Origin of the sequence: Methylobacterium sp. P1-11 (assembly GCF_008329595.1) — a bacterium.
Classification (GTDB): domain Bacteria; phylum Pseudomonadota; class Alphaproteobacteria; order Rhizobiales; family Beijerinckiaceae; genus Methylobacterium.
The window spans coordinates 167286-224956 of the sequence record NZ_NPKS01000001.1 but is presented as its reverse complement, the minus strand read 5'-3'; the positions used below and the strand labels follow the sequence as shown (position 1 = coordinate 224956).

Annotated in this window: 51 protein-coding genes (2 of these 51 cut by a window edge); 19 read left to right on the top strand and 32 right to left on the bottom strand. The window is 68.2% G+C overall.

Annotated features, from left to right (window positions below):
• The 3 genes in view from CIW48_RS01025 to CIW48_RS01015 are tightly spaced (at most 22 nt apart) and all read right to left on the bottom strand, a layout consistent with a single transcriptional unit that may run on beyond the window.
• On the bottom strand, positions 1-306 hold the 5' end (the start) of the coding sequence (locus tag CIW48_RS01025; RefSeq protein WP_149308253.1) for an efflux RND transporter permease subunit. It extends 2760 nt beyond the left edge of the window; the window shows 306 of its 3066 coding nt (coding positions 1-306); its start codon is at positions 304-306; the stop codon falls past the left edge of the window.
• A gap of 22 nt (positions 307-328) precedes the next feature.
• Complete coding sequence (locus CIW48_RS01020; RefSeq protein WP_149308251.1) at positions 329-1432, bottom strand: efflux RND transporter periplasmic adaptor subunit; 1104 nt, start codon at positions 1430-1432, stop codon at positions 329-331.
• Positions 1429-2532 carry an efflux RND transporter periplasmic adaptor subunit gene (locus tag CIW48_RS01015; protein ID WP_149308249.1) on the bottom strand — a complete coding sequence of 368 codons (1104 nt, stop codon included), beginning with the start codon at positions 2530-2532 and terminating at the stop codon, positions 1429-1431. The genes CIW48_RS01020 and CIW48_RS01015 overlap by 4 nt, the downstream gene beginning before the upstream one ends.
• Positions 2533-2629: 97 nt before the next feature.
• On the opposite strand from CIW48_RS01015, the gene CIW48_RS01010 reads away from it, so the two are divergent.
• Positions 2630-3193: a TetR/AcrR family transcriptional regulator gene (locus tag CIW48_RS01010; protein WP_149308247.1), complete on the top strand. Its 564-nt coding sequence runs from the start codon at positions 2630-2632 to the stop codon at positions 3191-3193.
• Positions 3194-3203: 10 nt separating this feature from the next.
• Here CIW48_RS01010 and CIW48_RS01005 read toward each other — a convergent pair whose 3' ends face one another.
• From CIW48_RS01005 to CIW48_RS00995, 3 genes are read right to left on the bottom strand one after another with little or no spacing between them, the layout of a single operon-like run.
• Positions 3204-4268 carry a response regulator gene (locus CIW48_RS01005; RefSeq protein ID WP_149308244.1) on the bottom strand — a complete coding sequence of 355 codons (1065 nt, stop codon included), beginning with the start codon at positions 4266-4268 and terminating at the stop codon, positions 3204-3206.
• Complete coding sequence (locus tag CIW48_RS01000; protein ID WP_149308242.1) at positions 4265-4717, bottom strand: response regulator; 453 nt, start codon at positions 4715-4717, stop codon at positions 4265-4267. The genes CIW48_RS01005 and CIW48_RS01000 overlap by 4 nt, the downstream gene beginning before the upstream one ends.
• On the bottom strand, positions 4714-6594 hold the full coding sequence (locus tag CIW48_RS00995; RefSeq protein ID WP_149308240.1) for an MHYT domain-containing protein: 1881 nt from the start codon (positions 6592-6594) through the stop codon (positions 4714-4716). Before CIW48_RS00995 ends, CIW48_RS01000 begins: the two co-directional genes overlap by 4 nt.
• Positions 6595-7277: 683 nt before the next feature.
• Between CIW48_RS00995 and CIW48_RS00990 the strand changes: the two genes are divergently transcribed.
• Positions 7278-7784, top strand: coding sequence for a hypothetical protein (locus tag CIW48_RS00990; RefSeq protein ID WP_244513935.1), 507 nt, complete (start codon positions 7278-7280; stop codon positions 7782-7784).
• A 5-nt stretch (positions 7785-7789) separates the two neighbouring features.
• Here CIW48_RS00990 and CIW48_RS00985 read toward each other — a convergent pair whose 3' ends face one another.
• A complete protein-coding gene (locus tag CIW48_RS00985) occupies positions 7790-8068 on the bottom strand; it encodes a hypothetical protein (protein WP_091779219.1) in 279 nt (92 codons plus the stop codon).
• Positions 8069-8508: 440 nt separating this feature from the next.
• Between CIW48_RS00985 and frc the strand changes: the two genes are divergently transcribed.
• Positions 8509-9786 (top strand): formyl-CoA transferase, encoded by a 1278-nt coding sequence (gene frc, locus CIW48_RS00980; RefSeq protein ID WP_149308236.1) that lies wholly within the window; start codon positions 8509-8511, stop codon positions 9784-9786.
• 182 nt (positions 9787-9968) lie between these two features.
• Positions 9969-10901 carry a methionyl-tRNA formyltransferase gene (locus CIW48_RS00975; RefSeq protein WP_149308234.1) on the top strand — a complete coding sequence of 311 codons (933 nt, stop codon included), beginning with the start codon at positions 9969-9971 and terminating at the stop codon, positions 10899-10901.
• A 95-nt stretch (positions 10902-10996) separates the two neighbouring features.
• Here CIW48_RS00975 and CIW48_RS00970 read toward each other — a convergent pair whose 3' ends face one another.
• Both CIW48_RS00970 and oxlT read right to left on the bottom strand, forming a co-directional pair.
• A complete protein-coding gene (locus CIW48_RS00970; protein WP_149308232.1) occupies positions 10997-11668 on the bottom strand; it encodes a class II aldolase/adducin family protein in 672 nt (223 codons plus the stop codon).
• A 100-nt stretch (positions 11669-11768) separates the two neighbouring features.
• Positions 11769-13046, bottom strand: coding sequence for an oxalate/formate MFS antiporter (oxlT, locus tag CIW48_RS00965; RefSeq protein WP_091779227.1), 1278 nt, complete (start codon positions 13044-13046; stop codon positions 11769-11771).
• 480 nt (positions 13047-13526) lie between these two features.
• Here oxlT and CIW48_RS00960 point away from each other — a divergent pair, with 480 nt between their 5' ends.
• From CIW48_RS00960 to CIW48_RS00950, 4 genes are all read left to right on the top strand, one after another.
• Entirely contained in the window at positions 13527-14219 is a 693-nt protein-coding gene (locus CIW48_RS00960; protein WP_091779229.1) for a GntR family transcriptional regulator, read from the top strand.
• 398 nt (positions 14220-14617) lie between these two features.
• Complete coding sequence (locus CIW48_RS33065; RefSeq protein WP_173009147.1) at positions 14618-14764, top strand: hypothetical protein; 147 nt, start codon at positions 14618-14620, stop codon at positions 14762-14764.
• A gap of 108 nt (positions 14765-14872) precedes the next feature.
• Complete coding sequence (locus CIW48_RS00955) at positions 14873-15946, top strand: HD domain-containing phosphohydrolase (RefSeq protein ID WP_149308230.1); 1074 nt, start codon at positions 14873-14875, stop codon at positions 15944-15946.
• A gap of 125 nt (positions 15947-16071) precedes the next feature.
• Positions 16072-16566 carry a CAP domain-containing protein gene (locus CIW48_RS00950; RefSeq protein WP_149308228.1) on the top strand — a complete coding sequence of 165 codons (495 nt, stop codon included), beginning with the start codon at positions 16072-16074 and terminating at the stop codon, positions 16564-16566.
• A gap of 11 nt (positions 16567-16577) precedes the next feature.
• On the opposite strand, the gene recJ is transcribed toward CIW48_RS00950, so the two are convergent.
• From recJ to CIW48_RS00915, 7 genes are all read right to left on the bottom strand, one after another.
• Entirely contained in the window at positions 16578-18395 is a 1818-nt protein-coding gene (gene recJ, locus CIW48_RS00945; protein ID WP_149308226.1) for a single-stranded-DNA-specific exonuclease RecJ, read from the bottom strand.
• A 132-nt stretch (positions 18396-18527) separates the two neighbouring features.
• Positions 18528-19928 carry an NAD(P)(+) transhydrogenase (Re/Si-specific) subunit beta gene (locus tag CIW48_RS00940; RefSeq protein ID WP_149308224.1) on the bottom strand — a complete coding sequence of 467 codons (1401 nt, stop codon included), beginning with the start codon at positions 19926-19928 and terminating at the stop codon, positions 18528-18530.
• 4 nt (positions 19929-19932) lie between these two features.
• Positions 19933-20388 carry a proton-translocating transhydrogenase family protein gene (locus tag CIW48_RS00935; RefSeq protein ID WP_020092006.1) on the bottom strand — a complete coding sequence of 152 codons (456 nt, stop codon included), beginning with the start codon at positions 20386-20388 and terminating at the stop codon, positions 19933-19935.
• 24 nt (positions 20389-20412) lie between these two features.
• The gene (locus CIW48_RS00930; RefSeq protein ID WP_149308222.1) at positions 20413-21642 is read right to left on the bottom strand and encodes a Re/Si-specific NAD(P)(+) transhydrogenase subunit alpha; all 1230 of its coding nucleotides are present in this window, start codon (positions 21640-21642) and stop codon (positions 20413-20415) included.
• Between the two features lie 207 nt (positions 21643-21849).
• Complete coding sequence (locus CIW48_RS00925) at positions 21850-22143, bottom strand: aa3-type cytochrome c oxidase subunit IV (RefSeq protein WP_091779237.1); 294 nt, start codon at positions 22141-22143, stop codon at positions 21850-21852.
• Between the two features lie 122 nt (positions 22144-22265).
• Entirely contained in the window at positions 22266-23627 is a 1362-nt protein-coding gene (locus CIW48_RS00920) for an AarF/ABC1/UbiB kinase family protein (protein WP_149308220.1), read from the bottom strand.
• Positions 23628-23735: 108 nt separating this feature from the next.
• Positions 23736-25607, bottom strand: coding sequence for a M3 family oligoendopeptidase (locus CIW48_RS00915; RefSeq protein ID WP_149308218.1), 1872 nt, complete (start codon positions 25605-25607; stop codon positions 23736-23738).
• A gap of 249 nt (positions 25608-25856) precedes the next feature.
• Between CIW48_RS00915 and CIW48_RS00910 the strand changes: the two genes are divergently transcribed.
• The 3 genes from CIW48_RS00910 (at position 25857) to CIW48_RS00900 (ending at position 31229) form a co-directional block, all read left to right on the top strand.
• Complete coding sequence (locus CIW48_RS00910; RefSeq protein WP_149308216.1) at positions 25857-27341, top strand: sigma-54 dependent transcriptional regulator; 1485 nt, start codon at positions 25857-25859, stop codon at positions 27339-27341.
• Positions 27342-27586: 245 nt separating this feature from the next.
• A complete protein-coding gene (locus CIW48_RS00905) occupies positions 27587-29587 on the top strand; it encodes a L,D-transpeptidase family protein (protein ID WP_149308214.1) in 2001 nt (666 codons plus the stop codon).
• A gap of 142 nt (positions 29588-29729) precedes the next feature.
• The gene (locus CIW48_RS00900; protein ID WP_149308212.1) at positions 29730-31229 is read left to right on the top strand and encodes a DUF882 domain-containing protein; all 1500 of its coding nucleotides are present in this window, start codon (positions 29730-29732) and stop codon (positions 31227-31229) included.
• 87 nt (positions 31230-31316) lie between these two features.
• Here the strand turns inward: CIW48_RS00900 and CIW48_RS00895 are convergent, their stop codons facing one another.
• The 15 genes from CIW48_RS00895 to CIW48_RS00825 form a co-directional block, all read right to left on the bottom strand.
• Entirely contained in the window at positions 31317-31568 is a 252-nt protein-coding gene (locus tag CIW48_RS00895; RefSeq protein ID WP_149308210.1) for a hypothetical protein, read from the bottom strand.
• Between the two features lie 192 nt (positions 31569-31760).
• A complete protein-coding gene (gene ppdK, locus CIW48_RS00890) occupies positions 31761-34451 on the bottom strand; it encodes a pyruvate, phosphate dikinase (protein ID WP_149308208.1) in 2691 nt (896 codons plus the stop codon).
• Between the two features lie 165 nt (positions 34452-34616).
• On the bottom strand, positions 34617-34760 hold the full coding sequence (locus CIW48_RS00885) for a DUF3096 domain-containing protein (RefSeq protein ID WP_091779253.1): 144 nt from the start codon (positions 34758-34760) through the stop codon (positions 34617-34619).
• A 109-nt stretch (positions 34761-34869) separates the two neighbouring features.
• Positions 34870-35973 (bottom strand): photosynthetic reaction center cytochrome PufC, encoded by a 1104-nt coding sequence (pufC, locus tag CIW48_RS00880; RefSeq protein ID WP_091779255.1) that lies wholly within the window; start codon positions 35971-35973, stop codon positions 34870-34872.
• A gap of 10 nt (positions 35974-35983) precedes the next feature.
• Positions 35984-36964, bottom strand: coding sequence for a photosynthetic reaction center subunit M (pufM, locus tag CIW48_RS00875; RefSeq protein WP_149308206.1), 981 nt, complete (start codon positions 36962-36964; stop codon positions 35984-35986).
• An 86-nt stretch (positions 36965-37050) separates the two neighbouring features.
• Positions 37051-37875 (bottom strand): photosynthetic reaction center subunit L, encoded by an 825-nt coding sequence (pufL, locus tag CIW48_RS00870; RefSeq protein WP_091779257.1) that lies wholly within the window; start codon positions 37873-37875, stop codon positions 37051-37053.
• 81 nt (positions 37876-37956) lie between these two features.
• Positions 37957-38148 (bottom strand): light-harvesting antenna LH1, alpha subunit, encoded by a 192-nt coding sequence (gene pufA / locus CIW48_RS00865; RefSeq protein WP_012319766.1) that lies wholly within the window; start codon positions 38146-38148, stop codon positions 37957-37959.
• Positions 38149-38158: 10 nt separating this feature from the next.
• Complete coding sequence (gene pufB / locus CIW48_RS00860; protein ID WP_043349888.1) at positions 38159-38395, bottom strand: light-harvesting antenna LH1, beta subunit; 237 nt, start codon at positions 38393-38395, stop codon at positions 38159-38161.
• 125 nt (positions 38396-38520) lie between these two features.
• Positions 38521-38742, bottom strand: coding sequence for a hypothetical protein (locus CIW48_RS00855; RefSeq protein ID WP_173009146.1), 222 nt, complete (start codon positions 38740-38742; stop codon positions 38521-38523).
• 35 nt (positions 38743-38777) lie between these two features.
• Positions 38778-40244: a chlorophyllide a reductase subunit Z gene (gene bchZ / locus CIW48_RS00850; protein ID WP_149308204.1), complete on the bottom strand. Its 1467-nt coding sequence runs from the start codon at positions 40242-40244 to the stop codon at positions 38778-38780.
• Positions 40244-41773 carry a chlorophyllide a reductase subunit Y gene (gene bchY, locus CIW48_RS00845; protein WP_149308202.1) on the bottom strand — a complete coding sequence of 510 codons (1530 nt, stop codon included), beginning with the start codon at positions 41771-41773 and terminating at the stop codon, positions 40244-40246. The genes bchZ and bchY overlap by 1 nt, the downstream gene beginning before the upstream one ends.
• A gap of 3 nt (positions 41774-41776) precedes the next feature.
• Positions 41777-42781: a chlorophyllide a reductase iron protein subunit X gene (locus CIW48_RS00840; protein WP_149308200.1), complete on the bottom strand. Its 1005-nt coding sequence runs from the start codon at positions 42779-42781 to the stop codon at positions 41777-41779.
• Positions 42778-43716, bottom strand: a complete 939-nt coding sequence (gene bchC, locus CIW48_RS00835; RefSeq protein WP_149308198.1) for a chlorophyll synthesis pathway protein BchC — start codon at positions 43714-43716, stop codon at positions 42778-42780. The genes CIW48_RS00840 and bchC overlap by 4 nt, the downstream gene beginning before the upstream one ends.
• Before the next feature lie 94 nt (positions 43717-43810).
• A complete protein-coding gene (locus CIW48_RS00830) occupies positions 43811-44938 on the bottom strand; it encodes a methyltransferase (protein ID WP_149308196.1) in 1128 nt (375 codons plus the stop codon).
• Positions 44939-44967: 29 nt separating this feature from the next.
• Entirely contained in the window at positions 44968-45837 is an 870-nt protein-coding gene (locus CIW48_RS00825; protein WP_149308194.1) for a polyprenyl synthetase family protein, read from the bottom strand.
• 107 nt (positions 45838-45944) lie between these two features.
• Between CIW48_RS00825 and crtD the strand changes: the two genes are divergently transcribed.
• Both crtD and CIW48_RS00815 read left to right on the top strand, forming a co-directional pair.
• Positions 45945-47480, top strand: coding sequence for a 1-hydroxycarotenoid 3,4-desaturase CrtD (crtD, locus tag CIW48_RS00820; RefSeq protein ID WP_149308192.1), 1536 nt, complete (start codon positions 45945-45947; stop codon positions 47478-47480).
• 47 nt (positions 47481-47527) lie between these two features.
• Complete coding sequence (locus CIW48_RS00815) at positions 47528-48337, top strand: carotenoid 1,2-hydratase (RefSeq protein ID WP_246695078.1); 810 nt, start codon at positions 47528-47530, stop codon at positions 48335-48337.
• A gap of 4 nt (positions 48338-48341) precedes the next feature.
• On the opposite strand, the gene CIW48_RS00810 is transcribed toward CIW48_RS00815, so the two are convergent.
• Entirely contained in the window at positions 48342-49631 is a 1290-nt protein-coding gene (locus tag CIW48_RS00810; RefSeq protein WP_149308190.1) for a glycosyltransferase family 87 protein, read from the bottom strand.
• A 147-nt stretch (positions 49632-49778) separates the two neighbouring features.
• Here CIW48_RS00810 and CIW48_RS00805 point away from each other — a divergent pair, with 147 nt between their 5' ends.
• The 6 genes in view from CIW48_RS00805 to CIW48_RS00780 are tightly spaced (each overlapping or abutting the next) and all read left to right on the top strand, a layout consistent with a single transcriptional unit that may run on beyond the window.
• The gene (locus CIW48_RS00805; protein WP_149308188.1) at positions 49779-51029 is read left to right on the top strand and encodes a glycosyltransferase; all 1251 of its coding nucleotides are present in this window, start codon (positions 49779-49781) and stop codon (positions 51027-51029) included.
• On the top strand, positions 51026-52306 hold the full coding sequence (locus CIW48_RS00800; RefSeq protein WP_149308185.1) for a glycosyltransferase family 4 protein: 1281 nt from the start codon (positions 51026-51028) through the stop codon (positions 52304-52306). The genes CIW48_RS00805 and CIW48_RS00800 overlap by 4 nt, the downstream gene beginning before the upstream one ends.
• Positions 52294-54246 (top strand): glycosyltransferase, encoded by a 1953-nt coding sequence (locus CIW48_RS00795; RefSeq protein ID WP_149308183.1) that lies wholly within the window; start codon positions 52294-52296, stop codon positions 54244-54246. Before CIW48_RS00800 ends, CIW48_RS00795 begins: the two co-directional genes overlap by 13 nt.
• Positions 54243-56084, top strand: coding sequence for an ABC transporter ATP-binding protein (locus CIW48_RS00790; RefSeq protein ID WP_149308181.1), 1842 nt, complete (start codon positions 54243-54245; stop codon positions 56082-56084). The genes CIW48_RS00795 and CIW48_RS00790 overlap by 4 nt, the downstream gene beginning before the upstream one ends.
• A complete protein-coding gene (locus CIW48_RS00785) occupies positions 56084-56950 on the top strand; it encodes a hypothetical protein (RefSeq protein ID WP_149308179.1) in 867 nt (288 codons plus the stop codon). Before CIW48_RS00790 ends, CIW48_RS00785 begins: the two co-directional genes overlap by 1 nt.
• Positions 56947-57671, top strand: the 5' portion of a protein-coding gene (locus CIW48_RS00780; protein WP_149308176.1) for an ABC transporter substrate-binding protein. The gene runs 1228 nt beyond the window's last position; 725 of the gene's 1953 nt are visible here — the first part of the coding sequence; it begins with the start codon at positions 56947-56949; its stop codon lies beyond the right edge, outside the window. Before CIW48_RS00785 ends, CIW48_RS00780 begins: the two co-directional genes overlap by 4 nt.

Sequence of the window (57671 nt, the reverse complement as noted above, 5' to 3'; positions counted from 1 at the left end):
GAGGGTGTCGCGGAACTGGACGAAGACCGTCGACGATCCGGGCGTCGTGTAGCTGCGGACGTAGTCGAGGCCGTTGAGCTGCTGAAGCTCCTTCTCGACCCGGTCGGTGACCTGATCGAGGGTGTCCTTGATGGTTGCCCCTGGCCAGGTCGTCTGCACGACCATGGTCTTGATGGTGAAGGGCGGATCCTCCTCGCGGCCGAGGCGCGTGTAGGCCATCAGGCCCGCCACCAGCGAGACCAGCATCAGGAACCAGACGAACGAGCGGTGCTCGAGCGCCCAGTCGGAGAGGTTGAAGTCCTTCACGCGAAAACCCCGTGCGGCCGTGTCAGACGGCGCCGTCGGTCAGGCGCACGGCCTGGCCTTCCTTGAGGGCATGGACGCCCGCGACCACCACGCGATCGCCCGCCTTCAGCCCGTCGACGACCACGACGCGGCCGTCCTCGGCGTCGTCCCGTGCCGCCGCTACGGTCACGTCGCGGCGGGACACCGACTTGCCGTCGGCGGCGACGATCCAGACCGAGCGGCGGCCGTCGCCCCCGATCAGCGCCGATGCGGGCAGCCGCACGTGCGGAGGGACCTGCCGCGTCAGCGAGACATTGATGGTCGCACCGAGCCGGAAGGCTGGGCCGGGCTGATTCAGGGTGATCCGGATGCGCTTGGAGCGCGTCCCGGCCTCGGCGAGCGGCGCGATCTCGCGGACGCGCCCGCGCGCCGTCAGCTCCGGCGCGCTCTGGAGTGCGACCGTGAAAACACCGTCCGCCGGCAACGCCCCGGCATGGGATTCGGGAATATCGACCACGGCCTCGCGGACGTCCGGCCGCGCCACGGTCACGACCCCCTGCCCGGCGCTCAGCACCTGGCCGACTTCGGCGAGACGCTGGGTCACGACGCCGTCGAACTCGGCCTTCAGCTCGGTGTAGCCCATCTGGTCACGGGCCTTCTGCAGGCTCGCCATGGCTTGATCGACCCGTGCCCGGGCTGTCTCGCGCTTGGCGACCGCCTGGTCGAGGGTCGCCTGCGAGACGCTGTTGCCCGACATCAGGCGTCGGGTCCGGGCCTCGGCGGCATCGGCGTTCTCGGCCTGCGCCTTCGCGTCGGCGAGGTCGGCCTCGGCGCGGGTCAGGTCGAAACGGGTCACGATGGTGTCGAGCGCCGCCAGACGCTGGCCCCGGGTGACGAGATCGCCGATCGTGACGTCCCGCGCCACCATGCGTCCGGGGATCTGGAAACCGAGCTGCGCCTGATAGCGCGGCTCGATCGTGCCGGCGAACGGCCCGAACGTGACGGTGTCGCTCGGAACGACCACCTGCGTGAGCACCGGACGGATGGCAGCGGCCGCCGCAGCCTCGCCGCCCTCCTCGCTGTGCCCGTTGCAGCCCGCCAGCGTCGCCGCGACGAAGCTCAGGGCGAGGTACGTCCGCGCTTTCACGGGCGATCTCCGATCTCGGCGGCCGCGACGAGCTGGCCGGGGCGCAGGAACTGGATGCCGGCGACGACGACGCGCTCGCCCGGCTCGACCCCGCGCTTCAGCGCGATGATGTCGGGGCCGAAGCGGTCGATCTCGACGGCGCGCACCGATACCGTCCGGTGGTCGGGATCGTAGATCCACACCGAGGGCCGCCCGTCGTAGCGGTACAGCGCCGACCAGGGCAGGATCACCGATTGATGCGGCGCGAAGCGTCCGCGCCCGATCACGACCGCGCCGAGTCCCATGCCGGCGGGCGTCGACTTCAGACCGATCTTGACCCGCACCGTGCCGCTCGCGGAATCGACCGTCGGCGAGATCTCGCGCACGGTCCCGGTCGCGGTGACCGCCGGATCCGACTGCAGCGCGACCGCGATCGTGTCGCCGGCCGGGGGCTGCGCCAGCAGCGATTCGTAGACATTGAAGACCGCGTCGCGGGGGCCGTCCTGCGCGATCACCAGGACGGTCTGGCCTGACTGGACCACCTGGCCGACCTCGAAACTGCGGCTGGTGACGACACCGGCCACGCCGGCGCGCAATTCCGTGTACGAGAACTGCTCCTGCGCGGTCCCGAGGGCCGCCTTCGCCGAGTCGACGGCTGCCTGTGTCGTGCGCAGCTCCTGCTCGGCATTGTCGTAGGTCGAGCGCGTGGTGAAGCCGCCGGCGAGAAGTTGCTTCTGGCGCTCGAACGACATCTTGGCCTGGGTCAGCAGCGCCTCGGCCGAAGCGAGGGCGGCCTTGGCGTTGTCGAGATTCGCCTGCTGGGTCAGCGGTTCGAGGACGGCGAGTACTTGGTCGGCGGTCACGTGGTCACCGACCTCGACACGCCGTTCGGCAACCTTGCCGTTCGTTCGGAACGAGACGTTGACCTGCGCCTGGGCCTGGATGTCGCCGGTCACCACGACATCGAGCGCCAGCGGCGTCCGGCGCGCCTGCACCACCCGAACGCGCGCCAGAGCCGGATCGAGCGCCGGTTCCGATTCGGCCCGAGCGCATCCGATCGATGCGAACGCGGTTAAGGCCAGTAGGATGGTTGCTGGGATTACTATGGCAATGCGGCTCATGCGATCGACCGTGTCGGCGCGACTCGTGCGAAATGCGTGGCGCGTTCCTACGCGATCCCTTACATACCGTCCAGACGGTTTTTAATGCAGGTCGGCGATGCAGGTGAAGCGACAGCGGCTGGCGGCGCGGCCCGAGATCATCCTGGAGGCGGCCGCGGCCGTGCTCCTGAAGGGCGGCGTGCGGGGGCTGACCATTGATGCAGTTGCGGCCGAAGCTGGGCTGAGCAAAGGCGGGGTTCTGCACCATTATGCGTCGAAGGATGCACTGGTGGCGGCCCTCGTCGCCCGCAAGCTCGCGGATGTGCGGGCGGAGATCGACGCCTGCGCGCGCGAGATTCCCGCCGGTCCATCGCAACTTCCCCGCGCGATGGTTGCGCATATCCGCGGGCATTATTGCGAGGACGACGAGTCGGCCCGTGCGCTTCTCCTGGCATCGATGGAATCGCCGGAAGCACAGAAGGACTTCCAGGCGTTCGTTGCGGATCAGCTGGACCAGCTCGGACGGATCGACGGCGCCCGCCCTGGCGAGGGCTCTGTCCTTTACTTCGCCATTCTGGGTCTGTTCATGACCCGGGCGCTGGGCTTTCAGCAGCTCGACGGCGATGCCCTGGCGCCGATGCTCGACGCCCTCGACCGCTTGGCCGGGCAGGCCGACAGCTGAGGAAGCGGGCTCAGGCCTGGAACGCGAGAATCGCCCGGGTGCCGCGGCTTCTCGGAACGTACGATAAGGCCGAGCGCAGGTTCGACGCCATGGCGCGCACGATCCGCGATCCGAGGCCGGTGCCGCGGATCTCGCCCTCCCCGGTCCAGCCGATGCCGTCGTCCTCGACGGCCAGGAGTACAGTGTCGGCGGCGTCGCACTCGACAGCGACACGGATTTCGCCCGACGTGCCGAGCGGATAAGCGTACTTGTAGGCGTTGGTGACGAGTTCGGTCACGACCACGCCGACCGACACCGCCTTGTCCGTCGAGAGGCGCACAGGCGCGGCCTGCAGGCGTATCGCATGATCCCGCCCGCTTGCCCGCATGGCCGCCTGCAATTCCTCAACGAGACTTTGCAGGTAGGCGTCGAGTTCGACAGATTCCACGTCGTCTGAGGTGTAGAGGCGGCGATGGATACCCGCGATCGCCGAGATCCGAGCCTGCATCTCGTCGAGCGCCGCCTTGGCGGCCGTGTCCGTCACAGCGTTGCGCTGCATGTGCGCCAGCGCCGCAACGAGCGCCAAAGAATTGGCCACGCGGTGATTGACCTCGCGCAGCAGCAGCTCGGCACGGTCGCGCGCCTCGCGCATCTCGGCCTCTGCCCGCTCCTTGTCGCGCCGGAGGCTCTCCTGCCGGAGTGCCGTGGCGACGGCCTCGCCGAGCAGCTCCCGAAATTGGCCTTGGACGTCCTTCCAGACGTAGTCCACCGCGCCGGCCTTCAAAGCCGCCACGGCAACGCGGCTGTCCTCCGAGCCGGTCACATAGATAACCGGGGGCGCCTCGGGCAGCGCGCGGATTTCCGGCAGCAGGTCGAGGCCGGTCTGACCAGGCATGTGGTGGTCGAGGGCGACGGCATCGATCCCGCCCTGCGCGAGCCGCGCCAGCCCCGCGGCCCCGTCGGGACAGAGTTCGACCGCGTAGCCACGCTTTTCCAGGGTGCGCCGAACCAAGCGCCCGAGGCCTGGATCGTCGTCGATGTAGAGGATGCGTGCCGCCGCGGCGGTGACATCCCCGCTGGCACGTCCGGCGCTCATGGGTTCTGCGGAACCTGCATGACCGAGAAGAACAGTCCGAGCTGGCGGATCGCGTTCGCGAAGCCGTCATAGCTCACCGGCTTGGTGATGTAGACATTGGCGCCGAGATCGTAGCAGCGCTGGATCTCGCGGCTGTCGTCCGTGGTGGTCAGCACCACAACGGGGGAGCGCCGCGTATGCGGATTCGCTTTGACCTTCTCGAGGATATCGAGGCCGGTCATGTCGGGCAGGTTGAGATCGAGCAGGATCAGCAGATGCCGCCGCGCGCTCGCTTCGCCGGTGCCATCGGCCCCGAAAAGGTATTCCAGCGCGGAGGTGCCGTTCCGGAACGGGATGATCTCGTTGTTGACGCCGGCGCGGCGGATGTTCCGCTCGATCAGGCGCGCATGCCCTTCGTCATCCTCGATCATCACGATGCTGACGGGGTGCACGGGCGGTTCCACGCTCATTCGGCGGCGATGGACGCCGGTTCGGGGTTTCTGTCCGCTGTAGCTGTCCCGCGCGGCAAGGTCACGTCGAACGTCGTGCCGACACCGAGTTCTGAACGGATCTCGATTCTACCGCCGAACGAGCGCACCAGAGCCTTCACGTGGGCGAGGCCGATCCCCTCGCCCTGACGATCCTGGGCGCCCGACCTGCGGAAGAGTTCGAAGACGCGGGCATGGTCCCGCGCCGCGATCCCTCGCCCGTTATCGGCGACGGAGAAGCAGACGCCGCGATCGCCGATGGACTTGGCCGTAATGGTGACGCGCCCAGGCCGTGTCGAGTCGAGGTATTTCACGGCATTATCCAAGAGGTTGCCGAAGATCTGCTCGACCGCGAGTCGATCGGCGACGATCCCCGGCAAATCGCGGGCAATCGTCACTGAGGCGCCGACCGCCTCCGCCTGATGCCGCTGGGCGTCCGCCACGCCGCGGAGCAGGTTCGTCATGTCGAGGGGTTCGGGCGAGAATTGCCGCCGACCCTCGCGGGAGAGCTTCAGGATGGCGGCGATCAGCCCCTCCATCCGGTTCACCGCCGCCTTGATGAAGCCGAGCGCTTCGCCGAGCTCCGCGTCGAGCCGCTGCGCCTCCGGGTGCCCCCGGAGGGCCGTGGCGATCTCGGTCCGGGTCGCCTCCAACTCGCTCGTGAACCCCATCACGTTGACCAGCGGCGCGCGCAAGTCGTGGCTGACGATGTAGGCGTAGCGCTGGATCTCCTCGTTCGATTCGCGCAGGTCGGCTTCGGCCTGCCGCTGCTCGGTGATGTCCGTGTGGACCCCGACCCACTCGCGGATCGCACCCCGCGCGTCGAGCACCGGGATGGCGCGGATCGCGAAGTGGCGCCACGTCCCGTCGCGGGACCGGACACGGTGCTCGTGAATGTAGGTGCGCCGCGCCCGTACGGTCGCGTTCCAGCTCTCGACGGAGGCCTGCATGTCATCGGGATGCACCGCATCGGCCCAGCCGTAGCCCTGATACTCCTCCCGCGTCTGACCCGTAATCGCGCTCCAGCCGGGTTGATCGCCAAGCATCCGGCCCTCGGCATCGTTCGTCCAGAGCACGCCGCGCACCGCCTGGACCGCGGCGCGGAACCGGGCCTCGCTCGCCTGGAGTTCCCGCTGCACGCGCTGCTGGTCCAAAGACGAGGCGAGCATCGCAAGGAACAGAATGAGGAAGGTCGCGCCGGCGATGTAGAGCGCGAGGTTCTGCTGCCTCTGCACGCCGATTACGGCATGTGCGGCGTGGGCGCCGGCCGCCTCGGCGGTGATCGTCGCCGCGGCCATGCCTGTATAGTGCATCCCCGCCACCGCGAGACCCATGACACAGGCTGCGAGGAGCTTCTGCCAGACGCCGTGCTGGCGGAAGGAGAGCCACAGGGCAGCCGTCGCCGCCGTCACGGCGATCGCCACTGAGAGCGCGACCACGGCCGGGCTGTAGGCGAGGTTGCCCGGGATCCGGAGCGCCGCCATGCCGGTGTAGTGCATGCCGGCGACTCCCAGGCCCATCAGCGGACCGGCGACGAAGAGCCCGCCGGGCCCTTTGCCGACGCGCGCCGCCCACAGGAAGGCGGACCCTGTGGCCGCGATGGCGATTGCGAGGGACAGGAGCGTTAAGCCGAGATCGTAGGCGGCCGGCATGCCCATCTCGAAGGCCAGCATGCCGACGAAGTGCATCGACCAGATACCGCCGCCCATGGCGAGCGCGGCGCCGGCGATCCACGGCCAGCGCGGACCGGCTACGGGACCACGGAGGCGGGCACCCAGGTCCAGCGCGGTATAGGACGCGAAGACTGCCAGGCCGATCGACATGGCGACGAGGGCCGGATTGTAGCCAGTATGGACCATCGACTGCGACCGACGCCTGAAGAGCGCTCGCTGCGATGTATCCCGGGCGCATGCTCGGCGCTATCGCAATTCCGAGGCGACCACGTCTTCTGAATGCCGCGACTCCTCGAGGGCTCTCGGGCAGCACGGCACGGCTTTCGATTGACGGCTGCCGGGAGCTTCGGGACCCACCGATCGACGTCGCGATGCCATATCGTATGGCGCGGCGTCGTGCTGCATGGTCGCGACAGGCTACGGCAAGCACGAGCCGCGATGATCGGCCGGAGTATGTGCCTGCTCGAAGATCAGCCGGCATGCCGCGCAATCGGTCGGGTTAACCGCCGACTGCTGGTGCTGGCCGGGCCCTCCGGTGGCGGGCGACGAGCCGATCCGGCTACCGCTGTCGATGCGCTGCCCGGCCACGAAGAAAAAATTCGCGTGCGTCGCGCGGCGATGGTCTCTCCTGCCGTGCGTGCGCGTTCTAGGTTCTGTCGATCGCTCAACGCGAATGCAGATTCATGAACGGACACGCCGCGGCACGACTTCCGGACGATCTGCGCGAAGCTCTGGCGCAGGCTCTGTACGATTGTGATCAGAGCGACGGGGATGATCGACCGGCCTGGACCGGTGCCGATCTGGCGGCTCGGAATCCCGGTCTCCGGGAGCGCTACCTCCAATCCGCCGACGCCCTCGTCGATGGGCCGTTGGCGGCATGGCTGGCGTGTCGCCTCGCCGACGAAGAGGAATTACGCGTTCTGCGTCGGCAGCGTATGGCGCCGGAGCGCGAGCGCGAGCTTCTCGAGGCCAACAACCGCTTGCTCGCGCGGGCCGAGTTTGCCGAATCGGCCCGGGCGGCTGCGGAGGACGCTCTTACCACGCTGCGCCGCGAGCGCGACGTGGCCCGGGAAGCGGAGGCCTTCTGGCAGCAATTTGCGTTCGACGCCGACGATCTCGCAACCCGCCGCCTCATCGAGCAGACGGAGACGCGCGCCGAGGCCGAGAGACGCGCGATCGAGGAACGATGCCGACGGGAGCGCGCGGAAGCGGCGCTGCGCCTGTTTGCCGACCGAGCCGACGTCATGCCGAAGGAGGGCTGGGCGTCGGAATTGGCGCACGCCAACCGTGATATCCCGCTCTGGTGGTTCCATGCGGCGCGGGTCGCACTCGAGCCGCCGGACCTCACCAAGCCGACCGGAGACAGCGAGGCCTGAGAGCGTCAGGCCGCGGCGGGCTGCTTTCCACTCGTGTCCCGGAACAAGGCCGTGCAGCCGGAGCCACGATGCATGCTCAGGATCGACGCGCGGTCGATTTCCGGGTGGGTCTTGAGGACTTTCTGGACGCAGGCGAGGACGCGTTCGTATTGCGCGGCATCGTAGTTCGGCTCCAGCGGGCTCACTGCGATGTACGTCTCGACCACGAGCACGCGCTCGGCATGATCGTGGGCGACATCGACGGCGATCCAGGAGGATTTGATCAGGCTGGTGCTGGCGAGCATGGGCGTCCCTCGATCAGCGTTACGCGGTTCAGCCCGCGGCGGCGGGCAATTTTGGCGAAATCATGGACCGCTGGCCTACGAATGCCAAGTGGCCGCTTGCCCCCATGCTTTATCGGGCGTGTTGAGCGTCATGGCGCCCCGGCCTACGGTTGGCCGAGAGGCCCCGCGGGCCCGATCCACAATAGGCACTCGCATCCGAAGAATGGCATGTGGTATACAAATTGGCGGACTCGTCACCCCGGGTCCGTGTGACGGTGTCGCGATACGACGAGGCCGCGCTTTGGGAGGGAGAACAAACATGATCCGCTTGAGGATGGAAGCCCCCTGCCCCGGCGTTGCGCCCCGCACGTTACGGGACCGTGCCGGCATCGAGCCGGTATCCCGCCCGGCCTGAGCCGATTTCCGATATCCCGCGACCGACTCCAACTCCGAGACCGATCATGACAAAGGCCCTCGAAGGCGTCCGCATTCTGGACTTTACCCACGTTCAATCCGGTCCGACCTGTACACAGCTCCTGGCTTGGTTCGGCGCCGACGTCATCAAGGTCGAGCGGCCGGGCGTCGGCGACGCCACGCGCCAGCAGCTTCAGGATGTCCCGGACGTGGACAGCCTGTATTTCACGATGCTGAACCACAACAAGCGCTCGATCACGCTCGACTCGAAGAACCCCAAGGGCAAGGAGGTTCTCTGGCGCCTGATCAAGGAATGCGACGTCCTGGTCGAGAACTTTGCCCCAGGCGCGCTCGCCCGCATGGGTCTCACCTGGGAGAAGATCCACGAGGCCAACCCGCGGATGATCCTGGCCTCGGTGAAGGGCTTCGGCCCGGGCCGCTACGAGGATTGCAAGGTCTATGAGAACGTCGCCCAATGCGCCGGCGGCTCGGCTTCAACTACGGGTTTCCGCGATGGCATCCCGATGGTGACGGGTGCTCAGATCGGTGATTCCGGCACGGGCCTGCACCTCGCGCTCGGCATCGTCACGGCCCTCTACCATCGGACCCAGAGCGGTCTTGGTCAGAAGGTCGACTGCGCGATGCAGGACGGCGTTCTGAACCTGTGCCGGGTCAAGCTGCGCGATCAGCAGCGGCTCGCGCATGGGCCGCTCAAGGAGTACAGCCAGTACGGCGAAGGCATCCCGTTCGGCGAGGCGACCCCGCGCGCGGGCAACGATTCCGGCGGTGGTCAGCCCGGTCGCATCCTGCGCTGCAAGGGCTGGGAACAGGATCCGAATGCCTACATCTACGTGATCACGCAGGCCGCTGTCTGGGAACCGATCTGCGACATCATCGGCGAGCCCGACTGGAAGACGGATCCGAGCTACGCGACCCCGAAGGCGCGGCTGCCGCATCTCAACGAGATCTTCACGCGGATCGAGGCTTGGACGATGAAGGTGTCGAAGTTCGAGGCGATGGACACCCTGAACAAATACGACATCCCCTGCGGGCCGATCCTGTCGATGAAGGAGATCGCCGAGGACGAGTCGCTGCGGAAGACTGGCACCATCGTGGAGGTCGACCATCCGACCCGCGGCAAGTACCTGACTGTGGGCAATCCCATCAAGCTGTCGGCGAGCCCGAGCGAGGTCAAGCGCTCCCCGCTGCTCGGTGAGCACACCGACGAGATCCTCCGCACCGTGCTCGGCTATTCTGAGGCCGAGGTCGGCGAGATCTCCGAATCCGGCGCGATCGGAGTGATTCAGAAGATCGCCGCGGAGTGAGCGGCCGGCGGCAATCCCGGGCTCCGGTCTTGGATTGCCGCCGTTTCATCCGGGGCCGCGCCGTCCCGTATTTCCGATGACGCGGTCAGATAGGCAGGGCACGGCCAAGTACCGCCGAGCCCGGCGTTTTGACCGTACCCTCCCCGGCCCGCTACGGGACCGGACGAAGCCCAGGAGATTGCATGCGCATCGCCTTCATCGGCCAACAGGATTTCGGCAAGGCTGTCCTGGAGGCATTCCTCAAGCGAGGCGATGAGGTCGCCGCGGTGTTCTGCGCGCCCGAGAAGCCCGGTGCCAAGCCGGACGTCCTCAAGACGGCGGCGGTCGAGAAGGGATTGACGGTCTTCCAGTTTCCCAACCTGAAGAGCCCCGAAGCCGAGGCCGCAATGCGCGGACTCAATGCCGATATCGGCATCATGGCCTACGTGCTGCAATTCGCGCCGCAGAGCTTCGTGAACATCCCGAAACACGGCACGATCCAGTATCATCCGAGCCTTCTGCCGCGCTATCGCGGCCCGTCCTCAATCAACTGGCCGATCGTCCGGGGCGAGTTGCAGACCGGCCTCACGATCTTCAGGCCCACCGACGGCCTCGACGAGGGGCCGGTGATCCTGCAGAAGACTTGCCCGATCGGCGCCGACGCGACGTTGGGCGACGTCTATTTCGACGCCCTGTTCCCAATGGGCGTCGAGGCGATGCTCGAGGCGGCCGATCGCGTCGTCGCCGGACAGCATGTCGAGATCGACCAGGATGAGGATGCCGCGAGCTATGAAGGCTGGTTCCGGGCGGCCGAGGCGGAGATCCACTGGTCGGCCCATGCCGAACAGATCTACAACCTGATCCGCGCGGCCAATCCAGCGCCCGGCGCGTGGACGACGCTCGACGGCAAGAAGCTTCAGATCTTCGATTCCAGCCTGCATCGGATCCGTAAGCTCGCCGATGTCGTCGGCAAGCCCGGTGAGGTGATCGCCGTCGACGACACGGGCTTCAGTGTCTGCGCGCAGGGCGGCCGGATCGAGGTCCGCAAGGTGAAGGCGGAGGGCGGCAAGAAGGTCGCGGCCGCCGAGTTCGCCCGGGATGTTGGACTAGTCGTCGGGCAGGTGCTCGGGCGCTAGGAGGCCCGCACCCGACGCGTGATCGCATCCGTGACGGCTTATTGCATCCGGCCGATCACGAGACGCCGCGCCGCCGATGCCGCGCGGCGTCTCGGCTACCGCGTTTCGGGACCGGGTAGTCCGGCCGCATTCAGGCCGTAGCTGCGAAAGCGCTTGACCGTTTCGTTGATCTCGTCGTCGGACAGGACGATCGGAGTCCCGATCTGCCGCGCCACCGCGTATTGCTGGCAAAGCGTCTCCAACTCGACAGCGAGCCAGAGGGCCTTCTCCAAGCTGTCACCGGCCGCGATCATGCCGTGATTAGCGAGGAGGCAGACATTGCGGCCGACGAGGGCCGCCAGCGCCAGATCGGAGAGCTCCGCCGTGCCGTAGGGCGCGTAGGGCGCGCAGCGCACGTTCGGTCCTCCGAAGGCCGCAATCATGTAGTGGACCGCCGGGATCGCTTGACCGCAGATGGCGAAGGCCGTGCAGTAGACCGGATGTGCGTGGACCACCGCACCGAATTCCGCACGGGACGCCAGGATGTCCCGGTGAAAGCGCCATTCCGAAGAGGGCTTCTGCTGCGGTGTATGCGTGCCATCGAACCCCAGCCGAACCACGTCGTTCGGGCTCATCTTTTCGGTGGGCAGGCCGGATGGGGTGATCAGAAGACCATCGCGGAAGCGCACCGAGACGTTCCCAGACGTCCCGCGGTTCAGACCCTGGGCGTCGAGGGCACGCGCCGCCGCCACGACGCTCTCCCGCGCGATCCGTTCGTCCCTGTCCATGCCCGATCTCCGGAAGGCCCGGTTCCCGGTATGCAGGAAGCCCGGCGCCGTAAAGACGGCGCCGGGCTCATTTTCGTCAGTCCGGAGCTACAGGGCCAAGCTACTGGGCCAGGACCGGCGCGAGGCTTGCCTCGGGCTTCTTGGTATAGGCGGCGCGCATCGGCTTGAGGACGAACAAGGCTAGCAGAGCCGCGACGATGTTGAGCGCCGCCGCCACCAGGAACACCGTGTGCCAGCTCCCCGTCATGGTCGTGAGTACGCTGGTATAGGGGACGATGAGCGCCGCCGTGCCTTTTGCCGTGTAGAGCAGGCCGGCATTGGTGGCCGCGTATTTCGAGCCGAACGTGTCGCCGCAGGTCGCCGGGAACAGCGAGTAGATCTCGCCCCAGGCGAAGAACACGAGGCCGGTCAGCAGCACGAAGGCGATCGGGTTCTGGCCGAACTGGCTCAGCGCGTAGATGCCCAGGCCCTCGATGGCGAAGGAGAGGAACATCGTGTTCTCGCGTCCGATATGGTCGGAGACCCAGCCGAAGAACGGTCGGGTGACGCCGTTGAGCACGCGGTCCAGCGTGGCCGCGAAGGTCAGCGCCGGCAGGGTGATCCCAAGAAGCGAGACCGGGACGTCGGCGATCTTGAAGTCCTTGGCGATCGGGCCGAGCTGAGCGGTGGCCATCAGGCCGCCGGCGGCCATCATGACGAACATCGCATACATGACCCAGAAGATCGGGGTCCGGACCATCTCAGCCGGCTTGTAGTCGCGCTTCGACTGGCTGACCCGAGCGACCTCCGGAACCTGACCCTTGGCCGGCGCCCGCAGAAACAGGGCGATCAGCATCACGATCACGCCCTGACCGATGCCGAAGTAGAAGAACGCTGCCTCGTAGCCTTGCGACTTGATCATCGCCTGGATCGGCACGACGGTGAGGGCCGAACCCGCGCCGAAGCCCATCGCGGTGATGCCCGCAGCGAGGCCGCGGCGGTCTGGGAACCACTTCAATGAGTTGCCGACGCAAGTTCCGTAGACCGCTCCGGCACCGGTGCCGCCGATCGCAGCCGCGATGTACAGCACGGTGAGCGAATCGGCGTAGGAATTGATGACCCAGGCTATGGCGCAGAGCAGCCCGCCGAACAGCGTGACGATGCGCGGGCCGTACTTATCGACGAACCAACCCTCGATCGGGACCAACCACGTCTCGGTGACGACAAACAACGTGAACGCCACTTGGATCGCGGCGCGATCCCAGCCGTGCCGCTCCTGCATCGGGTTCACGAAGAAGGTCCAGCCGTACTGCATGTTCGCAATCATGCACATGCAGACGACGCCGAACGCGAGTTGCAGCCAGCGGCCGCGCCCCACCGGTTTGACGATCTCGGACATACCGTTCCCTCCTTGGCAGTATTATTGTTAGCGTGTGTGCTCGGACCGGATTTATGCCCTGCCTTGGCGCAGCTTGGCAGAACAAGATGACCGGGATTCTTCGAAAAATTCTTGGCCCGCGGGCAAATAAAGTCTCAACTACAACGGCATACGCCTCGGACCCACAAGTCCACATCTGATGGTCGACGGTATGCCAGCAGGATGGTGCTGATATCGCCCCAGGCTGTCAATCGAACCTGCAGAAAAATACACGTCTCCGGGATTGGATTAAACCGGATCGGTCGAACGTAGGTTCCGGCCCGCCGGTTCGCGGTTGCACCCGCACAACTTTCACGCGGCAGAATGCCCGCAAAGGTCACAGGTCTGTGGGACCGCTCCGCAATCGACTAGGATCTCGCCAAGGTTTGGGTTAGGTCGTTTGAGAGCGCACGACAGAGAACGCGTGCGAGACATCATGCGTGTGAGCTGACTGGACGAGGGATGTCGAATTCCGAACCGCTGAGCGTGAAGCCCATCGTCGCCAGCTCCAGTCTCCGGACCTTGGCCTACGAGGCGCTCAAGACGGCTATCACCAACATGGACATCTACGGGCGTCCGGACGAGGTTCGACTAGACGAGCGCAAGCTTTCACAGGATCTCGGCGTCAGCCGGACGCCGGTGCGCGAGGCGCTGACGGTTCTGGAGCAGGAAGGCTTCGTTCGCTCCGAGGCTCGGCGCGGCGTCTTCGTGATCAAGAAGAACAAGCGCGAGATCGTCAGCATGATCCACGCCTGGACGGCGCTGGAGAGCATGGCGGCTCGCCTCGCCTGCGTCCGGGCCACCGATGCTCAGCTGCGCTCGCTACGCGAGTCTTTCCCTGAGTTTTTCGAGGGGCAGCCGTCCGAGCACATCGACGAGTATTCGGATGCGAACATCCGTTTCCACCAGCGCATCATCGCGCTGGGTCACTGCGACGCGATTGCCGATCTGACCAGCAATCTCCTGATGCATGTGCGTGGCATCCGCAGCACGGCTCTCCGGCAGGGCGATCGGGCGGAGCGTTCGATCCGGGAGCATGTCGCCATCATTTCGGCGCTCGAAGCCCGTGATGCCGATTTGGCCGAAAGGCTCGTGCGCGAGCACGGGCTCGGGCTCGCTCAACACGTCGACACGTACGGCGATTACCTGGACTGATCGACGTCCGCCGTCCAATCTGGCCGATTGTCGGCATGGACCTCGTCCCTCCCTGTCATAAAGTTCCCCCGCTCATCCGACGGGCGCAATCGACGTTGCAGAACGCCTGGCCTCTTACTGGATGCCGGAACCCGCTCCACCGCGGGTCTCAAATTTAATCGCGCGCGATCATTGCGGCATCGCAAAAATTTTTCGGTCGTTCGGAATCACAGGTCCGGCCGCGAGTTACACCTCTACGCGCATGAGACGACGGAATTTCCGCTGAGATTGGGTTGCTCTCCGCATTCCATGCATGCACAGCATAATCGGTATTCGTTATCTGGCATACCAGATTGCGGCGCGGGATGGCATCTATCGCATCGCAACATAGAGCGGTTCCCACCGCGCCGGAGAGTTCGATGATCGCCAGCTTCCTCGCCATCTTTGTCGCTTTCGCCGCCTGCCAGGCCCTGCTGACCGTGAAGTTCGCGGATTTCCTGTCCGCCGGTGAAGGTGGCCGCAAGACCCTCGAGCCGACCGCCGTTGCGACTGCGAAGCTCGCCTGAGAACAGGGCCAGGCTCAGACGCAGGAGACTGCGTAGGGTTAACGTTTTCCTCAAATTTTAGGCGTAAGGTGAACCGATCGTTGACCGTGCGGGCGAGGAGCAACCGCGTTGGCCCTCGGCGCCGCATCGCGTTTCTCGGACGGCCCCTTCGTCCTCCTCGTCTCGGATCGCCCGTCCGAACGGTCAGCCCTTGAACGCGCCATCGCGCTCGTGATGAATTGCCGGGCGATCCCGCCCGGCGTGCCGCTGCCTGCAGCTCGGCCACATCTCGTTATCCTGGATCTGCCGCCGGCCCATACTGCCAAGCTGCAGTCCACCCTGGCCCATAACGGACCGCCGGTTCCGCGCCTCGTTCTCGTGCGCGGCGAACCCATGCCGGGCGCCCACTACCTGCGCCAGCTGCCGGCAGCGTCGCCTCGGCAACTCGTTCTGGCGAATGTCTTCGCCATGATCGAGGCGGCGACGCGCTCTGCCGAGTTGCGGCAGCGTCGGCTCCTAGAACGCGTTTCGGGCGCAACCGCCATCGTCGCCGAGATCTTCGACAGCGCCGCCCTCGGCGCCCGATTGCAGCGCGCTGACGCGGATCGCGGAACCGAGTTGGTTCTGGCGGCTGTCTCCGAGGTGGGGATCGCCGATTGGCTCGCCGAGGTCTGGCGCCACGAGATCGGCGTCTATCAGCACACCCTCGGCGTCGCCGGGCACGCCGCGACCTTCGGTTCACAGATCGGGCTGAGTCAGACTGACCTCACGTTGTTGGTGCGGTCGGCACTGCTGCACGACATCGGTAAGGCGCGGATCCCCGTGGAGATCCTCAACAAGCCGGGGCCGCTCAATGCCGAGGAGTTGCGACTGATGCAGCGCCATCCCGATATCGGTGCCCATCTGCTACGGGCGCACGGCGATTTCGAGGACGCGGTGATCGACGTGGTCCGCCACCACCACGAGCGCCTGGACGGGAAAGGATATCCCGATCGGTTGTCCGGCCCGGCGATCGCGGACCTCGTGCGGATCGTGACGATCTGCGACGTGTTCTCCGCCCTGACCGAGCGGCGGACCTATCGGCAGCCCGCAACCCCCGCAGAGGCACTGTCGATCATGGCCGCCAGCACCGGGCACATGGATCCGGATCTCCTGCGCGCTTTCGCGCCCTCCATGCTGAAGGGCAGCGCTCTCGCGGCGTGATCGGGTGGGCGTGGCACCAGCGCCACGCCGCTCGGCGGGATTGTGCAGGTCCGTCCGCGCGCCGCGCTTTCGCCGCAACCCTGCCGGAGGGAGGCGGTCCCATTCCGCTGATCGCCCTCCGGACCGTGCCCAAGCTCAGTCTCGCCCTCGCTGCCGCCCTCCTGATGACCCTCACCGGATGCGGCGGTCTCTCGGTCATGCCCGAGACGTCCATCGAGAACGCGACGCATACTGCCGTGCTCGACGAGGTCGCGGCCGCAGCGGCCATCTCGGCCTACCGGGTCCAGCACGGCCTGAACCCGGTCGTGGTCGATCCGGCTCTCGTGAAGGCGGCGGCCTTCCAGGCCGGCAACAACGCCCGCCACGGTCAGCTCAGCCACGAGATCGGCGGCAGCTTCACCTCGCGCATGGCGTCGGCCGGTTTCGGGAAAGCTTGGGCGGCCGAGAATCTCAGTGCCGGGTCCGAGACCCTGGAGCAGGTGCTCGCCCGCTGGAAGGCGAGCCCCGAGCACAACAAGAACATGCTGCTGCCGCAGATCCGGAGGATCGGGATCGCCCGGGTCGATGCCCCCACCACGCGGTACAAGCGCTTCTGGGCGCTCGTGATGGCTGGCAGTTGACGCCGGGTTCCTCAGGATTCGGAGGGCGCGAGATCGACAATCCGGAGCTGGGCGCGCTCGGCTCCGCGCCAGCGGTCGCAGGACAGCGTTCCGGCCACGTGCATCTCCCGGCCGATCCCGTTCAGCAAGGCCAGACCGAGCGGTCGTTCGGCTGCCCGGAAGCAGATCGCCCCCACGACCTGCCCGTCGCGGCTGCGCAGTCGGGCCCTGACATGGCTTGAACCGACCACCGCGGCATCGACGAGGCGATGCCGGCCCAGAGCGAAGATCGGCTCGGGCGCACCTTGGCCGAACGGGCCGGCCTGCTGGAGCAATCGGACCGTCTCTGCGGTGGCCCCGCCAGCGCTGAGGCCGCCGTCGATCAGCAAGGCGTCGGCCGCCCGGGCCACCGCGACACTGGCCCCGAGCAGCATCGCCAGATGCGCTTCGAAGCGTGGAATGTCGTCGGCCCGCACGGTCACGCCCGCTGCCATCGCATGGCCACCGCCCTTGCTGGCGAGCCGGGCATCGACGCAGGCGCGGACCGCGAGCCCCAGATCCGCGCCTGGAATTGAGCGCCCCGAGCCCGTGGCGCTCCCGTCCGGCCGGATCGCGAATGCGAAGGCCGGGCGGTTGAAGCGCTCCTTCAACCGCGAGGCGATGAGGCCGACGATGCCGGGGTGCCACTCGGCGCTGGCGGTCACCAGCACGGTGCGGGCCGGATCCAGCGTCAGGGCCCGGTCCATCTCGGCCTCGGCCTCCAGGACGGCCTGCGCCTCGATCGCCTGACGCTCGCGGTTGAGGCGGTCGAGGTCGGCGGCGATCCGGGCCGCCTCGTTCGCGTCCGCCGTTGTCAGCAGGCGGGCGCCCAGCGCCGAGTCGCCGATGCGCCCGCCGGCATTGATGCGGGGTCCGAGCACGAATCCGAGATGCCACGCTTCCGGTGGCTCGCCGAGGGAGGCCGCGTCCAGCAGTGCGGCGAGCCCGATGCGGCCGCGATGGCGCATCACCGTGAGTCCCTGGGTCACGAAGGCCCGGTTCAGGCCCGTAAGGGGCACGACGTCGGCGACAGTGGCCAGGGCCACGAGGTCGAGGGCGTCGGTGAGCTGCGGTTCGGGTCGGTGGGCGTCGAAGAAGCCCTCCCGCCGCAGGGCGCGGTTCAGCGCGACCAGGGTCAGGAAGACGATGCCGGCGGCGCAGAGATGGCCGAGGCCCGAGAGATCGTCGAGGCGATTCGGGTTGACCACGGCACGGGCTGGTGGAAGCACCTCGGAGGCCGCATGGTGGTCGAGGACGATCACGTCGAGGCCGGATTTCTCGGCCTCTTCCAGAGGCGCGTGGCCGCTCGTTCCGCAATCGACGCAGACCAGGAGCGTCGCGCCCTCCGCCGCCAGTGCGGTGATTGCCGCGACGTTGGGTCCGTAACCCTCGGTGATCCGGTCGGGGATGTGGATCGGCGCGCGCAGACCCAGATTGCGGAGATAGCCGGCGAGCAGAGCCGCGCTCGCAGCGCCGTCGACATCGTAGTCGCCGAAGACCGCCACCGTCTCCCCGCGCTTCACGGCCCGGACAAGGCGGCGGACGGCCGCCTCCATGTCGAGCAGCGTGTCCGGATCCGGCATCAGGTCCCGAAGCCGCGGCGCCAGGTGGCGGGGCGCCGCCTCCGGAACGATTCCTCGCCCCGCCAGCACGCGGGCAAGCAATTCCGGCAGGCCGTGGGCCTGGACCATCTTGGCGATATGATTCTGAACGGCCGCCCCGCCGCAGCGCTCCTGCCAGCGCCGACCGGTCACGGAGGCGGCGACACCCAGGAAGGGTGGCGGATCAGCGAGGAGCAAAGCGGACGACACGGGCGCCACCCTACACCGGGCGCCGCAGGGAATCTTGCACCCCGCCGCAACAGCGACGGCGAACGAGTGCCGCCACAACGAAAAAGGGCGGGCATCGCTGCCCGCCCCTCGAATCGGCTGGCGACCCGGGTTTCAGAGCGACTTTAGGATCTGATCGACGACCTTCTTGGCGTCGCCGAACAGCATCATGGTGTTGTCGCGGAAGAACACCTCGTTCTCGACGCCCGCGTAGCCGGAGCCCATGCCGCGCTTAATGAACAGCACGGTCTTGGCCTTCTCCACGTCGAGGATCGGCATGCCGTAGATCGGCGACGCCTTGTCGGTCTTGGCGGCCGGATTGGTGACGTCGTTGGCGCCGATCACGAAGGCGACGTCGGCCTGCGGGAACTCGCCGTTGATGTCCTCCAGCTCGAAGACCTCGTCGTAGGGCACATTGGCCTCGGCCAGCAGCACGTTCATGTGGCCTGGCATGCGGCCCGCTACCGGATGGATGGCGTACTTCACGTCGACGCCCTCCTTCTTGAGCATGTCGGCCATCTCGCGGAGCGAGTGCTGTGCCTGGGCGACCGCCATGCCGTAGCCCGGCACGATGATGACCCGCTCGGCGTTCTTCATGATGTAGGCCGCATCGTCGGCCGAGCCCTGCTTGACCGGGCGCGTCTCGACCTGGCCGGATCCGGCCGCAGCGGTGGTGTCGCCGCCGAAGCCGCCGAGGATCACCGAGATGAACGACCGATTCATCGCGTGGCACATGATGTAGGACAGGATCGCGCCCGATGAGCCCACCAGCGAGCCGGTGATGATCAGCGCGAGGTTGCCCAGGGTGAAGCCGATGCCGGCCGCCGCCCAGCCCGAGTAGGAGTTGAGCATCGACACGACCACCGGCATGTCGGCGCCGCCGATCGGGATGATGATCAGGCCGCCGAGCACCAGCGACGCGATGACGATCAGCCAGAAGATCGCCTTCGATTCGGTGCCGATGAACAGCGCGATGAGGAGCACGAGTCCGGCGGCCAGCATCGCGTTGATCAGGTGGCGCTGGGGCAGCATGATCGGCTTGCCAGACATCCTCCCATCGAGCTTGGCAAAAGCGATTACCGAGCCGGTGAACGTGATGGCGCCGATGGCGACGCCGAGCCCCATCTCGAACAGCGACTGCTTGTGGAAGTGGCCGTTCTCGATGATGCCGAAGGCCTGCGGCGCGTAGAGCGCGCCGGCCGCGACGAAGACTGCCGCGAGACCGACCAACGAGTGGAAGGCCGCAACGAGCTGCGGCATTGCGGTCATCGGCACGCGCTTGGCAATTACCGCGCCGGCGCCGCCGCCGATGCCGAGGCCCAGAAGCACGAGGATCCAGGCGCCGGCACCAGTCGGCGGATGGCCGACCAGAGTGGTCAGGATTGCGAGCCCCATGCCGACCATCCCGTACAGGTTGCCCTGCCGGGAGGTGGTGGGGTGGGACAATCCCCGCAGCGCCATGATGAACAGGACGCCGGAGACGATGTAGAGAAGGGAGGAGACGTTCTCTGACATCCGCTCAGCCCTTCTTCTTGTACATGCCGAGCATGCGCTGCGTGACGAGGAAGCCGCCGAAGATATTGACGCTGGCCAGCACGATGCCGATGAAGCCGAAGAACCGGGCGAGGCCGGTGCCTTTCTCGATCAGCGGGACGCCGACCGCGAGGATCGCGCCGACGATGATCACCGAGGAGATTGCGTTCGTGACCGACATGAGCGGCGTGTGGAGCGCCGGGGTCACCGACCAGACCACGTAGTAGCCGACGAAGATCGCCAGCACGAAGATCGCGAGGCGGAATACCGTGGGATCGACCGCGCCGCCGGTGGCCGCGCTCAGTCCGTGACCCATGCCGTCGGCAATGACCTGGGCCTGATCGGCGGCGTTACGCGCCACCGCGGCCGCGGCGCGGGCGGCGTCGGCCAGCACGCGCGCCTGATCGGCCGCCTGATCGGGAGGGACGATGACGTTTGCCATTCTGCTACTCCTCTCGGCCGGGCTTCACTGCGCGCCCGTTGGGGCGGCCGTGCCGGACGCCTTGTTGGCCTCCGACTTGGCCAGACCCACGGAAGCGGCTTCCGAGGCTGCGCCATCGGTCTTGGGCTGGAAGGATGTGTGGACGACCGACCCATCGCGGGTGAGGTTCGTGGCCTTCACCAGCTCGTCGTCCCAGTTGATGGCCAGCGCCTTCGACTCCTTGTCGATCAAGGTCTCGACGAAAGCGTAGAGGTTGCGGGCGTAGAGACTCGATGCCGTAGCCGCGAGCCGGCCCGGGACGTTGACGTGGCCGACGATTTTCACGCCGCGATCGTTCGTAACGACTTCGCCGGCCTTGGCGCCGGCGACGTTGCCCCCCCGCTCGACCGCGAGATCCACGAGTACGGAACCCGGCTTCATCGACGCCACCATCTCCTCGGAGACGAGCTTCGGCGCCGGGCGGCCGGGGATCAGCGCCGTGGTGATGACGATGTCCTGCTTGGCAATGTGGCCCTTGACCAGCTCCGCCTGCTTTTTCTGGTACTCGGCCGACATTTCCTTGGCGTAGCCGCCCGCGGTCTCAGCCTGCTTGAATTCGTCATCCTCGACGGCGACGAACTTGGCACCGAGCGATTCGACCTGCTCCTTCGTGGCGGGCCGAACGTCTGTGGCGGTCACGACCGCGCCGAGGCGGCGAGCGGTGGCGATGGCCTGCAGGCCGGCGACGCCGACGCCCATGACGAAGACGCGCGCGGCCGGCACAGTGCCGGCGGCGGTCATCATCATCGGCATGGCCCGGCCATACTCGGCGGCGCCGTCGACCACCGCGCGGTAGCCCGCGAGATTTGCCTGAGAGGACAGGACGTCCATGACCTGCGCGCGTGTGATGCGGGGCATCAGCTCCATGGCGAACCCGTCGATGCCGGCCGCGGCCATCGCCTGGAGCGCAGCCTCGTTGCCATAGGGGTCCATGATCGCGATCACGGTGGCGCCGCGCTTGAACTGCGGCAGCTCCTCGGCGCTCGGGCGCCGGACCTTGAGCACGAGGTCGGCATCGCCGGCGGCGTCGGAGGCGCTCCCGGCGATGCTGGCACCGGCCGCCTCGTACTCGGCGTCCAGGATGCCGGCCTTCCGGCCGGCTCCGGACTGCACCACGACGTCGGCCCCGAGAGACTTGAACTTCTTGACGGTCTCAGGAACCGCGGCGACGCGCGGCTCCGCGGAGTCCGTCTCGGACAGCACAGCGATGCGCATGCGAGGGTTCCCCTGGAAAAGCTCGGCCTTCGAATGCGCGAAACGGCGACGCTTTTCGAGAGGCGGATCTACGATACCGCGTTGGAAGCGGCTGGAATGTAACTTGCGCTCAATTTAATTGACTGCAATGCGACGGCGGCCCACTCGCTCATCGCGAGCGGGCTCATCATCGACCGGCGATCGGCGCAGGACCGTCCGGGCTCCGCCTCAGGCGAAGAAAAGATACAGGATGAGGAGGATGGCGACGACAAGCGGGCCCTTCCAGCCTACGGCTGGTGCCAGCGCTCCCACGGCGCCTGCCGCTCCTGACACGATCACGCCGACGATGGCCAGCATCCAGGCTTCGCGAATTCCACCAATGGCGAGGGCGAGCACCCAGCAGATGACAACGCCGGTAGCGATTTCGACGAACCGAACGAATCCGCGATAGGTCTGCTCGTGAGTCCTCGCATCCATTGCCGGGCTGTAGGTGTGCCCGGCCACCGTGTCACTCTCGGCCATCGTGCGCTCGTTTCCCTAAGACGCGACTTCTTGCGGTCACGGTCGGATGTAGCTCAAGCGTCTACCTGCCGCAATCGGACGCACGCAAGTTGATCGCTCTCTCGATGGATCTTCGCGCACCCTCAGGAGGGTTTCGGCAAACCGGCTTCGTCGAGAGCCCGGGCCTGGCGATTCGCGAGTTCGTCCAGCGAGAAATGCTCGATCTCGGCCTCGAACAACCGGTGATAGTTGAGTTCTGACCTGAGGTGGAGAAACACCGCGCCGAGGCCCACTGCAGCGCGATCCATGAACACGAATTCCTGGGGGACGGTCACGGGCCCCCGCTCCTTCAGAGCCTGGTGGACCTGGAACGCCTGCCGGCGGCCATACTCACCCGGCTTTACGCCGTCCGCCACGGTACGGGTTCGGTCCTCCAGCAGTGGCCCGTAGATGAAGCGGGCCCAGATGTTCAGGATCTCGATCTTCTCTTTGTCGAGGTCTCTGAAGCCCCACACCTCGTAGGCATGAACGATTCGGGCGTCGTCGTTCTCCAGAAGGCCGCGATAGAGGTCCACAACGCCGCCGACGAAGCGCGGATGGAAGATGCGGACGCAGCCGTAATCGAGAAGATTGATTCCAGCGGCCTCCCCCGCATCCGAGAAGACGGTGTAATTGCCGAGATGCGGGTCGCCGTGGATCACCGCCGCCCGGCTGAATGGGTGCCACCACGCCTTGAACATCGCCTGAGCGATCCGGTTGCGCACCTCCACAGGTTCGTCGGCGAAGCCGAGGATCTTGTCACCGTCGAGCCAGCCCAGGGTGAGGAGGCGCTTGGTGGACAGATCCGGATAGACGCGCGGCACGCGCACGGGCGCGATATCCTTCAGAACCGCCGCGTAGAGGGCCGCATGCTTGGCCTCGCGTTGATAGTCGAGTTCTTCGCGCACCCGGGCGCCGATCTCCTTCGCGATCTCGCGCGTGTCGAGCCACGAGTTCATCCGGCGGTGAAGCGCGAAGGCGACCTCCAACTGCTTCAGGTCGGCCTCCACGGCCGATTGCATGTCCGGGTACTGGAGCTTGCAGGCGAGCCGGTCGCCATCCTTGGTCGTCGCCCGGTGAACCTGCCCCAGTGAGGCGGCCGCCGCGGGCTTCAGGTCGAAGCTGCCGAATCGCTCCTGCCAGCCGGCGCCCAGCTCCGATTGCATTCGGCGCCGGACGAAGGCTGCGCCCATGGGCGGCGCGTCGGCCTGCAGCTTCTGCAGCTCGGCGGCATATTCGGGTGGCAGGAGGTCCGGAACGGTGGCGAGCAACTGCGCCACCTTCATGATCGGGCCCTTCAGGCCGCCCAAAGCCTGAGCGAGCGCGGCCGCATTGGTCGTGCCCTCCTTGCCGAACAGACGGGACATGGCCATGCGGGCGGCAACGCCACCGACATTGGCGCCCACGCTGGCGTAGCGCCCGGCGCGGGCGGAGAAGCGGTTGGCTTCGCGGTCGGTCTCGGCCATCTCTCGATCTGGTTGTCTGGTGATGATCCGCAGATAAGCCGCCCCCAGCCGCGAACCAGGGGTGTGGGTCCCTGCGCCGCGGGCGGGCCGAGCCGACGGTGGCGTCCGTCAGGCCTGACCTTCCATGCCCTCCAGTTCGGCGATCATCCCTTCGATCATCCCGAGCCCGATCTGCCAGAAGCCCGGATCCTTGGCGTCGAGGCCGAAGGGGGCAAGCAGCTCGCCGTAGGGCTTCGAGCCGCCGGCCGAGAGGAGCGCGAAGTAGCGGTCCACAAAGCCCTCCTCGGCCCGGGCGTAGACACCGTAGAGCGAGTTCACGAGGCAGTCACCGAACGCGTAGGCGTAGACGTAGAACGGCGAGTGGATGAAGTGGGGGATATAGGCCCAGAACGGCTCGTAGCCGGAATCCAGCGTGATGGCCGGTCCGAGCGATTCCGCCTGTACCGACAGCCACAGCGCATTGATCTGATCGGTGGTCAATTCGCCCTTGGCGCGGGCAAGATGGACCTTCCGCTCGAACGAATAGAAGGCGATCTGGCGGACCACCGTGTTGATCATGTCCTCGACCTTGGCGGCGAGCATGGCCCGACGCTGGGTCGTGTCGGTCGTGGCGGCGAGCAGCTTGCGGAAGGTCAGCATTTCACCGAACACGCTCGCGGTCTCGGCGAGCGTCAGAGGCGTCGGAGCCATCAGCGCGCCGTTCGGTCCGGCCAGCACCTGGTGGACGCCGTGGCCCAGTTCGTGCGCGAGCGTCATGACGTCCCGCGGCTTACCCTGGTAGTTGACCAGGACATAAGGATGCACCGAGGGCACGGTCGGGTGTGCAAAGGCGCCCGGCGCCTTGCCGGGGCGGGTCGGCGCGTCGATCCAGCGCTCGTCGAAGAAGCGCTTCGCGATGCCCGCCATCTTCGGTGAGAACGCGTCGTAGGCGGAAAGCACCGTGTCGCGGGCCTCGGTCCAGGGAATCGTGCGCTGCTCGACCTTCGGCAACGGCGCGTTGCGGTCCCAATACGGCAGCGCCTCCTGTCCGAACCACTTGGCCTTCAACGTATAATAGCGGTGGGACAGACGCGGATAGGCCGCCCGGACCGCGTCGACGAGAGCCTCCACGACCTCGGGTTCGACCCGATTCGACAGGTGGCGGGCATCGGCGACGTCCTTGAAGCCGCGCCAGCGGTCGGAGATCTCCTTGTCCTTCGCCAGCGTGTTGGTGATGAGCGTGAACACGCGCAGATGGCTGCGCAGTACCCCGCTGATCGCGCCAGCCGCCTCCTTGCGGACGGCGCCGTCCGGGTCCTGAAGCTTGTTGAGGGTCGGCTCGAGCGGCATCTCCTCGCCCTGCACGGTAAAGCGCAGGGATGCGATCGTCTCATTGAACAGCCGGTCCCAGGCGGCGTTGGACGTGACCGATTTCTCGAGGAACAGCTTCTCGGTGCGGTCGTCGAGCTGGTGCGGCTTCTCTCGCCGCAAATCTTCGATCCAGGGCGCGTAGCTGGCGAGCGGACCCTCGGCCATCGCGGCGTTCATCGCCGCGTCGTCGACACGATTCAGCTCCAGAGCAAAGAACAACAGATCTGCGGAGGCACTGGTCAGCCGCTCGCGCGTGTCACCGTAGAACTTGGCCCGCGCTTCGTCAGTTGTGTCGCCGGAATAGACCAGACCCGCGAACGACATCAGCTTGCCGAGCAGGTCCTCGATCCCCTCGTAGGCTTGCACCGCCTCCGCCAGCCGCGCGGACGCGTCCGGACCGGCGGTCAATTCGGCCACGCGGCCGGCATAGGTTTCGGAGAAGCGTCGGCACTCCTCCTCGGCACGGGTCATGTCGCCGGAGAACTTGGGATCATCAAGGCCGGAATAGAGATCCGTGAGATCCCATTCCGGAAGATGGCCGAGGTCGGCAGCCTTCGCGGCGGCGCGCGCGGCGCTCACGCCCTCCGGCAGGCGGACAGTCACCGGCGAGGCGGTGTGGCTCGGCATCATGTCGTGCAATCCTCTCCTGGGGCATCCGGCCCCTACCCTGATATCGAGCGTGCCGCCACGCGTTCAACGCGGTTGGCCGATCGCAGTCCCGCGCAATCGCAGACGACGCGATGCAAACGTCGTTAAGCGGCACTTTACGTCTGTGGGTCACCCTACGGCTCGAAACGAAACACTCGCCGAATCGGAGCCCGCGGCCGGGTCGACCCCGCGTCGCGTGTCCGGTCTTCGTGCGCCGTTCAGGGAGCCGCCATGTCTGCCACCGTGCTCATCGTGGATGACGATCCGGTCCAGCGGCGCCTTGCCGAGGCGGCCGTGCGTCGCTTCGGCTTCGAGCCCCGGGTCGCAGAAACGGGCGCGGAGGCGCTGACCATGCTGAAATCCGAGGGGGCGGACGTCGTGCTCCTCGATCTCGTCATGCCGGGTCTCGATGGGTTGGGCGTGCTGGCCGAGATGCGCAAGAGCGGTCTTGCCACGCCGGTCATCGTCCAGACCTCAAACGGCTCCATCGACACGGTGGTCAACGCCATGCGGGCGGGCGCCGTGGATTTCGTGGTCAAGCCGGCGGGCGCGGAGCGGCTGCAGGTCTCGATCAAGAATGCCCTGCGGGTCGACACTCTGGAGGAGGAGGTGCGCCGCATGCGCCGCCGGGCCTCCGGCGCGCTGACCTTCAAGGACCTGACCTCCAAGAGCCCTGATATGGAGCGGGTCATCCGCCTCGCCGAGCGGGCTGCGAAGTCGAACATCCCGGTCCTGATCGAGGGTGAATCCGGCGTCGGCAAGGAGGTTCTGGCCCGCGCGATCCAGGGCTCGGGCGACCGGCGCGGCAAGCCGTTCGTGACGGTCAATTGCGGAGCGATCCCCGAGAACCTCGTGGAGTCGACTCTGTTCGGCCACGAGAAGGGCGCGTTCACCGGCGCCACCGAAAAGCACGCGGGCAAGTTCGTCGAGGCGTCGGGCGGCACGCTGTTCCTCGACGAGATCGGGGAGCTGCCTCTGGACGCGCAGGTGAAGCTTCTCCGCGCCCTCCAGGAGGGCGAGGTCGACCCCGTTGGCGGCAAGCGCTCGGTCCGGGTGGACATCCGCCTCGTCTCGGCCACGAACCGGTCGCTGCTCGACCTCGTCAAACAGGGCAAGTTCCGCGAGGACCTCTATTACCGTCTGAACGTCTTCCCGATGACCTTGCCGCCGCTCCGGGCGCGCCGCGAGGATATCCCGGATCTCGTGCGCTCGTTCTGCGCGCGCTTCTCAGCCGAAGAAGGGAAGCGGGTGCGGGCCATCACCCCGGAGGCGATGGCCCTGCTCACGCGCTACCCCTGGCCGGGCAACGTGAGGCAGCTGGAGAACGCCCTGTTCCGCGCCGTCGTGCTCGCGGACGGCGACGAGTTGACCGTGGCCGAATTCCCCCAGATCGCCGCACAGGTGGAAGGCTTCGACGTGCGGATTCCGGCGGCGCCGATCCAGCCGCAGATGCCGGCCTACGCCCCCGAGCCGGTTCGCGAAATCGTCCGCGTGGAAGTGCGCGACCCCCACGCCATGTCCCTCGTGGCCGAGGAGACCGGCGAGATGAAGCCGATGGATGTTCTGGAGGCGGAGATCATCCGGTTCGCGCTCCAGTTCTATCGCCAGCGGATGTCGGAGGTCTCGCGTCGCCTCGGCATCGGGCGGTCCACCCTCTATCGCAAGCTCAAGGATCTGGGCCTCGAGGACGACGCTAAAACCGAGGATGCCGCTTGATCGAGCGGCAGGTGCGCTAACGCACCCGTCTCCTTCGATTGGCCAGGCGTCGGGAAAACTCCGGCCTTGCTGCACACTTTCGGCGAGTGATTAGGCAAATCATAAGCCGGGCAGCATTGAAATTGCCACATTCGTCTGCACGACCAAGGTTTTATTCGCGACGACTGTGGTTGCTGAAAGCCACGCTTGCGCGGATAATCACAATCTGAGCGTGCGGTTCTGCCGCCGCACCCCGGGAGATCACGATGCGCCCCCCGCGCTCCAGCCTCATCGCGCTGGCCGCCCTCCTCAGCGGCAGCCTGGCCTCTGCCGGGTCCCTTCGTGCAGCGACGGTCTCGCCGGACCAGCCAGCCGCCGATGTCCCGGCATCGCAGCCCGTGGTCCCACCCGCGCAGGCGGCTCCGGCGGCGGCGGTCCCGGCGGCACTGCCCGATTACAAGCCCGAGGCGCCGGCGCCCGAGCCGGCGCCTGCTGCCGCGGCGCCGGTCGCTCCGGCCGATCCGCTCGGCGCCGCCGTCTTCGCCCGCCTCGCGGAACCCGCTCCCCTTCTGCTCCGACTGACCGGCAAGGATCGCGATACGATCCGGAGCTTCTACGAGGCTCGTACCTACAAGCCGCTCTGGATCTCCGAAGGCGCCTGGACCGAGGCCGCGAAGGCGGTGTCGGCGCGGCTGGCGGCCGCTGCCGAGGACGGCCTCGACTCCCGCGCCTACACCATCCCGCCTCTCGCCGATAAACCGGACGAGAAGGCGGTTGCTGATGCCGATCTTCGTCTGTCCGCAGCGGCGGTCCTCTATGCCCGGGATGCGCGAGGCGGCCGGATCAATCTCGCCTCGATCTCGCGGCTGATCACCCCGCATCTCGATCTTCCCGCCGGGAACGACGTGCTGGCGAAGCTCGACGAGGCCGGTGCGAAGGCCGGAGTGGCACTCCAGGCCTACAATCCGGCGACGTCGGGCTATCAGGCCCTCAAGACGCGGCTCGCTGCCCTGCGCGGCCCCGCACCAACCGCCGTGAAGCCGTTGCGTCTTCCGCCCGGACCAGCCCTCCGCGTGGGTATGCACGATGCCCGCGTGCCGCTGCTGCGGGCGCATTTCGACCTCGCGAGCCGTCCGGCCGGAACGCTCGACAAAGGTCCCGGAGAACCGGACGAGTATGATGCCGGTGTCGCCGACGCGGTGGCGAAATTCCAGCGCAGCCGCAGTCTGCCGGGGAACGGCGTCCTGAATGTCCAGACGGTCCTGGCCCTCGCCGATGCGGGTCGCGGAGCGCGGCCGACCGGCGGCGAGGCCGAACTCATCGTCAACATGGAGCGGTGGCGCTGGCTGCCGGGCGACCTGGGCTCGGATTACATCCTGGTTAATGTGCCGGAATACCGCCTGCGCGCCTATCGGGGCGGCGTGATGCGCGACGAGGCGCGGGTCATCGTCGGCAAGCCAGAATCGCGCACGCCGCTGTTCTCGGGACTGATGGAATATGCCGTCGTCAACCCGTCCTGGTACGTCCCCCCTTCGATCCTGAAGACGATGGCGCCGAAGCTCGCCGGCTACGGCGGCAAGACCTGGGGCGGCTACGAGGTCGTGCGCCGCGGCGGCCACGTCTCGCTGCGCCAGCCGCCGGGCGAGCGCAATGCGCTCGGCTTCATCAAGTTCATGTTCCCGAACCAGCATGCGGTCTATCTGCACGACACGCCGAACCGCTCACTGTTCTCCGCTTCGAAGCGGGATTTCAGCCACGGCTGCGTGCGCGTCGACGATCCGTTCCGCCTAGCCGACGTGGTTCTGCCGAACTGGTCCGAGGATAAGCTGAAGAAGCTGATCGGCAAGGGCGAGCGCACGATCCGCCTGCCGGATAAGCTGCCGGTTCACCTCGCCTATTTCACCGCTTTCGTGGACGATGGCGGGACCTTCCGCACCCTGCCGGATCTCTATGGTTACGACGCGCCGATGCGCGCTGCCCTCGGTCTTCCCGGAGGTGGCGGACCAGCCATCGCCCGCCTGCCCGACGAGTCGCCGCGTCAGAAGGCGGAGCGGGCGCCGAAGCCGGCGGCGCGGACGGTCCAGCGCCGCACGACCCATCGTCCTGTCGCTGACGCCGATGCGTGGCCGACCGAGCGCTACGAGGAGAGAGATGGGCCGCGCCGGCCACTGCGCCGTGCGGCCCGGGCCGACAGCGCGCCGGAATACGGCGAGCCCGGCCTCTGGACGCCTGCGCCGCAGCAAGCTGCGCCGCGTGGGTGGTGGTAGACCGCCCGAGCCTTCCGCAACTTTCGCGTGCGCGGCCGCACAGCCGGGCACGATTTCGCCACGGTCGAGCCTTAGCCGTTTCGGCTGCGAACCCGGTTCAACAGGCGTCGGGTCAGGCTGTCGGGAGAGGATCAGGACCGTCGTGCCCAGTCTCCCGCGCGCCCTTCGACATCTGACCCTTGCGCTCTCCGGACTTGTCCTCGGTCTAATCGCCGGGACGGCCGAGACCGAGGACGCTGTCGCCAACGGCGACACCCGTTCGCTGACGATCTACCACACGCACACGCAGGAAAGCGCGACCATCACGTTCAAGCGCGATGGTCGCTACGACCGTGCAGCCCTCGAGCAGCTGAACTGGCTTCTGCGCGACTGGCGGGTCAACGAGCCTACCAAAATGGATCCGCGGCTGTTCGATACGGTCTGGGAGGCCTACCGTCAGGTCGGCGCGGCGCAGCCGATCCACGTCGTGTCGGCCTACCGGTCCCCGGGGACCAACGCGATGCTGCGGCGCCGCTCCAAGATGGTGGCGGAGTACAGCCAGCACATGCTCGGCAAGGCGATGGACTTCTTCCTGCCGGATGTCTCGATCGACCGAATCCGCGAGGTGGGGCTCGTGATGCAGCGTGGCGGCGTCGGCTGGTATCCGCACGCCGGAACGCCCTTCGTTCACCTAGACGTCGGCTCCGTGCGGATGTGGCCGCGCATGACCCACGATCAGCTCGCCCGCCTTTTCCCGGACGGCAAGACCGTGCTGCTGCCGAGCGACAATCGCCCCTTCCCCCGCTACGAGGAAGCCAAGGCCGAGATCCTCGCCCGCGGCGGCACCGTGGCGGGCCTCACGACGCAGATGGCGAGCGGCGAAGAGGAGGATGGGCCCGGCCTGTTCGGCTTCCTCGCGAGCCTGTTCGGCGGCGGTCGGTCCGCACCAGAACCCGCTCCGGTGCAGCCTCCCGCGGCCGTCGAGAAGAAGCCGCGGCGCGCGCCGGTCGTCGCCGTGGCAAGCGCGGATCCGCAGGATCCGGTGGGCGCGCGGACGGCCCTTGCCTACGCGGCGCCCGCGGCCGACGACGTGTTGCGCACCGCGCTGGTTGAGCGCGGGCAGGCAAAGAGTTCCGACGCCAGGCCGCTGGACGCAAAATCGCTGCTCACCGCAAGACAGGCGGCACCCGCCGAGGACGCGCCTCCTGCTGTAACAGCTCCGCTGCCACCGCGGCGCCCCTCCGATCTTGCCGCCGTCGTGGCGAGCCTGAACATGCCTCTGCCGCCGCCGCGCCCGGTTCAGTTCGCAGCGCTGGACGGGGGAATGGCCAATCTCTCGGCTGGCAGCGACATCCGCGGTCTCGGCAAGACGGCGCCGCCCGGCACGGTTCGCGCACGCTCCCTCGTGGCTCCCGACGCCGATGCCAAGGTGCAGTTGCGCGCCCTGTTCGATTCCGTATCCGCCGGTTCGGTGGCGGCGCCTGCGAGTCGCGGCGCTCCCGTGCATGTCGCCGCAACGCGACTGCGCGGCGCTGCCCCAGACGCGGTCGTCGCCGCAGCCCCCGATCGCGTCACGACGCGTTTCACTGCGCGCAGTCCGGGCGACGACCTTCCGAGCCGCTTCACCGGCTCGGCGGCGCGTGCATTGCCCGGGGCCCGATAATCCGGATTTGCATTCGGGGGTCGGCCCGTATCGCCGAAGCCTCGGGGGTGAACGGGCTGCGCGGACCGGACGGCACCGGCCTTCGGCCTAGCGCAATGGCTTGGACAGATTGACCGCCAGGGCACCGACCAGGGTTGCCGCGTAGCTGTCGTCCTGCGTCGCGGTGATGCGTTCCGCTTCGCCGCCGCTGTTGGCTGCGACCGACATCATCAACATCGCGCCCGTAGCGAGACCGCCGAGACCAGCAACCATAGCGAGATAAGCGCGCACGGCCGCGCGCGGAACTGCCGCGACCGCTTCGGTCTCGGTGAGGCACAGCGGCGATGGGCTGTGAGACATGATGAGGGCCGATTCTGACGGGCGATGCTGAACCCGACGCGGGCCGATTAGGCGCACGCGAGACGTACCCGTTCAATCGAAGAACGCCTCACAATGAGTCGAGTTCGACCGATAGGCGAGTTTTTCCACTGATCCTCATACGAACGGTTGATATCCGAAAGGGGGACGCCGTCCGGCGCCCCCGACCCGGGTTCAGCCTTCCTTGCCGGCAACCTTGCCGAGGGCCGCCTGAGCGGCTGCGAGCCGTGCGATCGGCACCCGGTAGGGTGAGCATGACACGTAATCGAGCCCGACTTCCTGGCAGAAGCCCACCGAGGCGGGATCGCCGCCGTGCTCACCGCAGATGCCGAGCTTGATGTCCGGACGCGTCTTGCGGCCGCGCTCGACGCCGATGCGCACCAGCTCGCCTACGCCCTCCTGGTCGATCGTGATGAACGGGTCGGCTGGCAGGATGCCCTTCTGGGTGTAGGGGCCCAGGAAGGTGGCGGCATCGTCGCGGGAGATGCCGAGCGCCGTCTGCGTCAGATCGTTGGTGCCGAAGGAGAAGAACTCCGCGGTCTCGGCGATCTGGCCGGCCATGAGGGCGGCGCGCGGCAGCTCGATCATCGTGCCGACCTGATAATCGAGCGTCGCGCCCTTCTCCTCGGACACGGCCTTCGCCATGGCGTCGATGCGCGCCTTAACGATGTCGAACTCGGCGCGGGTGAACACGAGCGGCACCATAACTTCGGGCGTCACCGGGCTGCCAGTATCGGCTGCGGCCTGGACGGCCGCCTCGAAGATCGCTCGGGCCTGCATCTCGGCGATCTCCGGGAACGCGATCGCGAGACGGCAGCCGCGGAAGCCGAGCATGGGATTGTGCTCGGACAGCTCGCGCATGCGGTGCCGGATCTTCTCCTCGGAAACACCGGTCGCCTTAACGACCTCGGCAACCTCGGCATCGGTGTGCGGCAGGAACTCGTGGAGCGGCGGATCAAGCAGGCGGATCGTGACCGGGAGGCCGGACATGATCGTGAACAGCTCGAGGAAATCCTGGCGCTGGTAGGGCAGAATCTTCGCGAGCGCCGCGCGCCGGCCTTCGGCATCGTCGGCCAGGATCATCTCGCGCACCGCGATGATGCGGTCACCCTCGAAGAACATGTGCTCGGTGCGGCAGAGACCGATGCCCTCCGCGCCGAAATTGCGCGCCGTGCGCGCGTCCGTCGGCGTGTCGGCATTCGCCCGCACCTTCATGCCGCGAATTGCGTCGGCCCACTCCATCAGAGTGGCGAAGTCGCCCGACAGTTCGGGCTCCAGCATCTTCACCTCGCCCTGAATCACCTGGCCCGTCGACCCGTCGACCGTGATCTTGTCGCCGGCCTTCAGCGTCGTGCCGCCGACCGTCAGGGTCTGCGCCTTGTAGTCGATCCGGATGGAGCCGACGCCGGAGACGCAGGGCTTGCCCATGCCGCGGGCGACCACGGCCGCGTGGCTGGTCATGCCGCCACGTGTGGTGAGGATGCCCTCGGCGGCATGCATGCCGTGGATGTCCTCGGGCGAGGTCTCGATCCGCACAAGGATGCACTTGCGCTCGGCCTTGCGGTGCGCCTCCGCGTCTTCGGAATTGAAGACGATCTCGCCCGTCGCGGCGCCCGGTGAGGCCGGCAGGCCGGACGCGATGACCTTGCGGTCCGCCTTCGGGTCGATGGTCGGATGCAGGAGCTGGTCGAGCGCACCGGGCTCAACCCGGCCGATCGCCTCCTCGCGGGAGATCAGCCCCTCGCCCGCCAGATCAACGGCGATGCGCAGGGCCGCCTTGGCCGTGCGCTTGCCGTTGCGGGTTTGGAGCATCCAGAGCTTCCCCTTCTCGATGGTGAATTCCATGTCCTGCATGTCCCGGTAGTGCGACTCCAGGATCCCGTAGATCCGGGTCAGCTCCGCGAAGCTCTCGGGCATGGCCTTCTCCATGGAAGGCTTGTCGCTCTCGGCCTCGATCCGGGCCTTTTCGGTGATGTTCTGCGGCGTGCGGATACCCGCCACGACGTCCTCACCCTGCGCGTTGATCAGGAACTCACCGTAGAGCGCCTTCTCGCCGGTGGAAGGGTTGCGGGTGAAGGCGACGCCCGTGGCCGAGGTGTCGCCCATGTTGCCGAACACCATGGCCTGCACGTTGACGGCCGTGCCCCAGCTCTCCGGGATGTTGTTCAGCTCCCGGTACTTCTTCGCCCGCGGAATCATCCAGGAATTGAACACGGCGCCGATTGCGCCCCAGAGCTGGTCATCCGCGCCCTGCGGGAAATCGGAGCCGTGCTCGTGGCGCACGATTTTCTTGTAGGTCTGGATAAGCGTTTTCCAGTCGCCGGCGCCGAGCTCGGTGTCGAGTTCGAAGCCTTTGCCCTCCTTGTACTGCTCCAGCGCCTCCTCGAAGGCGTGATGCTCAACGCCCAGAACGACGTTCGAGTACATCGTTATGAAGCGGCGGTAGGAATCGTAGGCGAAGCGCTCGTCTTCGGCCTCCTTGGCGAGCGCCAGAACTGTCTCGTCGTTGAGTCCGAGATTCAGCACCGTGTCCATCATGCCGGGCATCGAGGCGCGGGCGCCCGAGCGGACCGACACCAGGAGCGGGTTGGCCGAGTCGCCGAACTTGCGGCCTGTGAGCGTGCCCACCTGCATGAGCGCGGCCGCGACTTGGTCCTTGAGCTCCGGCGGGTAGGCCTTGCCGTGGTCGTAGTAGTAGGTGCAGACCTCGGTGGTGATGGTGAAGCCGGGCGGGACGGGCAGACCCAGGTTGGACATCTCGGCGAGGTTGGCGCCTTTGCCGCCGAGCAGGTCGCGCATCTGCGACTTACCCTCCGCCTTGCCGTCGCCGAAGGCATAGACCCACTTCGCGCTGCCGGTCGCCATGTCGATCCCGTCCGTATCTGGTGCCCGGCGCCGGCCGAGCTGATGGGCGGGGTTGGACCATCCCGCAGCGCAACGCAAGATGAACGCGTGATGGCGTTGTGCGTGCGCTGCTGACGGGTTCGGCGGTCTGTCAGGTCCGCGACGTCGCGGCGCGGGCGCTGCTCCTCAATGCAGGATTCCGAGCCCGATCACGCCGACGACGATTAGGTAGATCGCGACGATGTAGTTGAGCAGCCGCGGCATCACCAGGATCAGGATCCCGGCGAGGATCGCGATCAGCGGCTGGAGGTTCGAGATGGAGATGGTCACAGGTGCCTCCTTGGACCGAGCTGGGCCGCCGGTATCGACGCCCCTACCGTATGGAGGTTCCCTGTAGCTTGACCGGAGCGGATGGCTGATCCGGTCGCTCCGGAGCCGATCAGGGCTTCGGCGTCGGCGTCTCGGTGCCCGGGATCGGGTCCTTGGCCTCGCCGGTGGGCAGGCTCGCCGCGATCGTCGGGTGCGACAACTCCGGATAGGGCGCGATCACGTTGGCGCCGTTCAACGGCTTGTTGGCGCCGTTGTGGCAGGTGGCGCAGTTGATCTTCGGCGCGTCGCCCAGGACCCCGAGCCGGTTCCGCGGGAAGGTCGAGGTCAGCGGCTGAAGATAGTCCTGGTTCAGGTCGCGCACCATGCGGATGCCGTACCAGGCATGGACCCGGTTGGGCGTGCTGGTGTCCCACTGCGCCACCGAACGTGTGTTGTGGCAGAAGGTGCAGTTCACGCCGAGCGATTGCGACATGCTGATCATGATCGCGAAGGTCTTCTCCGCGTCCTGGATCGGCTTGCCCTTGGTCTCCGGCAGCGCCGTAGTGGCGTTCACCCGGATCGCGTCGTCGGAGGTCTCCTTGTGCTGATAAAACGCTTGATAGACATCGTAGGGCAGCGAGGTATTGCCGACCTCGGGTGATGCCAAATTCTGGCTGTTGTTGCGTGGGATGAACTGCCCGGCCCCCTGGACAGGACGATCGAACCAAATGTTGGCCGGAACCGGATTGCCCCGGTGGCAGGTGTAACAGGTCACACCGGCCTGATGGACGTGATTCTCCTTCCAGGACGCGTTGATGTACTGGGTCATCTGGATCATGCGTCGAGCGACACGCTTCTGGTATAGTTCGTCGGAAGCCATGTTCTCCGTGCTGTGGCAATACGTGCAGCCCTGCTGTGGCGCGACCCACTCGGTGATCGACACCATCAGGCGATTGAACTGTTCGGCCGAGAGATCGCCCAGGACCTGGACGTTCTGATAGACGGCCGAGGCCTTGTCGCCCCCCGCATCGGCCGGGTCGGCCGGCGCCGGTGCGACGTTGGCGGCCGCTAGCGCCTCGTTTCCAGCGCGGGTGCGGATCAGGTCCATGCCGGTTCCGCGGAAGCCGGTCTGCTTGTTCGCCATCGGCGGATGGGTCCAGCCCGCGCCCCCGAACATCGCGATGGTGAGGAACAGAGCTAGCGCCCCGCCGATCACCGCCAGAATCGTCTTCATGACGGCCTCCTCACGGCTTCATGCCGGGTGCGAGTTGGGCGGGATCCACGATCGGACCGTAGACCTGCGGATAGGCAGGGGCGACGTGGTGCTTGACAGCCCACAGGTACCAGTTGTCGACTACGGTCCCGGTGAGAAGGATGCCGATGCCGCCCGTCAGCGTCGTCAGGACCGCGAACCACCAGGCCCAGCGATGGACGGATTCCATTGTGGCATTGAAGCCCATGGTCCAGCGCCAGAACAGGGCGGCGCGTTCGGTGGCAGTCCCGCGGTCGACGATCTGGTCGATCTCGCGCTCCGCGCCGTAGCGCGAGGAAGCCAGGATGGTGCCCCCGTGCATCGCGAACAGCAGCGTCGATCCGTAGAGGAACGTGATCGAGAGCATGTGGAACGGGTTGTAGAACAAGTTTCCGTAGCGGAGCGAGAAGGCGGCGGTCCAATCGAGGTGCGGGAAGATGCCAAAGGGTACGGCCTCCGACCAGGACCCCATCAGCAGCGGCCGGATGAAGCCGAGGACGAGGTAGAGCCAGATCGCCGACGCGAAGGCCCACGGCACATGGGTACCGAGGCCGAGAGCCCGTGCTCGCCGGTAGAGGTGGACCCACCAGAGCAGGATCGAGGCCGTCAGGAAGAAGCCGGCGATGAGCCACCAGCCGCCCTCGTTGAGCGGCGGCAGAACACGCAGCCCGTATTTCGGCAGCGGCGGCTCGAGGGCGAGCCACGGCAACTGCCGGACGAACTGAACCGGATCCCAGTTCACCGAGGCCCACATGTTGAGGCCGATGATCTCGAAGGCGATCAGCCCGCAGGTGATCGAGAGGGCCGCGATGTAGCCGATATAGATCGGGCCGACCTGACTGTTGCCGATGAGCCCGAACAGGTAGCTGTTGAACGGCTTACCGACCCGGTCGTCGACCGCCACCGGAACCCCGTGCTCCGGTACTAGCGGGCGCACCTGTACCTGCGTGAAGATGTTCTGGTAATAGGTCATGGCCTGCCCTCCCCCGGGATTGCCGCGCGCTCGGCGGCGGCGACCCGCGTTATTCCCCTCGCTCCGCTCCGATTGCGTTCGGCCCGTCACCGCCACACGGGAAGGTTGAGCCACCAGCCCCACCATTGCGGCCAGCCCTGCGTCCAGAACGGTCCGCTGATGACGATGCAGACCGCGCTCCAGAACCCGGCCGACAGGGCGAGGAACAGGCCGAGGCGATGGATGCCGAGTGTTCCGATCGAGTAGCCGATCGTGTCGCGGAAGAAGGTGTCCTCGTGCTCGGGCGTCTTCACGACCTCGCCCTTCTTCGGGTTGGTTGCCGAGAGGATCAGGCCGCCGTGCATCGCCAGGGCCAAAGTCGTCGTGAAGAAGAACGTTACGGCCAGCATGTGTGCCGGGTTATAGTGGAAGTGCAGATACTGATATCCGGTATTTGACACCCAGTCGAGATGGCTGAGTATGCCGTACGGGAAGCCGTAGCCCCAGGCGCCCATCAGCAACGGTCGGATCACGACAAGGGTGAAATAGGCGAAGATCGCCATCCCGAAGGCCGCGGGAACGTGGTAGCCGATGCCGAGCTTGCGGCAGATCTCGACCTCGCGCAGCGCCCAGGACACGAACGATCCCAGCGCGCACATGGTGATGATCTGCCAGAGGCCGCCCTCCTTCAGCGGCGCGAGCCTCAGGCCGTAGCTGATATCGGGCGGCGCGATGTTGATCTGCCAGATGTTCCATGTCGGCCCGATCGCCGCGCCGTAGATGACGAGAGCGGTGCCCAGCACCGTGAAGAACATCCCGACCACGCCGAAGAAGCCGACGAAGAACGGCCCGACCCAGAAGTCGAACAGGTCGCCGCCGAGCAAAGTGCCGCCGCGGACCCTGTATTTGCGCTCGAAGCTCAGCATCGCCATGGCGGCTGCTCCTCAGTCAGGCCGGAGAAGAGGAAGGATGAGGTGACCGCGGCCTTCGCGCGCCGCGGTCGGGACCGGCGGTCAGGCCGGCATCTGCGGCAGCGCGAGCGTGATGGTATTCTCGGCGGCCTTGTTGTTTCTCGGACCGTCCAGCCAGTTGAACCGGTCGGTCGAGAGCAGGATAAAGTGGATCAGCAGCGCCAGGATGAAGAGGAAGGTGAACAGAGCCACCAGCGTGCGCCGCGGATCGAAGAGCAACCAAACCTTGTGCATCCGATCCTCCTCAGCCGATCATCGTGACGAGGGCATGAGCCGCATCGCGGACGCCATCGAGAGAGGCGTAGCCCTGCGGTCCAGGGAGCCACGGACGCCACAGCCAGACAAGGATGTGGGCGACCACGGCAATCGCCGTGAAGATGAGGAAGCTTGTCAGGAAGATCGCGTGGAACTCCTTGGCTTCCGGTTCCGTCAGCCCGGACAGGCTGCTCGGTCTTTCTGTTGTGACGGGTCCACTCGCCATCGTTCAGACCTCCGTGTGTTGGCCGCGCCTCTGGCGAGGCGCGACGGGTTCAGCCGTGAGGCCTTGCGGCGGCCACGGCCCGACTTCCCCCGCGTCACCGGACGGAAGCATCTCGAGCAGGGCGTTCAGCCCATGAAGGCGAAGGGGATCGCCTGCACCGCCATGGCGCGGGCCTCGCCGAAGACCGAGCGGCGCGCCGGCGTCAGGCCCGGGCGGGCGGCCTCGCGGGCCGGCCGGAACCGGTTCAGCGTCGCGGCGGCGAGGAAGAACGGGTAGGTCGCCGCCAGGATCAGCCGGAACTGGATCTCTTCCTGGTGCTGGCGGTCGGTCGCGACCATCGTGCGCATCGTCAGGTCTCCTCTGGGTGAAACGGTGAGGCGGGTCATGCCGGGATCCCCCCGGCGAGATCGGCCCGGGCCCGCGCCACGTGGGCGGGCGCGACGGCCTCGGATTCGGCGTCGCGGGCTGCCCGCTCGGCGGCGTCGCGCAGGCGCTTGGCGGCGGAGATGCGCGCGAGCACCGGCTGGGCCTCGACCAGGGCGTCGAGCGCCTGCCGGGCGGCCTCGTCCCAGGGCAGCTCGGCGTGGCGCCGGGCCGGGGTCGCCTCGACCTTGTCCATGTCACGGGCGAGCGGCAGGATGTGGAAGAGGGTATCGAACAGGGCGTTGCAGACCTCCTGGACCAGGTAGGTCGCCCCGGCGTAGCCCATGAAGGGCGTGCCGGTGTGCCGCCGGATGATCGCCCCGGGGAACGAGGCCGGGAGGTAGGTCGCCCGGGCGCCGCACTCTGCGAGGTACATCCGCTCGTTGAACGAGCCGAAGAGGACCAGGGGCGGCTTCGCGGCGATCGCGGTGCGGACAGCGGCGTTGTCGGGCTTCAGCCCGGCCGAGCGCCCGAAGGCGAAGTGGCAGGGCAGGCCCATCTCGTCTTCGAGGAAGTGCCGCACGCCTCGCGCGTAGGTCTCGGTGGCGACGATGCCGAAGCTTGCCGTCCCGAAGAAGTCCTGGGTCACCGAGCGCCAGAGATCCCAGACCGGCTTGATGGTCGTGTGCCGCTCCCGCTCGATGAACGGCTCGGGATCGAGACCCAGGATCTCCCCGAGCGAGCGCAGGAACTTGGTCGTCGACAGGATGCCGATCGGCGCCTGCAGGTAGGGCCGCTCCAGATCCTCGCAGAGCAGGCGCCCGAATTCCCGGTAGAGGCAGATATTGGCGTCAGCGTTGACGAGCTTCGGCACGTCCGCGAGGTGCGAACCCAGGGGGAAGGTGAGGTTCACCTCGGCGCCGATTCCCTCGACCAGCCGCCGGATCTCGGCGAGATCGGAGGGCATGTTGAAGGTGCCGTAGGCCGGCCCGATCAGGTTCACTCGCGGCTTCTCGCCGGCCTTCTTCTCCGGCCGGGCCGGGATGCCCTTCTTGGCGAATTTCTTGGCCCCGTATTCCTGCCAGAGCCAGCGCATCGCCCGGTCGGCGGCCTGCCACTGGTCCTCGTCGATGGTGCGCGGCAGGAAGCGCTGGAGGCCCGTGCCCTCCGGCGTAACGCCGCCGCCGATCATCTCGGCGATGGAGCCGGTGACTACCACGCTGGGCTGACCGGGATCGAGGGTCGCGTGGGCACGCTTCATCGCACCCTCGGTCCCGTGCCGGCCGAGTTCCTCCTCGGCGAGACCGGTCACGACGATCGGCAGCTCGTGGGGCGGTAGCGCGTCGGTGTAGTGCAGCACCGAGGTCACCGGCAGGTTCTCGCAGCCGACGGGACCGTCGATGACGACCTGCAGGCCCTTGATCGCCGTGAAGACGTAGACCGCGCCCCAGTATCCTCCGGCCCTGTCGTGATCGAGGATGAGCATCAGGCCATCTCCCCGATCGGCTTCTTCGGACCCTCGATCTTCGGTCCCTGACGCTTCTGCGGCACCTCCTGCCAGACGCCCGCGGCGTGGCCGGTGCCGACGCCCTCGAAGAAGTCCCGCATGGCGTCGAACCGCGCCTTATTGCCGAGCGCGGCGTTGATCACCGTGGCGAGCGACCCGGCGCCGGCCGCACCCATGAGCGGGCGCGCCGAGATCAGGTTGGTGAAGTAGAGCGCCGGGGTGCCGCGCTCCTTCGCCCGCTGCACGACCGGCGTCGTGCCGATGGCGAGGTCCGGCTTCAGCGACTCGAACGCGTAGAGGTCGTCTTCCAGGGACGCCCGGTAATGCACCTGCGTGCCGCGGGCCTCCAGCCAGTCGCGGTCGGCCTCCGACCACGGCGTGCGCGGGCAGGCGGTGCCGACATAGGAAACCTCGGCGCCGCTCTCCACGAGGAGGCGCGCCACGAGCAGCTCCGAGCCCTCGTAACCGGAGAGTGTGATCCGGCCCCTGATCGGCATCGCACCGAGCGCCCCGCGGATACCCGGCAGGATCTTGTTCTTGGCCGCCTCGACGGTGGCGCGCGCCACCCCGCAGGCCTCGCCGATCCGGTCGAGCCAGTCGGCGGTGCCGTCAACGCCCACGGGGGCCGAGCCGACGATCGGGCGGCCCGCCGCCTCGAATTCGCGGATCGAGGCCGTGTAGAACGGGTGGATCGCCGCCACCGCGGCACAGTCGAGGGCCGCGTAGAGTTCGCGCCACTCGCGGGTCGGCACCACCGGGCCGGCTGACAGCCCAAGCGGCTCCAGGAGCGATCCGATCACCACCGGATCGGCCGGAAACACCTCGCCGAGGAGCGCCACGCTCGGGCGCTCGGAACGGCCACCGCGCGGCGCAGCAACGGGGCCCTGCTCGGCTTCCGCGCGCGCGAACTTCAGCATCGCGCCGGCCAGGACGTCCTTGGCCTCGGCATGGGTCGGCACGCCGAAGCCCGGCACGTCGATGCCGATCACCCGGACGCCGTCGATCTCCTTGGGCAGCAGGCGCAGCGGCACGCCGGAGGCCGTCGGGACGCAGAGATTGATGACGACGACGGCGTCGTAGTCCTCCGGCTTCGCGATGGCGTGGACCGCCTCGCGGATGTCCTCGAACAGCTTGCCGGTGACGAGCGTCTCGGAGTTGAACGGCACGTAGCCGACGCTGCGCCGTGCGCCGTAGAAGTGCGACGTGAAGGTCAGGCCGTACACGCAGCAGGCCGAGCCCGACAGGATCGTCGCCGTGCGCCGCATGCGCAGGCCGACGCGCAGCGAGCCGAAGGCCGGGCACATACTCTGCGGCTGGTCGTGCGGTCCCTGCGGATAGTCGCTGCGGAGCTGCGCCAGGGTCTCCGACATGCCGGCGGCCTCGGCGGCCGCAACCATCACGTCCTTGCCGGCGTGGCAGCCGAGCCCGTCGCCCTCGGTGGGGGCGCGGTCGATCGTCGAGGCCGCCTGGCGAGCCCGGAGATCGGCGATGTCGAGGGAGACGGCCATGCCTCAAACCTCGTCGTAGACGACTTCGAGGGACGGCTTGGTCACGTGCGCGACGCCGCACATGTCCTCATGGGTCGCGGGGACCAGGACCACGTCGCGGCCGGTGGTCTCGCTGGAGAACAGGCCGAGCAGGCCATCCTGCGAGAGCGGCGTCGGGCGGTGCGGCGCGGCCTCGGCGACGTTGGCGGCGAGCTCCGCGAACAGCGAGCCCCAGCGCCCCTCCGGCTTGCCGATGATCTCGTAATTCGCGCTCTTGCGCCGGATGTCCTCGTCAGCGGGGATCGAGGCCAGGACGGGAATCCCGGCGGCCTCCGCGAAGGCCTGGGCCTCGCCTGTGCCGTCGTCCTTGTTGATCACGAGGCCGCCGACGCCGACATTGCCGCCGAGCTTGCGGAAATACTCCACCGCCGAGCAGACGTTGTTGGCGACGTAGAGCGACTGCAGGTCGTTCGAGCCGACGACGATGACCTTCTGGCACATGTCCCGGGCGATCGGCAGGCCGAAGCCGCCGCAGACCACGTCGCCGAGGAAGTCGAGCAGGACGAAGTCGAAGCCCCACTCGTGGAAGCCGAGCTTCTCCAGAAGCTCGAAGCCGTGGATGATGCCGCGACCGCCGCAGCCGCGTCCGACCTCGGGGCCGCCGAGTTCCATGGCGTAGACACCGTCGCGCTTGAAGCAGACGTCGCCGATCGCGACCGCCTCGCCGGCGAGCTTCTTCCTGGTCGACGTCTCGATGATGGTCGGGCAGGCCTTGCCGCCGAAGAGGAGCGAGGTCGTGTCGCTCTTCGGGTCGCAGCCGATCAGCAGGACTTTCTTGCCCTGCTGGGCCATCATGTAGCTGAGATTGGCGAGGGTGAACGACTTGCCGATGCCGCCCTTGCCGTAGATCGCGATGATCTGCGTCTCTTTCTTCGCCGGTGCGGTCACGACCGCATCGGGCTCGATCGCGGCCTCGGCGCGGAGCTGGGTCGCTTGGGACAGGGCGGCCTTGTTGAGCTGAACGTTCACGCGGCGTCCCTCCAATCGAGGATCATCTTCAGGCAGCCCGGGTCCGCGAAGGCGGTGCGGTAGGCGTCCTGGGCCTGTGCCGCCGGGGCGCGGTGGGTAATCAGCCCGTCGAGGGAGAGCCGGCCGCTCTCGATCAGTCGGGTTACCGCCGCCGTGTCCTCGGGCCGGAACTCGGCGGAGATCCGGATCCGGGCCTCGCGCATGAAGGCGGGCGGGAAGGCGAAGCTGAGGGGCGCCTCGTAGAACCCGGCGAGGACGATCTCGCCTCCCGTTGCCAGACGGGCGATCAGGTCATCGAGACCCGCGGCGTTCCCGCTGACATCCGTGATCGTCGCGTAATCGCGGCGCGGATCCGCGTCGGGCGCGACGACGGTGTAGCCGTGTTCACCCGCGGCCCGGACGGGGTCGGTTTCCCAGACGGTGGGCGCGGCGCCCGCTGCCACCGTCAGCCTGGCGAGCAGGCGGCCGAGCACGCCGTGCCCGACAAGGAGCGGCGTTGCGCCAGGCGCGAGGCGTCCGAGGGCACGATGGGCCGTGGCGGCGAGGGCCAGGAGGCAGGCCTGCTCGCCCAGGGCTTCATCCACCGCCACGAGGCGGGCGGCCGGGGCTACCAGATGGGACGCCGCGCCCCCGAACAGGCCGCGGACGGAGCCGAAGCAGCGTGCCCCCGGGACGTACACCGTCTGGCCGACCCGGACCGAGGCGCCGGCATCCGCCTCCACGACGGTCCCGACGGATTCGTAGCCCGGAACGAGTGGGTACCCCATGCCCGGGAAGGGCGGCATCCGGCCGGACCAGAGCAGGCGCTCGGTGCCGGTGCTGATCCCGCTCCAGGAAACGGCCACAACCGCGTCCGCCTTGCCGGGCGGCGTCAGCGCCAGGCGCTGAACCGAGAGCTTCTCCGGGTTTTCCAGAATGACGGCCAGGGCGTCCATGGCTGGAATCGTCCACCCCTTGTGTTGCGACTCTCTCCGGTTCGGAGCCGCCAAGTGTCATCCTAAATAGACACAACTCGACGTCAAGCGACACTTACATTTTTGGGGCTGTTTTTTGGGCTTGCAGCACCCGCGTGAGCAGGGGGCGACGGGTCGAATGCTCACGCGTGGCAGTGAAACCTGCCGCCTCGAGCATCGCGCGGAGTTCCTCGGCGCGGCGTGGTCGACCGGAACCCATCGCCAGGAGGTAGAAGCCGAAATAGGCGTCGCCGACCGGCTCCGCGCCGGGCGTTCCGGCCATGGGCTCGGCGATCAGCAGCGTGCCGCCCGGTGGCAGCGCCGCATAGGCCGCCCTGAGCAGCGCCTGCGCAGCCTCGTCATCATGATCGTGGACGATCCGTACCAGGGAGATGATGTCGGCGCCCGAGGGCAGGCCGCCGTGGAAGTCGCCGCCGCGGCAGGTGATCCTCTCGCTGAGGCCGGATTGCCCCAGCCGAGCGGCAGCACGATCGGCAACGGCAGGCAGGTCGAACAGAGTCAGGCGGGGCGCTGCGTGCCGCGCCGCAACCGCCTGCAGGAAGGCGCCTTCGCCGCCGCCGACATCCATGAGGTGCCGGACCCGCGAGAGATCGCAGGCGTCGAGCACGTCCTCGGCGATCAATGCCTGCGAGGCGCCCATCAGGCCGCTGTAGGGTGCAACTGTGCGCGCGTCGCCCGCCCCGCCCGAGGCATAGGGCCAGTAGCCCGCGAGGCGGGTGGGCTGCGCCTGTCCGCGCAGCAACGCGACCGGATCCGCGAGATCGGCGTAGAGGAGCGCATGATGCTCGATCATGGCGGCGACGCCGGGATTGCCGACGAGCGCGGCTCCCAGATCGGCCAGCCCGAAACGATCTCCCGACAGGGCGCGCAACAGCCCGAGGGACTCGGCGGCGCGCAGCAGGCGCCGCGTCCTGTCCGGCGTAAGGTCGAGCCGACGTGCCAAGATATCGACCGACACTGGTCCATCGGCCAGGATCGCGAACAGATCGAGGCGGATGCAGGCGGTCAGAACCTGCGCGTAGACGAAGCCCGCGCAGAGGTCGAACAGCGCACGCGTGTTCCGGCGGGCGATATGGCGGGTGAGCGGGAAGCTAGCAGCCCAGCGCTGGAAGTCGGGACTCGCGACGAGGCGGTTGCGCCATGCGAGCCACCTGTCTGCCCAAGAGGATGGGACAGGCGGCACCGTGCCGGAGCCGGGGAGCGATCCGGCGCTCAGGCAACCACCGCCCGCAGGCTCGCGGGCAGGAACAGCCGCGCCTGCGCCTCGATCTCGGCGGTCAGGGCGGCCATACCCGGGCAGGCCGGGATCGACGCCACCGCCTCGCGGGTGAGCCGGGACAGGCGATCCAGCGCGCCTCCTCTCCCCAGAAGCGCGGCGGCGTTCGGACGTCCCAGCGTGGCGTCACGTCCAGCGGGTTTGCCGATCTCCTCCTGCCGACAGGCGACGTCCCGCAAGTCGTCGGCGACCTGATAGGCCTCGCCCAAGCATTCGCCGAGGCGCCTCCAGGGCTCAGGCTCGGCTCCCGCCGCGGCGGCGCCGGCGACGGTGGCGGCGGCGAACAGGGCGCCGGTCTTCGCCTGCTGGTAGTCGCTCAGGCTGACATGAGCCTCCGATTCCCAGGCCTGCCCCGCAGCGATGCCCGACGGAGACCCGGCGGCGCGGCCGAGAAGGCCGACGAGGCGACCGAGCCGCTCGGGATGACGGAAAGCGGCGCGGGCCAGGGTTTCGAAGGCGAGAACGATCAGTGCATCGCCGGTCAGGACGGCGATCGGTTCTCCGAATGCGACGTGGATGGAGGGCTTCTGCCGCCGCATCGGCGCATCGTCGAAGCATGGCAGGTCATCGTGGACCAGCGAGGCGCAATGCAGGATCTCGATCGCTGCCGCGGCCGCTTCGGAGCCGGCCGGGTTATCGTCGCCGCAGGCGCGGGCGACCGATAGGCATAAGCGGGGACGAATCCGGTGTCCGCCCGGGAACACCGCGTATCGCAGCGCTTCCGCGAGAAGGGGCGGCGCGCCGGGCGCCTCCGCGTAGGCAACGGCGCGATCCAGCGCCATCTCGATCCGCCGACCGGACTCCATGCGTTGCCTCCCGTGTTGAGATCGGTTGTCAGCAACAAGTGTCATTTCTTATTGACACTTTCAGGGGAGGAGATCAATCCCGTTCTCAGGGAGAACGCGGAGCGAGCATGGCGCAGGAACGCGTCGTCGTGATCGGAGCCGGGATCGGTGGCCTAGCCGCCGCTCTGCGGCTGGCCCATGCCGGATTCGATACGACCGTTCTGGAACGCGCGCCCCATCCCGGTGGAAAGATGCGGGCCGTTCCGGTCGGAGACCGCGCCGTCGAGGCCGGACCGACGGTTTTCACGATGCGTTGGGTCTTCGAGGAGCTGTTCGCGGATTGCGGCGCGCAACTCGCCGAACGGGTTTCGCTGGCACCGGCGCACCTCCTCGCTCGTCATGCCTGGAGCCGGCACGAACGCCTGGATCTCTTCGCCGACATCGAGGCATCGGCCGAGGCGATCGCCACCTTCGCGGGTTCGCGCGAGGCGGATGGCTACCGGCGGTTCTGCGCTCGCTCGGCTGAGGTCTACCGGACCCTCGAGGGTCCGTTCATCCGCGAGGGCCGGACGGGTCCCGCCGGGCTCGCGCAGCGGGTGGGGTTGTCGGGCCTCGGCGATCTCTGGCGGATCCAGCCTTTCACCACGCTCTGGTCGGCACTGGGCGCGTATTTCCGCGATCCGCGGTTGCTCCAGCTGTTCGGACGCTACGCCACCTATTGCGGCGCCTCGCCCTTCACCGCGCCGGCGACCCTGATGCTCGTCGCCCATGTGGAGCAGGCGGGCGTCTGGACCGTCGCAGGGGGGCTCAGCGGGCTCGCGCGGGCGGTGGCCGATCTCGCCGCGGAGCGGGGCGCGATGCTCCGCTACGGTGCGGAGGTCGAGCGTATCCTCACCGGAGGCGCCCGCGTCATTGGCGTGCGCCTCACGGACGGCACAATGGTCGCCGCCGACCGGGTCGTCTGCAACGCCGATTGCGCCGCCCTCGGCGCCGGCCTGCTCGGTCCCGAAGCCTCCGCTGCCGGCGAGCATCTCGCGCCCGGCGAGCGCTCGCTCTCTGCGGTCACCATCTGCGCCGAGGCAGTCGCCACCGGATTCCCGCTCGCGCACCACACGGTGTTCTTCTCGCGCGACTACCGGGCCGAATTCGACGCGCTCCTGCGCGCCCGTCGCCTGCCCGACGATCCGACCGTCTACATCTGCGCTCAGGACCGGGACGCGGCGGGTGCCGCGCCGCAGGGATCGGAACGCCTGCTCATGCTCGTCAACGCACCGGCGGATGGCCGGGAGAAACCGCTCACGCCGTCGGAGACCGAGACATGCGAGAGGAATTTGATCCGCCGGGTGCAGGCCTGCGGGCTCGCCCTGGACTTCACCTCGTCGGCGGTCATGACGACCCCGCGGGACTTCGACGCCCTGTTTCCCGGGACGGGGGGAGCTCTCTACGGGCGGGCGGCGCAGGGCTGGGCGACGACGTTCAAGCGCGCGGGCGCGCGCACGGCTCTTCCGGGCCTCTACCTGGCGGGGGGCTCGATCCATCCCGGGCCGGGCGTGCCGATGGCGGCGCAATCAGGTCGGCTGGCAGCGGCAGCGATCCTGGACGACCGCGATTCGACGGCGCGGTCGCGCGTGGTGGCTACGCGTGGTGGTACGTCGATGCGGTAAGCGACGACGGCCGCCAGGGCCTGACGATCATCGCGTTCATCGGCTGCGTGTTCTCACCCTATTATGCCTGGAGCGCCGAGAAGGACCCCTATGCCCATTGCGCCATGAACGTGGTGCTGTACGGCGACCGGGGCCGCTTCGCGATGACGGAGCGCCGCGCCGCCAGCCTGTCGCGGAGCGCCGACCATATCGCCGTGGGACCGAGCGCCATGCACTGGGATGGCACGGCCTTGACGGTGCGGATCGACGAGCGCGGGGCACCCCTTCCCCGCCGGATCCGCGGCACGGTCCGCCTCGAACCGCGCGGATTCACGGCGGGTCCGTTTCATCTCGACCGATCCGGCCGGCACCGCTGGTGGCCGATGGCGCCGTCCTCGCGGGTCGACGTCACCTTCGATCAGCCCGACCTCCGCTGGAACGGCAGCGGCTATTTCGACACGAATGACGGCGACGAGGCGCTGGAGGCCGCATTCTCCCGATGGACGTGGTGCCGGGCCGATCTGCCGGACGGTGCCGCGATCCTGTACGACGTCCAGCACCGCGACGGCGGCGGCCAGAACCTGTCGCTTCGATTCTCCGCCGACGGCAGCCGCCGTGATATCCGGCCGCCGCCGGCCGCGGCGCTCCCGGCGACACGCGTCTGGCGGATGCCGCGCGAAACCCGCAGTGACGGCGGCCGGTCGCGCGTGCTGGCGACGTACGAGGACACGCCGTTCTACACCCGCTCGCTGCTCGCCTCGACGTTGGGCGGCGAGCCGGTACGGGCCATGCACGAGAGCGTGTCGCTCGACCGGTTCCGCAATCCACTCGTGCGGCTCATGCTGCCCTTCCGGATCCCGCGGCCGTTGGCCCCGTGAGGGGCTACACGTGGACGCCGCCGGTCCCGGCCGTGCGCTGGTCCGCCGAGTCGATCCGAGGTCGAAGGCGATCGGCAATGCAAGCGAAGGTCGCCAGGCACAGCACGAAGCCGAGGGGAAAGCCGGTCAGCGCCGCCGCCTCGCGGGTAACCGCGAAAAGCGGTGCGCTACAGAGCAGCACGCGTTCGTGCGTTCGCAACCCGCCCGCCCGATAGGCAACCAGGGCCAGCAGCAAGGTAGCCGGGACGACCGGCGCGAGGTCGTAGACTGGCAGGTATGGTGACAGTAGGGGGGCGACGGCGACCAGCACGGCCGCGCGGAGTACAGGGTCGGTCAGCCGGCGCCACGCCTGGCAGGCCAGACCGAGCGCCAGCACGGCGACCAGCGCCTGCGCCGCCCAGGCGGCGGCCATTGAGCCGCCGAGCAGGCGCACGGCTCCGAACGCGCTGGCATTGAGGTCCAGGCCCGCGGCGGCGCTCTGCAGGATGATCCGATTCGTATCTCCGAGGGTGGCCAAGAAGCTGAGCCACGGCCCCGTCCCGAAGAGCGCGAGCGAGGCGAGGCAGAGGGTCAACACCGTCGAGAGGCAGGCCGCCAAGCAGTCTCGCCGGCCGGTCACCAGCAGGAGCAGCGGCGCCAGGGCCGCGAAGTGCGGCTTGTAGGCCAGCAGGCCGAAGCAGAGCCCGGCCAGCAGGGGGCGGCGGTCGACCAGCACCGCGCCGAGGGTCAGAAGCGATGCGGTGAACAGGCCGTTCTGGCCGTAGGCGAGGTTGCTGAGCACCAAGGGGTGGGCGAGCGCGACGAAGGCAACATCCATGCGGCCGGCTGCCACGCGCATTGCCAGTGCGAACAGGGCAAGCGAGAGCGCAGTCCAGAGCAGGTAGGCCGACTGCGGCTCCATCAGCGCCATGGCGGCTGCCGGAAGGAGGAACACCGGCGGGTAGTGCCAAGCGAACCGACATTCCTGTCCGAAGGCCGCCTTCATGTTCGCCAGGTGCACCGGCAGATCGTAGGGTTCGGCCCCCCGGCCCTCCAGGGCGGAGCGGCCGGCGACCCAAACCTGGACGAAGTCGTTGCCGAGGGGATCGCCGTACCAGTTTCGCCGCGGCTCCGGGCCGGTGCCGTAAACCAGGACGACCATGGCCAGGCCGAACGGGACGAGCACCCAGGCGGCGCGCTTGGCAAAGGCGAACAGGCGGGCGTCGCTGCTCAGGAGGCCTGCGAGGTCAGCCTGCAGCGCGGCAGCGCGTGCGGCCAATGGGCCCGGCGCGCGGGTCTGGATGTGCGCAGACATGACGGACGGGTTCCGCATCCGGGTTTCGCCACAATCTAAGCGCGTGCGGTTCCGGGCCCGTTAACAGGGGTGTTTGCGGCTCGGCCCGGCTTGTGCAAGAGGGCGGCGGCTGCGATCCTCGCGCCGTCAACCGGGGCGGTCATATCGATGCGACTGGACGAGGCGTCATCGGCCCCGCGCGTCCTGATCTACAGCCACGACACCTTCGGGCTCGGGCATCTGCGCCGGTCGCGGGCGATCGCCAACGCGGTTGTCGCATGCAACCGCGGCGCTCGGGCGATGATCGTCTCGGGCTCTCCGGTGGTCGATCGCTTCGCCTTCGCGCCGGGCGTCCGGACGGTCCGGCTGCCGCCCGTGACCAAGTTCGCTGACGGCAATTACGCCAGCCTCGACCAGGCGACTCCCCTCGCGCGTACCGTTGAGCAGCGATCCGCGATCATCGCCCAGGCCTGCGGTGCGTTCTGCCCCGACCTGATCATCGTCGACAAGGAGCCGGCCGGGTTCCACGGCGAGCTGCTGCCGGCGCTGGAGGGCGCCGCCGAACGCGACATCCGCATGGTCCTGGGCCTGCGCGATGTCCTCGACGATGCCGACCGCCTCGTGCCCGAATGGGAACGCAAGGGTGCCGCCGAGACGATGGCCCGCTTCTACGACGAGATCTGGGTCTACGGGCTGAGCCGCATCCACCAGCCCCTGGCCGCGCTGCCGATGGAGCCCGCGATGGCTGCCCAAGTCGAGGGGCGCCTGATCTACACCGGCTATCTCCGCCGCGAACTTCCGGAGTGCCGCGCCGGCCGCGAGGAGCCCGCCATCGCCAACGACGCGTTCATCCTCGTCACGCCGGGCGGCGGTGGCGACGGTGCCGCCCTGATCGACTGGGTGATCGCCGCCTATGAGGCCGATGCCGCAATCCCCCTGCCCGCACTCATTGCCTTCGGTCCCTTCCTCGATCCCGGAACGCGCGACGGCTTCGCGCATCGCATCCGCGGGCTCGGTGGCCGGATCGCGGCCATCACCTTCGATAGTGAAATCGAGTTCCTGATGCGCAAGGCCGCCGGCGTGGTCGCCATGGGCGGCTACAACACGTTCTGCGAAATCCTGTCCTTCGACCGGCGCACGATCCTCGTGCCCCGGACCGAGCCGAGGCGGGAACAGGCGATCCGGGCGCTCGCTGCCGAGCGGCTCGGCCTGGCGCGGGTGCTCATGGAGGCCGACGGCCGAACGCCCGAGCGCATGGCCGCCGCGCTCCGCGCCCTCCCGGACCAAGACCCGCCGTCGCGTGTGCTGGTCCCGGGCTTGCTCGACGGTCTCGACGTGGTCGCGCGCCGTGTCCAGGCGCTGACGGCGCGCGGCAGCGCGGATACGGAAGCCCGGCCGTTCCTGAAGGCCTATTCGTGAGCACCAATCGCATCGCCGTGGTGCTGAAGGGTTATCCGCGGCTCTCCGAGACCTTCATCGCGCAGGAGTTGCTGGCACTGGAACGGCGCGGCCTGCCTCTGGAGATCTGGTCCCTGCGCCGACCGACCGACCGGGCGCGCCACCCGATGCACATGCAGATCCGCGCGGAGGCCGCCTATCTGCCCGAATACCTGCACGAGGCGCCGTTACGGGTGCTCCGCGGTCTCGGTGCCGCGCTCCGGCGTCGGCGCCTGCCCGCACTCCTCGCAGTGTTCGCCCGGGACTTTCGACGTGATCCGACGGTATCGCGGATGCGTCGTCTCGGGCAGGCCCTGGTCCTCGCCCGGGAGCTGCCGGCGGATGTCGCCCATATCCATGTCCACTTCCTGCACACCCCCGCCAGCGTCGCCCGCTACGCGGCGCTGCTGACCGGGCGCCGGTGGAGCTTCTCGGCTCATGCCAAGGACATCTGGACAACGCCCGATTGGGAGCTGACCGAGAAGCTGCGCGACGCCGCATGGGGGGTGACTTGCACCCGCGACGGGCTCGCTCGCCTGGAGGCCCTCGCGCCCGGCCAGACGCTGCTTGCCTATCACGGGCTCGACCTCACCCGGTTCCCAAACCCGCCGCCGACGCGTGAACCGCGCGATGGGACGGATCCGGCCCGGCCCTTCCGGCTCCTCTGCGTCGGGCGGCTCGTCGCCAAGAAGGGGCACGACGACCTGATCGACGCCCTGGCCTCTCTGCCGCCTAACCTGCATTGGGAACTTGATCTGATCGGCGGCGGTGAATTGCGGGCAGCTCTGGAGGCGCGGGTCGGGGCCAGCGGCTTCGCGCAGCGTATCCGTTTCCGGGGCGCCCTTGCGCAACCCGCGGTGGTCGAAGCCATGCGGGCGGCCGACCTCTTCGTTCTGCCGACAAAGCCCGCTCCCGGCGGCGACCGCGACGGCTTGCCGAACGTGCTGATGGAGGCGGCGACCCAGGCGCTTCCGATCCTGGCGACCGCTTTCGCCGGGACTCCGGAATTCATCGCCGACGGCGTTCACGGCGTTCTCGTTCCACCGGGTGCGCCGGCGCCCCTTGCCGCGGCCCTGACTCGGCTTGCGGGCGACCCGGCCCTCCGTCACCGGCTCGGCGCGGCCGCCCGTGTACGCCTCGTGCATGACTTCTCCGAGGAGGCCGCAATCGCGCTGATCGCCGGTCGGCTGCGCGCCTCCGCGGGACTGACGCGGGATTCGGCCGCCCACGAACCGGAGCTGTCCGCGTGCGCGTCCTGATTGCGGTCACGCATCTGCTCGGGGCGGGGCATCTCACGCGTGCCGCGGCCCTGGCCCGCGCCTTTGCGGCAGCCGGTCACGAGGCCATGCTGATCTCGGGTGGCGTCCCGGCGCCGATGGTCCGCCACGACGGGCTCCGCTTCGTGCAGCTCCCGCCGCTCCGGATCGTCGGCACGGATTTCTCGACGCTACTCGAGCCCGACGGACGACCAGCAGAAGCCGCGCTACTCGCGCGCCGGCGCGCGCTCCTGATCGAGGCATTCAGGGCTTTCGCACCGGACGCGATCATCACCGAGCTGTTCCCGTTCGGCCGGCGCGCCCTGGCACCCGAGTTCCTGGCGCTGGTGGAAGCCGCCCACGAACGCGGGCCGCGTCCGCTCGTGCTCGCCTCCGTGCGCGACATCCTCGTGGCCTCGACGAAGCCTGCGCGCATCGCCGAGGCGCATGCGCGCGTCGCGAAGCTCTACGACGCCGTCCTGGTTCACGGTGATCCGGCCCTCGCGCCCCTTGACGCTTCCTGGCCCGTGGACGCCGGCACGGTCGCGAAGATCCGCTACACCGGCTACGTGGACGAAGGCATCGAGGCCGCGCCAGCCTCCCGCCGCGCGGGCATACTGGTTGCGGCCGGATCCGGGCCCGCAGGGCTGCTTCTGCTCCGTGCGGCCGCCGAGGCGGCGCGGCAGCGGCCGGTTCTCGGCTGGCGGATCCTGGCCGGCCACGGCGTGCCCGAGGCCGCGTTGTCCGGGATCGGCCAAGGTCTGGCGCCCGGCATCCTCGGCCGGGCCCGGCCCGATTACCGCGCCCTCCTGGCCGGCGCCGCTCTGTCGGTCAGCCAGTGCGGCTACAACACGGCCATCGATCTCCTCGCTACCGGCACGCCCGCCGTGCTGGTCCCCTTCGAGGCCGGTGGCGAGACCGAGCAGCGCCTGCGCGCCGAGCGTCTCGCCGCCCGCGGTCTCGGCCGGGTGCTGCCGGAAGCGGCGCTGACGGCCGAGACCCTCTTGGCGGCGATCGAGGCGCAGAGCGCCGCGCCTGCGCCCGGTCCGCACGGCATCGATCTCGACGGTGCCCGGCGCACGGTCGTATCGGTGGAGACCTTGCACGAAGATGGCCCGGCGCGACGCGCACGTATTCCTTTCTCCGATTCCGCTTTCGAGGCCGTCCGCGGCGCCCTGGACGCCGTGGCGGCGCGGGGCCTGCGCGTGCCGCTGTTCTGGCGTGACGACGATGCCGTTGCCGGAAGCCCGGCGCTCGACCGGCTCATCAGGCTCTCCGAATCGCACGGCATGTCGCTGCTCCTCGCGGCGATCCCAGACGGAATCGAGCGCTCGCTTCAGCGGCGGCTCGAAACGGCGTCGGGCTTGTGTGTCGCCGTCCACGGCTTGGCCCATCGCAACCACGCCCCGCCGGGTGAGAGGCAGGCGGAATTCGGTGTGCACCGGTCCCTCGAGACGCGGATCGCAGAGGCCGCTGCAGGCCTGCGGATCGCCCGGGAGCGGCTGCCGGAGGCGAACGTCCTGCCCGTCTTCGTGCCTCCCTGGAACCGCCTCGCGCCGGATCTCGCCGCCGCTCTGCCCGATCTCGGCTACCGGGGCCTTTCGGCCGTGCCCGGTCCGCCGGTCCCCGGCTTGCGCCGGCTCGACGCCACGCTCGACCCGATCGATTGGCGCGGCAGCCGGTCCCTGCGCGCTCCGGAGGCGCTGTTGTGCGGCCTCGCCGCCGAGATCATCCGGGCGCCGGAGCAGCCGATCGGATTGCTGACCCATCACCGCGTCCACGACGCGGCGATCTGGACCTTCGTCACGACGCTCCTGGCGTATCTCCTCAGGCATCCGGCGATACAGATCCTGGATCCTCGGGAGCACTTCGGCACCGCCGCGATGGACATGCGCCCAACGGCATCTAAGTCTCAGGCATCACAGATCGCGAGGACGGGTTGAGCCCGCTATTGTCCATCCGCGACCTCGCGGTCGCGTTCCGTACGGAGACTGGACCGTTCGAGGCGCTCCACGGCCTGTCCCTCGACGTCTTCCAGGGCCGGACCCTCGCCCTGGTCGGCGAGTCCGGCTCGGGAAAATCGGTGACCGCCCAGGCGATCCTCCGGATCCTGCCGCCCGCCGCCGCCATCAGCCACGGCCGGATCCTGTTCCGGGAGGGCGAAATGGAGATCGACATCGCCCGGCTGTCTGCCGAGGGCGAGGCGATGCGGGCGATCCGCGGCCAGCGCATCGCCATGATCTTCCAGGAGCCGATGACCTGCCTGTCGCCGCTGCATACGGTGGGCGATCAGATCGGCGAGGCGCTTCGCCTCCACACGGGGGCGGATCGCAAGGAGGCGGATGCGCGGACCGAGGACGCGCTGGCCCGGGTCGGCTTCCCCGATCCGCACCGTGCCCTGCGGACCTATCCGTTCGAGCTGTCCGGGGGACTGCGCCAGCGCGCCATGATCGCGATGGCGCTGATCCTGAAGCCCGCCCTCCTAGTCGCCGATGAGCCGACAACCGCGCTCGACGTCACGACCCAGGCGCAGATCCTCGCTCTGCTGGCCCGCCTCCAGGACGAGACCGGGATGGCGATCCTGCTGATCACCCATGATCTCGGCGTGGTCGCCAACATCGCACACGACGTGGCCGTCCTGTATCGCGGCCGCTTCGTCGAGTCGGGCCCGCGCGACACGGTGATGCGTGCGCCGGGCCATGCCTATCTCCGGGCGCTTCTCCATGCGGTGCCGCGCTTCGACATGGCACCCGGCGAGCGGCTGACGCCGATCCGCCCCGCCCAGGCCGAGATCCCCACAGGGCAGAGTCCTGCGCCGCTGATGGGGCCGCTTCTCCAGGTTGAGGGGGTGAGCAAGAGCTTCACCCTGCGCGCTGGACGGTTGTGGCAGAAGCCGCGGATCGTTCATGCGGTCTCCGACGTCTCCCTGCGCCTCGCGGCCGGCCAGACGCTCGGGCTCGTCGGCGAATCCGGGTCGGGCAAGACCACCGTCTCGAAGATGATCATGCGGGCGCTCCGACCGGATTCCGGCCGGATCCTGTTCGATGACGGCAGCGGCCCTCGGGACGTCCACGCTTTGAGCGGCGATGCGCTGTTCGCCTATCGCCGCACGGTCCAGTTCGTATTCCAGGACCCCTACGCGTCCCTCGATCCGCGCATGACCGTCCGGCAGATCCTGTCGGAGCCGATGGAGATCCATGGCGTCCCGGCAGCGGAACGGCGGGAGCGCTGCCGCGCCCTGATGGCGATGGTCGGCCTGGAGCCCAACGGCCTTAGCCGCTATCCCCACGCCTTCTCGGGCGGGCAGCGGCAGCGCATCGGCATCGCCCGGGCCCTCGCACCGAAGCCGCGGCTGCTGGTGCTCGACGAGCCGGTCTCGGCCCTCGACGTCTCGGTCCAGGCACAGATCCTGAATCTGCTCAAGGATCTCCAGGCGGCGCTCGGCCTCTCCTATCTCATCGTCTCCCACAATCTGGCAGTGATCGACTACATGGCGGATACCATCAGCGTGATGTGCCGCGGGCGCATCGTCGAGGAGGCTCCCCGCGCCGCCCTGTTCCGCCGTCCCGTCCACCCTTACACGCGGGCGCTGCTCGCCGCCGTGCCGGATCCGAGCCTCGACCACCCTCTCGATTTCGCGGCGGTGGCGGGTGACCAGAACGACCCGGCACGCTGGGAAGACCCGTTCCGTCTGGCCCCCGACGAGGCCGGTGCGATGCGCGCGGTCGAGACCGGGCACTGGGTGCGCTTCGGCGCCGCCCACGCGGCGGAGGCCGCGTGATGCAGGCCCGGCCACCCGTGATGCTGGAGCGCCTGCGCCGCAAGGTGCTGTCGCCCCTCTTCGATCGACTCGGCTACGACCTCGTCCCGGCCGCCCCCGATTGGAGCCACCGGCCGACCTCGCCGCGCGAGGTGACGACGCTCCTCGAATCTGCCGCCGCCATCCTGGAACGGGATCTCGCCGCGGCCGGTCTCGTCCCGGACGGCGCTGTGCTCGAACAGGTCCGGGCGTTCTGGGCGCTGATCCCGACCGCCCCCGTCCGGCAGCGCCGCGGCGGTAGCGGCTTCAATGGCGCGCTGCAACTCTACGTCGCAATGCGGGCGTTAAGGCCCGATTTCGTCATTGAGTCGGGGGTGTTCCGCGGCCTCACCACCTGGGTGATCCGGCAGGCATGCCCACAGGCGCAGATCTTCTGCCACGATCCGGACCTGTCGGGACTGCAGTACCGTGACCGGCTGGCGCGCTACAGTACCGCGGACTGGTCGACGGCCGACTGGTCCCTACTCGATCCGGCACGGACGGTGGCGTTCTTCGACGACCACGTGGCCCAGGGCCGACGGGTCTTGGAGGCTCAGGCCCGCGGCCTGACCCGGTTGCTCTTCGACGACGATGCGGCCGCGCACCGGATCCACGCCCATGGTGGCCCCGCGCATCCGACCATCGCGATGATCACCGGCCCCGAACGCAGTCCGGAGCCGATCCGATGGACCCGGAACGGCCGCCACTTCGAGCAGCCGGTCGATGACGCGCTTGTCCGTCAGGCGGCCGGCCTGATCCTCCGGTCGCATGCCTTCGACGATCTGCACCGGGCCACGGGCTACTCGCCGGCGCGGCTGACCTCGGTGACGCTGCGGGGTGGCACATGAGCGCGTGGGATATCCGGAACGGGCCCCCCGCCCCCCTTCCCGACAGAGGCGAGCGCGACACCGCAGTCTCCCGGCGCGCCCTTCTTGCCGGCCTCGGCGCCACCCTGACCTGGTCGCGCGCGCCGTCACGGGCCCTCGCGGATACGCCGCCGGACGCCCCCGGTCCGCCGACCGCCCCCTACCTCGCCGACCTCGCCGCCCACGGACGTCGTCTCGGGACAAGGGGCGGGACGATCCGGACCCTGATCGCGAAGGCCCGGGACGTCCGCTACCTGTCGGTTTACGGCTATACTCGCCTCATCGGCTACGACACCGACCTGAACCTGCGGCCCGACGTGCTGGAGCGGGTCGATGTCGAGGGCGGCCGCTTTACCTTCACCCTGCGCCAGGGACACCGCTGGTCGGACGGCCATCCGTTCACCACGGAGGATTTCCGCTACTACTGGGAGGATGTCGCCAACGAGAAGGCGCTGAACCCCGACGGGCCCGCAACCTTTTTCCGGGTCGACGGCAAGCTTCCCCAGGTCGAATTCCTCGACCCGGTCACCGTCCGCTACAGCTGGGACCGTCCGAACCCGATGTTCCTGCCTGCTCTGGCGGCGCCGCGGGATCCGTTGATCTACCGGCCGTCGCATTACCTCAAGCCATTTCACGCCCGCTACATCGGCAAGGACGCCGCCGACGCGAAGGCCAAGGCGCTCAAGCTTCGCGGCTGGGCAGC

Bases quoted from the DNA above. Each gene is read 5' to 3' on its own strand.
- bchY (WP_149308202.1), bottom strand. From the start codon at position 41,773: ATGGCCGTCTCCCTCGACATCGCCGATCTCCGGGCTCGCCAGGCGGCC.
- frc (WP_149308236.1), top strand. From the start codon at position 8,509: ATGACAAAGGCCCTCGAAGGCGTCCGCATTCTGGACTTTACCCACGTT.
- CIW48_RS00785 (WP_149308179.1), top strand. From the start codon at position 56,084: ATGCAGGCCCGGCCACCCGTGATGCTGGAGCGCCTGCGCCGCAAGGTG.
- CIW48_RS00855 (WP_173009146.1), bottom strand. From the start codon at position 38,742: ATGCGCACGATGGTCGCGACCGACCGCCAGCACCAGGAAGAGATCCAG.
- pufC (WP_091779255.1), bottom strand. From the start codon at position 35,973: ATGAAGACGATTCTGGCGGTGATCGGCGGGGCGCTAGCTCTGTTCCTC.
- CIW48_RS00915 (WP_149308218.1), bottom strand. From the start codon at position 25,607: ATGATGCCGAGCCACACCGCCTCGCCGGTGACTGTCCGCCTGCCGGAG.
- CIW48_RS33065 (WP_173009147.1), top strand. From the start codon at position 14,618: ATGATCGCCAGCTTCCTCGCCATCTTTGTCGCTTTCGCCGCCTGCCAG.
- ppdK (WP_149308208.1), bottom strand. From the start codon at position 34,451: ATGGCGACCGGCAGCGCGAAGTGGGTCTATGCCTTCGGCGACGGCAAG.
- pufM (WP_149308206.1), bottom strand. From the start codon at position 36,964: ATGACCTATTACCAGAACATCTTCACGCAGGTACAGGTGCGCCCGCTA.
- pufA (WP_012319766.1), bottom strand. From the start codon at position 38,148: ATGCACAAGGTTTGGTTGCTCTTCGATCCGCGGCGCACGCTGGTGGCT.
- crtD (WP_149308192.1), top strand. From the start codon at position 45,945: ATGGCGCAGGAACGCGTCGTCGTGATCGGAGCCGGGATCGGTGGCCTA.
- pufB (WP_043349888.1), bottom strand. From the start codon at position 38,395: ATGGCGAGTGGACCCGTCACAACAGAAAGACCGAGCAGCCTGTCCGGG.
- CIW48_RS01010 (WP_149308247.1), top strand. From the start codon at position 2,630: ATGCAGGTGAAGCGACAGCGGCTGGCGGCGCGGCCCGAGATCATCCTG.
- CIW48_RS01005 (WP_149308244.1), bottom strand. From the start codon at position 4,268: ATGAGCGCCGGACGTGCCAGCGGGGATGTCACCGCCGCGGCGGCACGC.
- CIW48_RS00925 (WP_091779237.1), bottom strand. From the start codon at position 22,143: ATGGCCGAGAGTGACACGGTGGCCGGGCACACCTACAGCCCGGCAATG.
- CIW48_RS00975 (WP_149308234.1), top strand. From the start codon at position 9,969: ATGCGCATCGCCTTCATCGGCCAACAGGATTTCGGCAAGGCTGTCCTG.
- CIW48_RS00895 (WP_149308210.1), bottom strand. From the start codon at position 31,568: ATGTCTCACAGCCCATCGCCGCTGTGCCTCACCGAGACCGAAGCGGTC.
- CIW48_RS00930 (WP_149308222.1), bottom strand. From the start codon at position 21,642: ATGCGCATCGCTGTGCTGTCCGAGACGGACTCCGCGGAGCCGCGCGTC.
- CIW48_RS00970 (WP_149308232.1), bottom strand. From the start codon at position 11,668: ATGGACAGGGACGAACGGATCGCGCGGGAGAGCGTCGTGGCGGCGGCG.
- CIW48_RS00920 (WP_149308220.1), bottom strand. From the start codon at position 23,627: ATGGCCGAGACCGACCGCGAAGCCAACCGCTTCTCCGCCCGCGCCGGG.
- CIW48_RS01000 (WP_149308242.1), bottom strand. From the start codon at position 4,717: ATGAGCGTGGAACCGCCCGTGCACCCCGTCAGCATCGTGATGATCGAG.
- CIW48_RS00940 (WP_149308224.1), bottom strand. From the start codon at position 19,928: ATGTCAGAGAACGTCTCCTCCCTTCTCTACATCGTCTCCGGCGTCCTG.
- CIW48_RS00910 (WP_149308216.1), top strand. From the start codon at position 25,857: ATGTCTGCCACCGTGCTCATCGTGGATGACGATCCGGTCCAGCGGCGC.
- CIW48_RS00810 (WP_149308190.1), bottom strand. From the start codon at position 49,631: ATGTCTGCGCACATCCAGACCCGCGCGCCGGGCCCATTGGCCGCACGC.
- CIW48_RS00960 (WP_091779229.1), top strand. From the start codon at position 13,527: ATGTCGAATTCCGAACCGCTGAGCGTGAAGCCCATCGTCGCCAGCTCC.
- CIW48_RS01015 (WP_149308249.1), bottom strand. From the start codon at position 2,532: ATGAGCCGCATTGCCATAGTAATCCCAGCAACCATCCTACTGGCCTTA.
- CIW48_RS00995 (WP_149308240.1), bottom strand. From the start codon at position 6,594: ATGGTCCATACTGGCTACAATCCGGCCCTCGTCGCCATGTCGATCGGC.
- CIW48_RS00805 (WP_149308188.1), top strand. From the start codon at position 49,779: ATGCGACTGGACGAGGCGTCATCGGCCCCGCGCGTCCTGATCTACAGC.
- CIW48_RS00985 (WP_091779219.1), bottom strand. From the start codon at position 8,068: ATGCTCGCCAGCACCAGCCTGATCAAATCCTCCTGGATCGCCGTCGAT.
- bchZ (WP_149308204.1), bottom strand. From the start codon at position 40,244: ATGCTCATCCTCGATCACGACAGGGCCGGAGGATACTGGGGCGCGGTC.
- oxlT (WP_091779227.1), bottom strand. From the start codon at position 13,046: ATGTCCGAGATCGTCAAACCGGTGGGGCGCGGCCGCTGGCTGCAACTC.
- CIW48_RS00825 (WP_149308194.1), bottom strand. From the start codon at position 45,837: ATGGAGTCCGGTCGGCGGATCGAGATGGCGCTGGATCGCGCCGTTGCC.
- bchC (WP_149308198.1), bottom strand. From the start codon at position 43,716: ATGGACGCCCTGGCCGTCATTCTGGAAAACCCGGAGAAGCTCTCGGTT.
- pufL (WP_091779257.1), bottom strand. From the start codon at position 37,875: ATGGCGATGCTGAGCTTCGAGCGCAAATACAGGGTCCGCGGCGGCACT.
- CIW48_RS00935 (WP_020092006.1), bottom strand. From the start codon at position 20,388: ATGGCAAACGTCATCGTCCCTCCCGATCAGGCGGCCGATCAGGCGCGC.
- CIW48_RS00905 (WP_149308214.1), top strand. From the start codon at position 27,587: ATGCGCCCCCCGCGCTCCAGCCTCATCGCGCTGGCCGCCCTCCTCAGC.